Annotated in this window: 55 protein-coding genes and 1 pseudogene; 16 read left to right on the top strand and 40 right to left on the bottom strand. The window is 41.1% G+C overall.

What is annotated here, in order from left to right:
• Positions 1–54 precede the first annotated feature (54 nt).
• Genes K1I43_RS14050 through K1I43_RS14040 form a run of 3 tightly spaced genes read left to right on the top strand, consistent with a single transcriptional unit; the run spans position 55 to position 2,622 of the window.
• Positions 55–768 (top strand): HD-GYP domain-containing protein, encoded by a 714-nt coding sequence (locus K1I43_RS14050; protein ID WP_255572256.1) that lies wholly within the window; start codon positions 55–57, stop codon positions 766–768.
• 57 nt (positions 769–825) lie between these two features.
• A complete protein-coding gene (locus tag K1I43_RS14045; protein ID WP_019417029.1) occupies positions 826–1,386 on the top strand; it encodes a response regulator transcription factor in 561 nt (186 codons plus the stop codon).
• A gap of 15 nt (positions 1,387–1,401) precedes the next feature.
• Positions 1,402–2,622, top strand: coding sequence for an EAL and HDOD domain-containing protein (locus K1I43_RS14040; protein ID WP_019417030.1), 1,221 nt, complete (start codon positions 1,402–1,404; stop codon positions 2,620–2,622).
• 21 nt (positions 2,623–2,643) lie between these two features.
• Here K1I43_RS14040 and K1I43_RS14035 read toward each other — a convergent pair whose 3' ends face one another.
• Together K1I43_RS14035 and K1I43_RS14030 are read right to left on the bottom strand one after the other, a co-directional pair.
• Complete coding sequence (locus tag K1I43_RS14035; protein ID WP_157966501.1) at positions 2,644–3,288, bottom strand: methyl-accepting chemotaxis protein; 645 nt, start codon at positions 3,286–3,288, stop codon at positions 2,644–2,646.
• Positions 3,260–4,609, bottom strand: coding sequence for a PDC sensor domain-containing protein (locus K1I43_RS14030; protein ID WP_019417032.1), 1,350 nt, complete (start codon positions 4,607–4,609; stop codon positions 3,260–3,262). Before K1I43_RS14030 ends, K1I43_RS14035 begins: the two co-directional genes overlap by 29 nt.
• A gap of 197 nt (positions 4,610–4,806) precedes the next feature.
• On the opposite strand from K1I43_RS14030, the gene K1I43_RS14025 reads away from it, so the two are divergent.
• Positions 4,807–7,176, top strand: coding sequence for an EAL domain-containing protein (locus tag K1I43_RS14025; protein WP_019417033.1), 2,370 nt, complete (start codon positions 4,807–4,809; stop codon positions 7,174–7,176).
• A gap of 13 nt (positions 7,177–7,189) precedes the next feature.
• On the opposite strand, the gene K1I43_RS14020 is transcribed toward K1I43_RS14025, so the two are convergent.
• From K1I43_RS14020 to K1I43_RS13970, 11 genes are all read right to left on the bottom strand, one after another.
• Positions 7,190–7,984: an ABC transporter ATP-binding protein gene (locus K1I43_RS14020; RefSeq protein ID WP_019417034.1), complete on the bottom strand. Its 795-nt coding sequence runs from the start codon at positions 7,982–7,984 to the stop codon at positions 7,190–7,192.
• The gene (locus tag K1I43_RS14015) at positions 7,950–8,924 is read right to left on the bottom strand and encodes an ABC transporter permease (RefSeq protein ID WP_019417035.1); all 975 of its coding nucleotides are present in this window, start codon (positions 8,922–8,924) and stop codon (positions 7,950–7,952) included. The genes K1I43_RS14020 and K1I43_RS14015 overlap by 35 nt, the downstream gene beginning before the upstream one ends.
• 18 nt (positions 8,925–8,942) lie before the next feature.
• The gene (locus K1I43_RS14010; protein ID WP_026011559.1) at positions 8,943–9,923 is read right to left on the bottom strand and encodes an ABC transporter substrate-binding protein; all 981 of its coding nucleotides are present in this window, start codon (positions 9,921–9,923) and stop codon (positions 8,943–8,945) included.
• A 107-nt stretch (positions 9,924–10,030) separates the two neighbouring features.
• Positions 10,031–11,581 (bottom strand): fatty acid--CoA ligase family protein, encoded by a 1,551-nt coding sequence (locus K1I43_RS14005; RefSeq protein ID WP_019417037.1) that lies wholly within the window; start codon positions 11,579–11,581, stop codon positions 10,031–10,033.
• A gap of 138 nt (positions 11,582–11,719) precedes the next feature.
• Positions 11,720–11,965 carry a hypothetical protein gene (locus K1I43_RS14000; protein ID WP_019417038.1) on the bottom strand — a complete coding sequence of 82 codons (246 nt, stop codon included), beginning with the start codon at positions 11,963–11,965 and terminating at the stop codon, positions 11,720–11,722.
• Between the two features lie 397 nt (positions 11,966–12,362).
• Positions 12,363–13,025 carry a 3'-5' exonuclease gene (locus K1I43_RS13995; RefSeq protein ID WP_019417040.1) on the bottom strand — a complete coding sequence of 221 codons (663 nt, stop codon included), beginning with the start codon at positions 13,023–13,025 and terminating at the stop codon, positions 12,363–12,365.
• Positions 13,026–13,036: 11 nt separating this feature from the next.
• The gene (locus K1I43_RS13990; protein WP_019417041.1) at positions 13,037–14,872 is read right to left on the bottom strand and encodes a DUF294 nucleotidyltransferase-like domain-containing protein; all 1,836 of its coding nucleotides are present in this window, start codon (positions 14,870–14,872) and stop codon (positions 13,037–13,039) included.
• A gap of 51 nt (positions 14,873–14,923) precedes the next feature.
• A complete protein-coding gene (locus K1I43_RS13985; RefSeq protein WP_019417042.1) occupies positions 14,924–16,573 on the bottom strand; it encodes a sodium:solute symporter family protein in 1,650 nt (549 codons plus the stop codon).
• Between the two features lie 26 nt (positions 16,574–16,599).
• Positions 16,600–16,902, bottom strand: coding sequence for a DUF4212 domain-containing protein (locus K1I43_RS13980; RefSeq protein ID WP_019417043.1), 303 nt, complete (start codon positions 16,900–16,902; stop codon positions 16,600–16,602).
• Positions 16,889–17,092: a hypothetical protein gene (locus K1I43_RS13975; RefSeq protein WP_009361982.1), complete on the bottom strand. Its 204-nt coding sequence runs from the start codon at positions 17,090–17,092 to the stop codon at positions 16,889–16,891. Before K1I43_RS13975 ends, K1I43_RS13980 begins: the two co-directional genes overlap by 14 nt.
• Positions 17,093–17,281: 189 nt before the next feature.
• Positions 17,282–18,016, bottom strand: a complete 735-nt coding sequence (locus K1I43_RS13970) for an MBL fold metallo-hydrolase (RefSeq protein WP_019417044.1) — start codon at positions 18,014–18,016, stop codon at positions 17,282–17,284.
• 154 nt (positions 18,017–18,170) lie between these two features.
• Here K1I43_RS13970 and yhfH point away from each other — a divergent pair, with 154 nt between their 5' ends.
• Entirely contained in the window at positions 18,171–18,302 is a 132-nt protein-coding gene (yhfH, locus tag K1I43_RS13965; protein WP_009361984.1) for a protein YhfH, read from the top strand.
• A 28-nt stretch (positions 18,303–18,330) separates the two neighbouring features.
• Here the strand turns inward: yhfH and K1I43_RS13960 are convergent, their stop codons facing one another.
• From K1I43_RS13960 to hemE, 10 genes are all read right to left on the bottom strand, one after another.
• Positions 18,331–20,040, bottom strand: a complete 1,710-nt coding sequence (locus K1I43_RS13960) for a glycoside hydrolase family 13 protein (protein WP_220382684.1) — start codon at positions 20,038–20,040, stop codon at positions 18,331–18,333.
• Between the two features lie 19 nt (positions 20,041–20,059).
• Positions 20,060–20,887 (bottom strand): carbohydrate ABC transporter permease, encoded by an 828-nt coding sequence (locus tag K1I43_RS13955; protein ID WP_003395595.1) that lies wholly within the window; start codon positions 20,885–20,887, stop codon positions 20,060–20,062.
• Positions 20,888–20,898: 11 nt separating this feature from the next.
• Positions 20,899–22,194 (bottom strand): ABC transporter permease subunit, encoded by a 1,296-nt coding sequence (locus K1I43_RS13950; protein ID WP_019417045.1) that lies wholly within the window; start codon positions 22,192–22,194, stop codon positions 20,899–20,901.
• A 69-nt stretch (positions 22,195–22,263) separates the two neighbouring features.
• A complete protein-coding gene (locus K1I43_RS13945) occupies positions 22,264–23,571 on the bottom strand; it encodes an ABC transporter substrate-binding protein (RefSeq protein WP_009361987.1) in 1,308 nt (435 codons plus the stop codon).
• 36 nt (positions 23,572–23,607) lie between these two features.
• Positions 23,608–24,627 (bottom strand): LacI family DNA-binding transcriptional regulator, encoded by a 1,020-nt coding sequence (locus K1I43_RS13940; protein WP_019417046.1) that lies wholly within the window; start codon positions 24,625–24,627, stop codon positions 23,608–23,610.
• A gap of 137 nt (positions 24,628–24,764) precedes the next feature.
• Positions 24,765–27,101, bottom strand: coding sequence for a YhgE/Pip domain-containing protein (locus tag K1I43_RS13935; RefSeq protein WP_050982321.1), 2,337 nt, complete (start codon positions 27,099–27,101; stop codon positions 24,765–24,767).
• Positions 27,102–27,130: 29 nt separating this feature from the next.
• A complete protein-coding gene (locus K1I43_RS13930; protein WP_019417048.1) occupies positions 27,131–27,703 on the bottom strand; it encodes a TetR/AcrR family transcriptional regulator in 573 nt (190 codons plus the stop codon).
• Positions 27,704–27,803: 100 nt separating this feature from the next.
• On the bottom strand, positions 27,804–29,222 hold the full coding sequence (hemY, locus tag K1I43_RS13925) for a protoporphyrinogen oxidase (RefSeq protein WP_019417049.1): 1,419 nt from the start codon (positions 29,220–29,222) through the stop codon (positions 27,804–27,806).
• Positions 29,219–30,166, bottom strand: coding sequence for a ferrochelatase (gene hemH / locus K1I43_RS13920; protein ID WP_019417050.1), 948 nt, complete (start codon positions 30,164–30,166; stop codon positions 29,219–29,221). Before hemH ends, hemY begins: the two co-directional genes overlap by 4 nt.
• Positions 30,167–30,173: 7 nt before the next feature.
• Complete coding sequence (gene hemE, locus K1I43_RS13915) at positions 30,174–31,223, bottom strand: uroporphyrinogen decarboxylase (protein WP_220382683.1); 1,050 nt, start codon at positions 31,221–31,223, stop codon at positions 30,174–30,176.
• A 180-nt stretch (positions 31,224–31,403) separates the two neighbouring features.
• On the opposite strand from hemE, the gene K1I43_RS13910 reads away from it, so the two are divergent.
• The gene (locus tag K1I43_RS13910; RefSeq protein WP_009361994.1) at positions 31,404–31,910 is read left to right on the top strand and encodes an antibiotic biosynthesis monooxygenase family protein; all 507 of its coding nucleotides are present in this window, start codon (positions 31,404–31,406) and stop codon (positions 31,908–31,910) included.
• A gap of 14 nt (positions 31,911–31,924) precedes the next feature.
• Here K1I43_RS13910 and K1I43_RS13905 read toward each other — a convergent pair whose 3' ends face one another.
• Positions 31,925–32,293 carry a rhodanese-like domain-containing protein gene (locus K1I43_RS13905; RefSeq protein ID WP_035064757.1) on the bottom strand — a complete coding sequence of 123 codons (369 nt, stop codon included), beginning with the start codon at positions 32,291–32,293 and terminating at the stop codon, positions 31,925–31,927.
• Positions 32,294–32,389: 96 nt separating this feature from the next.
• On the opposite strand from K1I43_RS13905, the gene K1I43_RS13900 reads away from it, so the two are divergent.
• The gene (locus K1I43_RS13900; RefSeq protein WP_220382682.1) at positions 32,390–33,568 is read left to right on the top strand and encodes a M20 family metallopeptidase; all 1,179 of its coding nucleotides are present in this window, start codon (positions 32,390–32,392) and stop codon (positions 33,566–33,568) included.
• 61 nt (positions 33,569–33,629) lie between these two features.
• On the opposite strand, the gene K1I43_RS13895 is transcribed toward K1I43_RS13900, so the two are convergent.
• The 4 genes and pseudogenes from K1I43_RS13895 to K1I43_RS13880 form a co-directional block, all read right to left on the bottom strand.
• Positions 33,630–34,415: a copper amine oxidase N-terminal domain-containing protein gene (locus K1I43_RS13895; protein WP_220382681.1), complete on the bottom strand. Its 786-nt coding sequence runs from the start codon at positions 34,413–34,415 to the stop codon at positions 33,630–33,632.
• Positions 34,416–34,805: 390 nt separating this feature from the next.
• Positions 34,806–35,974: pseudogene (locus K1I43_RS13890) on the bottom strand (IS701 family transposase).
• A gap of 349 nt (positions 35,975–36,323) precedes the next feature.
• Positions 36,324–37,502, bottom strand: a complete 1,179-nt coding sequence (locus tag K1I43_RS13885; protein WP_220382680.1) for an ABC transporter permease — start codon at positions 37,500–37,502, stop codon at positions 36,324–36,326.
• Positions 37,495–38,238, bottom strand: coding sequence for an ABC transporter ATP-binding protein (locus K1I43_RS13880; RefSeq protein ID WP_009361998.1), 744 nt, complete (start codon positions 38,236–38,238; stop codon positions 37,495–37,497). Before K1I43_RS13880 ends, K1I43_RS13885 begins: the two co-directional genes overlap by 8 nt.
• Positions 38,239–38,643: 405 nt before the next feature.
• Here K1I43_RS13880 and K1I43_RS13875 point away from each other — a divergent pair, with 405 nt between their 5' ends.
• Complete coding sequence (locus K1I43_RS13875) at positions 38,644–39,063, top strand: HIT family protein (RefSeq protein WP_009361999.1); 420 nt, start codon at positions 38,644–38,646, stop codon at positions 39,061–39,063.
• A gap of 44 nt (positions 39,064–39,107) precedes the next feature.
• Here the strand turns inward: K1I43_RS13875 and K1I43_RS13870 are convergent, their stop codons facing one another.
• Positions 39,108–39,941, bottom strand: a complete 834-nt coding sequence (locus K1I43_RS13870) for a peptidylprolyl isomerase (RefSeq protein ID WP_026011562.1) — start codon at positions 39,939–39,941, stop codon at positions 39,108–39,110.
• Between the two features lie 165 nt (positions 39,942–40,106).
• On the opposite strand from K1I43_RS13870, the gene K1I43_RS13865 reads away from it, so the two are divergent.
• Positions 40,107–40,199, top strand: coding sequence for a YjcZ family sporulation protein (locus K1I43_RS13865; RefSeq protein WP_019417055.1), 93 nt, complete (start codon positions 40,107–40,109; stop codon positions 40,197–40,199).
• Positions 40,200–40,234: 35 nt separating this feature from the next.
• Here K1I43_RS13865 and K1I43_RS13860 read toward each other — a convergent pair whose 3' ends face one another.
• Entirely contained in the window at positions 40,235–40,414 is a 180-nt protein-coding gene (locus K1I43_RS13860; protein WP_019417056.1) for a hypothetical protein, read from the bottom strand.
• 139 nt (positions 40,415–40,553) lie between these two features.
• Between K1I43_RS13860 and K1I43_RS13855 the strand changes: the two genes are divergently transcribed.
• Complete coding sequence (locus K1I43_RS13855) at positions 40,554–40,895, top strand: YhaI family protein (protein ID WP_019417057.1); 342 nt, start codon at positions 40,554–40,556, stop codon at positions 40,893–40,895.
• On the opposite strand, the gene K1I43_RS13850 is transcribed toward K1I43_RS13855, so the two are convergent.
• On the bottom strand, positions 40,875–41,474 hold the full coding sequence (locus K1I43_RS13850) for an HTH-type transcriptional regulator Hpr (protein ID WP_009362004.1): 600 nt from the start codon (positions 41,472–41,474) through the stop codon (positions 40,875–40,877). The genes K1I43_RS13855 and K1I43_RS13850 overlap by 21 nt on opposite strands.
• A gap of 134 nt (positions 41,475–41,608) precedes the next feature.
• Between K1I43_RS13850 and yhzF the strand changes: the two genes are divergently transcribed.
• Positions 41,609–41,794 carry a membrane protein YhzF gene (yhzF, locus tag K1I43_RS13845; protein WP_019417059.1) on the top strand — a complete coding sequence of 62 codons (186 nt, stop codon included), beginning with the start codon at positions 41,609–41,611 and terminating at the stop codon, positions 41,792–41,794.
• A 46-nt stretch (positions 41,795–41,840) separates the two neighbouring features.
• Here yhzF and K1I43_RS13840 read toward each other — a convergent pair whose 3' ends face one another.
• The 3 genes from K1I43_RS13840 to K1I43_RS13830 all read right to left on the bottom strand — a co-directional run bounded on the left by K1I43_RS13840 (position 41,841) and on the right by K1I43_RS13830 (position 43,808).
• Complete coding sequence (locus K1I43_RS13840) at positions 41,841–42,362, bottom strand: tryptophan transporter (RefSeq protein ID WP_009362006.1); 522 nt, start codon at positions 42,360–42,362, stop codon at positions 41,841–41,843.
• Positions 42,363–42,460: 98 nt separating this feature from the next.
• Positions 42,461–43,537 carry a 3-phosphoserine/phosphohydroxythreonine transaminase gene (serC, locus tag K1I43_RS13835; RefSeq protein WP_019417060.1) on the bottom strand — a complete coding sequence of 359 codons (1,077 nt, stop codon included), beginning with the start codon at positions 43,535–43,537 and terminating at the stop codon, positions 42,461–42,463.
• Positions 43,538–43,640: 103 nt separating this feature from the next.
• The gene (locus K1I43_RS13830) at positions 43,641–43,808 is read right to left on the bottom strand and encodes a sporulation YhaL family protein (RefSeq protein WP_009362008.1); all 168 of its coding nucleotides are present in this window, start codon (positions 43,806–43,808) and stop codon (positions 43,641–43,643) included.
• Between the two features lie 120 nt (positions 43,809–43,928).
• On the opposite strand from K1I43_RS13830, the gene K1I43_RS13825 reads away from it, so the two are divergent.
• Positions 43,929–44,114 (top strand): YhzD family protein, encoded by a 186-nt coding sequence (locus tag K1I43_RS13825; RefSeq protein WP_026011563.1) that lies wholly within the window; start codon positions 43,929–43,931, stop codon positions 44,112–44,114.
• A 19-nt stretch (positions 44,115–44,133) separates the two neighbouring features.
• Here the strand turns inward: K1I43_RS13825 and K1I43_RS13820 are convergent, their stop codons facing one another.
• The 5 genes from K1I43_RS13820 to K1I43_RS13800 form a co-directional block, all read right to left on the bottom strand.
• Complete coding sequence (locus K1I43_RS13820) at positions 44,134–45,633, bottom strand: coproporphyrinogen III oxidase (RefSeq protein WP_019417061.1); 1,500 nt, start codon at positions 45,631–45,633, stop codon at positions 44,134–44,136.
• A gap of 69 nt (positions 45,634–45,702) precedes the next feature.
• Positions 45,703–46,563 carry a Cof-type HAD-IIB family hydrolase gene (locus K1I43_RS13815; RefSeq protein WP_026011565.1) on the bottom strand — a complete coding sequence of 287 codons (861 nt, stop codon included), beginning with the start codon at positions 46,561–46,563 and terminating at the stop codon, positions 45,703–45,705.
• Positions 46,564–46,634: 71 nt separating this feature from the next.
• Positions 46,635–46,979 carry a YlbF/YmcA family competence regulator gene (locus K1I43_RS13810; protein WP_009362012.1) on the bottom strand — a complete coding sequence of 115 codons (345 nt, stop codon included), beginning with the start codon at positions 46,977–46,979 and terminating at the stop codon, positions 46,635–46,637.
• A gap of 62 nt (positions 46,980–47,041) precedes the next feature.
• Positions 47,042–48,151 carry a DUF445 domain-containing protein gene (locus K1I43_RS13805; RefSeq protein WP_019417063.1) on the bottom strand — a complete coding sequence of 370 codons (1,110 nt, stop codon included), beginning with the start codon at positions 48,149–48,151 and terminating at the stop codon, positions 47,042–47,044.
• 40 nt (positions 48,152–48,191) lie between these two features.
• Complete coding sequence (locus tag K1I43_RS13800) at positions 48,192–48,488, bottom strand: hypothetical protein (RefSeq protein ID WP_238148420.1); 297 nt, start codon at positions 48,486–48,488, stop codon at positions 48,192–48,194.
• Positions 48,489–48,582: 94 nt separating this feature from the next.
• Here K1I43_RS13800 and K1I43_RS13795 point away from each other — a divergent pair, with 94 nt between their 5' ends.
• The 3 genes from K1I43_RS13795 to K1I43_RS13785 all read left to right on the top strand — a co-directional run bounded on the left by K1I43_RS13795 (position 48,583) and on the right by K1I43_RS13785 (position 50,906).
• A complete protein-coding gene (locus tag K1I43_RS13795) occupies positions 48,583–48,732 on the top strand; it encodes a hypothetical protein (protein WP_019417065.1) in 150 nt (49 codons plus the stop codon).
• 68 nt (positions 48,733–48,800) lie between these two features.
• On the top strand, positions 48,801–49,682 hold the full coding sequence (locus K1I43_RS13790; RefSeq protein ID WP_220382679.1) for a PucR family transcriptional regulator: 882 nt from the start codon (positions 48,801–48,803) through the stop codon (positions 49,680–49,682).
• Positions 49,683–49,793: 111 nt separating this feature from the next.
• Positions 49,794–50,906 (top strand): ABC transporter ATP-binding protein, encoded by a 1,113-nt coding sequence (locus K1I43_RS13785; protein WP_009362017.1) that lies wholly within the window; start codon positions 49,794–49,796, stop codon positions 50,904–50,906.
• A 29-nt stretch (positions 50,907–50,935) separates the two neighbouring features.
• On the opposite strand, the gene K1I43_RS13780 is transcribed toward K1I43_RS13785, so the two are convergent.
• Positions 50,936–51,178, bottom strand: coding sequence for a hypothetical protein (locus K1I43_RS13780; RefSeq protein ID WP_019417067.1), 243 nt, complete (start codon positions 51,176–51,178; stop codon positions 50,936–50,938).
• Positions 51,179–51,403: 225 nt separating this feature from the next.
• On the opposite strand from K1I43_RS13780, the gene K1I43_RS13775 reads away from it, so the two are divergent.
• Positions 51,404–51,604 (top strand): alpha/beta-type small acid-soluble spore protein, encoded by a 201-nt coding sequence (locus K1I43_RS13775; protein ID WP_003395655.1) that lies wholly within the window; start codon positions 51,404–51,406, stop codon positions 51,602–51,604.
• Positions 51,605–51,739: the final 135 nt, after the last annotated feature.

The following is a 51,739-nucleotide window of genomic DNA, read 5'->3' as shown; positions in this document are numbered from 1 at the left end:
TCTACGGCGCAGCGAAACAAAATATTCCCATTGATGCCGTGAAAAAACAGCTCCATGTGGCATAAGGAGTACCCCGTTTGTCTCTTTTTAAATGGTAATTATTGTAATGAAAATTACTCAACTACAGATGTGTATATTGATGAATTTTCTATTCTCACTCATACTTTAAATACGTACAATGATCCAACAAAAAAAGCTTTACGGCTACTAGCAAAAATTGAAAATAAAAGCGATGAACATAAATATATTGCTGATCATTCACGACGCGTTGCTTATTATTGCCTACAAATTGGGCAGCTAATTGGCTTGCAAGATCGTCAATTAAACAGCTTATACCAAGCTGCCCTTCTTCACGACATTGGTAAAATAGGTATACCTGACTATATTTTATTAAAAAACGAGGCGTTATCTAAAGATGAATTTTCATTCATTAAGGAATATCCGAATATGAGCTATTTTTTTGCTGAAACAGTTTTTCAAATAAAAGATAAAGACATTCTTGATGCTATTCTTTTTCATAAAGAACACTTAGACGGAACAGGTTATCCTAATCGATTAACAGATAAGCAAATTCCAATTATGGCTAAAATTATCTCTGTTGCAGATGCGTTCGATGCATTAATGTCAACAAGACCTTATCGACAAAAGAAGAGCAAAGATGAAGCGATTCACATATTAAAGAGGGAAAGTGGTATTAAATGGGACGAGCATATATTAAATAAATTGATAGATTTATTCACAAAAAAAGAAATGAATATAATAAATTAGCGATAAGAAGCACACCTTCGTATCGCTTTTTTCTTGCACGGAAAGGGGATTTTTTCATTGAACTGTATCCACTTATTAAAAACTACACTTTCTTGTTTTGAACACTTTATCAGTCAACCAGTAATTCTTATTATTGATGGAGAAATTATTTTTTCATACGATTCATCGGAAGACATAAAATATTTTTTTTATAAAAATGAATCTTATTTAAAAAAACAGACTGCCGACATTTCACAACCAATCTTATTGAAATATGGATTAGTTCATTTGATGGTTTTTCCTATAGAAACAAAAATGAAAAATTGCCAAGCGTTGTTGTTTGTTTCATATCCATATCATAATGACGCTCATCATTACATCACTTGCTTAATTGAAACAGTTTCCCTTATTATTCAAAAAAAATATATAGAAGAGTTGTTCGCATTGGAAATCCAACAGCTATCAGAAAGAGAAAAACAAATTTTTTTCCTTATTTTGAAAGGATACAGCAACAAAGAAATCGCACAAGAGCTCGTTTTAAGTCAACATACAATCAAAAACCACGTAAATAACTTATTCCAAAAACTTGACGTCAAGCGTCGTTCTCAACTTATCGCAAAATTTAATCATTTTTTATAAATTTGGGGGATTCGTATGGACATTTACGTTGGAAGACAACCGATCTTAAACAGAAAAGATGAAGTGATTGGATATGAATTGCTGTATCGAAGCGGGGAGCAAAACATCTACAATGCTATCGATGGAGACCGTGCAACGATCGATGTACTAGTAAATAGTTTTATGAATATAGGTATAGAAAGATTAACAAACGGCGCTCGATGTTTTATCAATTTTACTGAAACATTGTTAAAGCGAGGGCTACCTTTTTATTTTCCAAAACATTTGATCGTTGTTGAAATTTTAGAATCCATTCCTTATTCAAACGAATTACTTCACATATGCAAAAAATTAAAAGAAAAGGGATATACTATTGCGCTTGACGACTTTATATGTTCGAATGAATATATCCCACTTCTTCCGTATGTGGATATTATAAAAATCGATTTTTCTAAACAAACAAATAATGAGCACTTTAAACGTTACATTGGGCAACACAACATCAAATTACTTGCTGAAAAAATTGAAACAAAAGAGCAGTTGGAAAGTGCAAAAAAAGAGGGCTTTCATTATTTTCAAGGATTTTTTTTTAGTAAACCGATTGTTATAAAAGAAAAAGTTTTACCTAAAATTTCTTACACGTCCCAACTCAATTTAATAAAACAAATGAACAAAAATGAAGTTCATTTTGAAGAAGTCGTTCAAATCATCGAAAGCGATCCTTCTTTGGCATATCGTTTATTAAAAACGGTCAATTCGTTTTTCTTGTCTAAGGCACCGAAAATCAAATCCATTCGCCACGCTGCTGTGCTGTTAGGAACAAACCACTTAAAAAGTTGGTTAACTGTGTTGACATTACAAGAACCAAACGAACCGTTTAAAAACGAAATCATTGTAAATAGTTTAATACGTGCCAAAACGCTCGAACAATTAGCAGATCTCATTCACTTGCGCGATGAAAAAGACGTTTTATTTTTTATGGGAATTTGTTCATCGCTTGATTTATTGCTTCAACGCCCACTACAAGAAATATTGCAAGAATTACATGTCGATGAAGCGATTCAACATGGTCTGAATGGACAACCGTGTATTTACTCCATTTTGTATCATCTTGTCATTGCACTAGAAACAAACGATACAAATAAATTAAAAGAGATAACAACTACTTTAAACATTGATTTATCCAAAGCATTTGCGATTTATCAACAAAGTATTGAATGGGTTGTTGAATTGCAAAAAGATATAAAAGTAAAATAAAAAGGCTTTTCATAAGCCTTTTTATTTTACTTTGAATTTATTCATCATCCCTGTCAATTCATCAGCTAGCTGTTCGACTTGTTTCGCTTGTTCGAAAATTTGTTGCGCTGCTGCCGCTTGTTGTTCTGTCGCTGCACTGACTTCTTCAATGCTCGCGGATGCTTCTTCTGTGACAGCTGCTACATCTTGCATATGTTCAACAATCGTTTGTCCATCGTTTTGCACTGTTCGAATACGAGCCATCACTTGATTGCTCATTTCATTCGTATGTGTTAAGTTTTGGGCAATATGTTGAAACGCTCGCTTCGCTTCATCTACGCGTTCAAAAGCAAGATTCGCTACTTCATTTCCTTCCGTGACAATCGCAATCGCTTGTTCTGTATCGTGATGTGTTTGTTGAATCATTTGCGCAATTTTATCTGTTGCTTTTTCTGTTTCCTCTGCTAGTTTTCTCACTTCTCCTGCTACAACGGCAAAACCTCTCCCCGCTTCGCCCGCTCGTGCCGCCTCAATCGAAGCATTTAACGCTAATAAATTCGTTTGCGATGTAATATGGGTAATGACATTGACTATTTCCCTTACTTCTTTCGAACGCTCGCCTAATCGTTTCATCGCTTCGACAGCATCGCTTGAATGTCTAGCAGCCGACATCATCGCTTCGCTCATCGTTTGCAAAATCGCTTCTCCTCTTACCGACACTTGCTTTGCTTCTGGCCATCGCTTTCTCCATATTTTCAGCTTCTTCAATTAATCGCTGTAATTCATTCATCATGCGATTCACTCGTTCTGTTACATCTTGAACGGAATGTGCGATTGCTGTTGAGCCGTGGGCCATTTCGCTCATCGTCACTGCCACTTGGTTTGTCGTTTGCTTCGTTTCGTCACTTGCCACAACAAACGTTTGAGCATATTGACGAAGCTGCTCAGCTGAATCGTGCAACTGTTGTAGCATATGTCGCATATGATGAACCATTTGTTGAAAATATTGTCCGAGCTGTCCTACTTCATCTTCGCTTCGATGGTCGATCGTTACTGTTAAGTCGCCGCTTGCTACTTCTTTCGTTAATTGACTTAATTTTTGCAGCGGACGAACGAGGCGTGAAGCAAATAAAACAATGATAGCGCCGGCAAATAACACAACAACTCCAGCAGTAACAAACGATAAAATAGCTAAATAGTACAACTTTTCCGTTGCTTCAGCGACAGGCACAGTAAGCACAAGCCCCCATCCCGTTTGCTTAATTGGGGCATAAAACGCGTATTTTTCCACACCTTCGAACTCATATATCCCCATTCCTTTTTTGCCATCTAATGCGCGTCTTAACAACGAAACGAGTTGATCATTTTTTTCATGCAATAAATTTTTCTCTAATACATATTCTTTTTTCGGGTGTGCAATTAATACACCGTCCTTTTGAATTAAATATCCATACCCCGTTTTCCCAACATCCACGTGAATCACTAAATTTGTTATTTCTTCTGTCTTTACTGTCCCTAACAGCACACCAATAGTTTCTCCTTTTTCCCGAATCGGAGAAGCAATGACAATGACTTTCTCCCCGGTAGCACGTGAAACGATCACATCAGAAATGGACGTTTTCCCTTTTAAAGCTTCTTGAAAATACGGTCGGTCACTAATCGACAATTCTTTTCCATTCGCGTACGCCTTTCCATTCCGATCAGCAACAGCAATCAGCTCAAATGTTGACCACGTTTTTTGAATATGAGCAAGCCTTGTCTCATTTTCTTGTAGCTCAACAACATTCCACCCGCCTTCACTGCTCAATCCTTCAATCAGCTTACGATGGTCATCAATCCATTGATTAACTGCTGTTTGTAATCGTCCAAGCTCTACTTTAGCTGTCTGTTCAAATTGTTCTTCTAAAAATTGTTTCGCTTTTTGATGATTCAAATATGCCACTAAAAATAAAGAAATAATGACAAGAGGCATAATGACTAACAGTAGCTTTCCCCTTACGCTTTTCATCGTGTTCCCCCTCACCAATGTTTTTATATGTATTATCATAAATAAAATAAGTATGTAATAAAAGTAGGTAATTTTGACGATTATGATACATTTTAAATAAAATATTTATCTCTATTTTTATATATTGAAAAATCGACATCTTTCGACAATAATAGACATATATTCTATTTTTCTATGTAAAAGGAGGGGCGTTAGAAGTGGAAGAAAAAATACGCTTGCCACACGCTCTTTTCTCAAATGAACAGTTGCTATTTCAGATGATGGATCAATTGTTCGATATCGTTTTTTTAATGAAAGTGGAAAAAGGACCGCGGTTTCGCTACGTGCGCGTCAGTCCGACAGCCCTTCATTTAGCGAATTTAAGCGAAGAAGATATGGGAAAATGTATCGAAGATGTGTATGATGAACATGTCGCAAATCATTTAAACTTTCAATATATAAGAGCATGCAAAACAAAGTCGCTCGTCTCCTTTCGCGATCGGATGAACGTAAAAGATGACATACGCTTTGCGGAATCTACGTTAATTCCTATTTTGAACGAAAAAAATGAAGTATCATATATCGTCGCATGTACGCGTGAAATTACCGATATGCTAAAAAAAGAAGAACAGCTAGAAGAAGCACAACAATTAATTGATTCTTTATTTACCCACTCGCAAGAAGCTTTTATTTTATTCGATTTATTCGGACATATTATTCGCGTCAACGAAGAAACAGAACGTTTATTTGGATTGCAACAAAAAGACATTGTCGGGAAAACGCTTTTCGATGTCATTCCTGTATATAAAGAAAATATTCATCAAACGTTGCAACGATTAAGCGAAGGAAAACCATTGCACGCCATTCGCCTAACGATGAAAACAAGAAACGGTGAGACGATATACGTTTCTGTAAACGCATCTCCTTTATTCAACAAAGACGGAAACATTATCGCGGGCTTTGCTAGCCTTTTAAATATTACCGATCTCATTCAAACGCAAAAACAATTACAACAAAGTGAAAAATTACATCGTCATGTCGTAGAAACATTTCCTAAGGCGATTATGATTTGTACAGATGAACAAATCACGTATGCGAATGCAGTCGCCCTCCGTATGTTCAAAGCATCAACGATCGAAGACGTACGAAACAAGCCAGTCCACCAATGGATTCATACCGTTCCGGAGCCAACCATCACAGCAATCGACGGCGAAACAATTCCTGTACAAATCGACATCCTCCCGTTCCCGTACGAAACAAACAGGACTGAACTGATGATCATTAAACCAAGTGAACCGATCGTTGTACACGAAAAAGAAAAAGTATATATAGATCGAACAGAGTTTATAGAAAAGTTAACTGATCTTCTTTTTACGCACGAAGGTGTCGCCGTTCTGTTAGTTGATATACATCAATTTAAATTTATCAATAGCTTTCTCGGCCATGAAAATGGTGACGAGCTATTAAAACAAGTAGGCATGCGCCTTCACAACACGATACATCCAAAAGCGATGTGGACGCGAATAACGGGCGATCAATTTGCCATTGCTCTTTCGTACGGAAGCCAAGAAGAAGTAAAACAATTCGCCAACATGATAAAAGAAGTGCTCATCGAGCCTTATTCGATTGCTCAACAACAAATTCGCATCGGCATGCATATCGGTGTCGGCTACGCATACGATGCAAAATTATGTGCAGAAACGTTGTTAAACAATGCGGAAAAAGCGCTATATTTTGCGAAAATGGAAGGAACGAACGTCGTGAGATCGTACGAACCGCATATGTCGAACGCTTTTGCCCGAAAAATCCAGCTTGAAAACGCTCTTCCGCTCGCAGTAGAAAACAACGAGCTCTTTTTGCTCTACCAGCCGAAAATTAATGTCCGTACTCGTTCATGTCAGGTCGAAGCGCTCGTCCGTTGGAAACATCCTCAGTTCGGCTTTGTCAGTCCCGCTGAATTTATTCCAATGGCGGAAGAAACGAACGTCATTTACGACATCGGAAAATGGGTGTTGCGTCAAGCGTGTCGCGATCTTGCGTTTTTGCGCCAACATACAACGGGCTGTATGAAAATCGCTGTCAACTTATCAGCCAAACAATTGCTAGACGAACAACTATTTGAAGATATTCAACATATTTTACAAGAAGAAGGTTGCGACGCCTCTTGTTTTATATTTGAAATTACCGAAACAACAATGATTAAAAATCCTGAACATGTTGCAAAAACGTTAGAACGTTTAAAACAGCTCGGTTTTTCCATTGCCGTAGACGACTTTGGCGTCAGCTACTCGTCGCTTGAATATTTAAATCGCTTCCCCATTGATGAAGTGAAAATTGATCGTTCATTCGTTCAAAACATCGTCAATCATGACAAAAGTAAAGAAATTGTCAGCGCCATTATTTCGCTTGCGCACAATTTACAGCTAACGGTGACGGCCGAAGGAGTCGAAACAGCGCAGCAAGCGCAGTTTTTAATTGAAAAACAGTGCGAACAATTACAAGGATTTTATTTTAGCCGTCCGGTCTCGCTTGAACAACTTCCAAGCACAATCGCATCATTACAAAACATAATAAAATCCCCGATGTAACTCGGGGATTTTTTTATACAAGCACGGCGCGATCGCTAGCAAATTGACTGCCACGAATGCGTTGAAACTCTTGAAGAAGAGAGGCAACAGTTAGCTTTTTCTTCTCTTCTCCACTTGCTTCAAAAATAATTTGTCCACCGTCCATCATAATGAGACGATTGCCCAATTGGACAGCTTGCTCCATATTGTGCGTCACCATTAACGTCGTCAAGCGATTCGTTTCAACAATTTGTTTCGTTAAATCTGTAATTAACTTCGCGCGCGCGGGATCTAACGCCGCAGTATGTTCATCAAGAAGGAGCACGTGCGGTTGCGTAAATGTCGCCATTAAAAGTGACAACGCTTGCCGTTCCCCACCAGATAACAAGCCGACTTTCGCATGGAGACGGTTTTCTAATCCGAGCTGAAGCGTCGCGAGCGTTTCTTTAAAAAATTCGCGCCGCTTTTTCGTCACACCGAACCGAAGAGTTCGCTTCACCGTTCGGTTATAAGCGATCGCTAAATTTTCTTCAATCGTCATGTTCGGTGCCGTCCCTGCCATCGGATCTTGAAAGACGCGACCGATATAACGCGCTCGATCATGTTCACTCATCGTCGTAACGTCCTTCCCGTCAATTACGACTTCTCCTGTATCTGGAGCCAGTCTCCCTGAAATAATGTTCATCAACGTCGATTTTCCCGCTCCGTTGCTGCCGATAATCGTTACAAAATCGCCCGGCTGAAGCGAAAGTTCGATATGTTTTAACGCCACTTTTTCATCGAGCGTTCCTTCGTTAAACACTTTCGTAATCTGTTTGAGTTGAAGCAACGGCTGCACCTCGCTTTCTCGCTTTCCGCTGTTTTTCGGCACGCGCCGCTACCATTTGCGGAACGACGAGCGCTAAAATGACAATCATCGCTGTAATCAGCTTCACATCGCCCGTCTCTAAAAATTGGACGCGCAACGCAAGCGTAATGACGATGCGATATACAATGGCTCCTAAAATCACCGCAAGCGTCGCCCGCACAATCGTTTTCGCCCCAAATAACGCTTCTCCGATAATGACCGACGCTAAACCGATGACGATCATGCCGATCCCCATGCCGATATCGCTAAAGCCGCTATATTGCGCAATAAGAGCCCCTGAAAACGCGACGAGTGCGTTTGACAAGCCGAGGCCGACCATTGTTAAACGGTCCGTGTTTCCTGAAAAACTAGCAATCATTTTTTTATTATCTCCGACGGCACGAAGCGCCAAACCGACTTCCGTTTTCAAAAATAAGTCAATGACTACTTTCACTACAGCGACTAACAACATCCCAAAAACAATAATCGCCCACGTTTTCGGAACGAAAGGAAATATCGTTGCCAACGCTTGATCGAAACGTTGAAACGCTTTTGCGATGATCGTCATGACCGTTTCTTGTTGTAAAAGCGGGACGTTCGGTTTATCCATAATGCGCAAGTTAATCGAATATAAAGCGATCATCATTAAAATCCCTGATAATAACGGATTAATTTTCCCCTTCGTATGCAAAAGGCCTGTCGCACATCCTGCGAAAAAGCCAGCGCAAAGCGCCGCAAGCGAAGCAATAAACGGATTGACGCCACCGACGATGAGAACGGAAGCGACTGCCGCTCCCGTCACAAAACTTCCGTCCACCGTCAAATCAGGAAAATCTAAAACGCGAAACGATATATACACACCGAGCGCCATAAGCGCATATAACAATCCTGCTTCAACTGAGCTAAACAATGCTGTAATCATACAGATCCATCCTTTGTTTTATTCAATAAATTCCGCCATGCTATCCCATTCACTACGCCACTCGACACCCATCTCTTTTGCTGCTTTTTTATTGATGACAAGCTTCAATTTTTGCGGATATTGTACCGGAAGTTCAGCTGGCTTTTTCTTCCCTTCTAAAATGTCTGCTGCCATGACTCCTGCTTCATAGCCAATATCGTAGTAGTCAAAACCGTACGCCGCGAAACCGCCACGTTTCACTGAATCTAATTCGCCGACAAAAAGCGGTAAATCTTGATCGTTCGCGACTTGAATGACGGACTCAAGCGCTGAAACGACCATATTGTCCGTAATGACGTAAAAACAATCGACTTTGCCAACTAACGATTCCGCCGCTTGTTTCACTTCCGCCGATGTCGACACCGAAACAGGTACGATCGTTAAGTCGGTCCCTTCCATCGCTTTTTCCACCGCATCCATTTGCGCCACAGAGTTTTGCTCGCCCGCGTTGTAAATCATGCCGACGCGATTCCCATTCACAAATTGATCAATAAATTGCACCGTTTTCGGAATAGCATCTGGATGCGTATCTGTTGTCCCTGTCACATTTCTACCTGGATTTTCCATCGATTGCACAAGCTTCGCTCCAACCGGATCTGTCACAGACGTAAAGACGATCGGAATATCTTTCGTCGCATTTAATGCGCCAAGCGCGCTCGGTGTAGAATTGGCGAAGATTAAATCGACGCCATCGGCAACAAAGTTGTTGGCAATCGTTTGATTATTGTTCATATCTCCTTGTGCAATTTGTACATCGTATTCGACTTTTAACCCTTTCTCTTCAAGCGCCTTTTTAAATCCGTTAAACGCCGCATCAAGCGACGGATGTTCGACAATTTGTGTCACACCAACTTTATATGTTTTCTCCTCGCTTTTTTCTGTTGTTGTTTTTTCTCCAGCGCATCCTGCTAGCACACTTCCTGCAAGCAACAACGCGCTACACGTTTTTACCCACTTCATTTGTATCCCCCTCACTTTTTCGCTGTTTCGCTTTTATGCGTTAAATTATACAAATATATTTTCTAAATATCAAGTCAATTCTAAAAAATAAATAAAAAAAACGGTGCTCACATCGCACCGCTCTGAGAGATGACTTGTTCTTTTAATGCACGTCTTAAAATTTTTCCTGTTGTATTTTTTGGCAATTCCTCTAAAAATTCAATCGAACTTGGCACTTTATATTTTGCCAAATGCTCGCTACAATAAGCGATTAACTGTTGTTCTGTCAACTGCTTATTTTTACTTACTACATAACATTTTACCGCCTCTCCAAAATTCGGATCTGGCACGCCGATAACTGCGGCTTCCACGACATCCGGATGGCTGTAAAGTACTTCTTCCACTTCACGCGGATATACGTTATATCCCCCAACAATAATCATATCTTTTTTCCGATCAACAATGTAAAAATATCCTTCTTCATCCATTTTCGCTAAGTCACCTGTATATAACCAACCGTCACGAATCGTATGCGCGGTTTCTTCTGGCATTTTATAATATCCTTTCATCACATTCGGACCACGCACGATCAGTTCTCCCACTTCACCAACAGGCACTTCTTCTCCTAATTCATTGACGATTTTATTTTCAACATTCATAATGCTCGTCCCAATCGAGCCCGGTTTACGCGGACGATCAAGCGGATTAAAACATGTGACTGGCGAAGCTTCTGACAGTCCGTACCCTTCGGAAACGATAACTTGAAATTTTTTCTCGAAATTTTTCAATAACGCAACAGGCATCGATGCTCCGCCTGAAATACATAAACGCATATGCGCAAAATCTTCCACTTTTCCGTCTGGATATTGATATAAAAAGTTATACATCGTCGGCACACCTGCAAAAACAGTTGCCTTTTGTTCACGTGCCACTTTAAATACTTCCCCTGGGCTAAATTTCGGAAGAATAAGCACCGTTCCACCGTTCATAAGCGGGGCATTAAGCGCCACCGTCAAACAAAAGACATGAAACATCGGCAACGTCGCAATGACGCGATCATCTTCGTTTATTTTTAAGTAATCTGCGACATCTTGGGCGTTGCTGTATAAATTTTTATGTGTCAACATCGCTCCTTTTGGTTTTCCAGTCGTTCCTGATGTATATAAAATAACCGCCACATCATCATCGTGAAGCTCTGGGCCGACGAACGGTACATCACCTGTCGCAAGCACATTTGTAAACGATTTCATTTTTTCCGGCACAACGATGCCATGTTCTTTTCCTTGCGGTGTTTCACAAATGATGATGTGCTCAACATTCGGTAAACGTCCGTCAAGCTTCATCAACGTCGGCATGACAACATCAAGCGCAATGACAACTTTCACATCGCCGTTTGTTAAAATGTAATGAATTTCATCTGCCGTATAAATAGGGTTAATCGGAATCACCGTCGCCCCCGCACGCATCGCGCCATATAAACTGACGATAAAATACGGTGAATTGCCTAACAATAGCGCCACATGATCCCCTTTGTTTACCCCAAGCTTCGCGAGTCCGCTCGCAAATTTCATGATCGCCCCGTTCAGTTCACCGTACGTTGCTGATGTTTGTTCAAACATATACGCCTGCTTATCTGGCTTTTGCGTAGCTATTTGCTGTAACCGTGAAACTAAATTCATTTTCCCCACCCCTTTAGTGAATGAATGATCATTCATTTTAAAATTAAAAAAATTCTAAATGTATTATATTTTAAAATAAAAAAACAGGCAAGCGAGAAATAATCGCTTACCATGATGATGACTATAAGCTTGTCGCATTCAAATCTCTGTTAAAACGGCTCGCTGTACCGGAGGACAATATGTTGCCGCAACGTTTGTTTCATATACATAATATTTTTTCCCTTCCAATAATAATGTGTTCACATCGATCATTTCACATTGTTTTCCTTCGTTTGTAAAATGCTGCACTACAGCATACATAAGACTTTTTTTGTCAAAATATCTTTCATCGAGTTCAACAACGATTTTACGTTTGTGATTGCTTTCAAATATATGATTAAACATGCTAATGCTCTCCTTTTTGTCATTCTTTGAAAATATGCTTTGTTATGCTTTTTTATCCTTCTCTCGAAAATGCAAGTATCAAATAAATTTCCATTCACTTTCCCTCTTCTTTACACTTCGCATATCGTTTCGCAAAAAATAAAGAAAACAGACCATGAATAAGAAACAATCCTCCTCCGACCCTTTCGAATAAGTTAGGATCATAGAAAAAAGATTTACATATTATAATCAACCCATATATGGAAGATGGAATTCCGAGCAATAAAAAATACAAAAACCATTTTTTATTCGTCATATACAGATGACCCCCGGAAATTTAGCAAACAATTTTATATAAATTATATTTTACCATAAAAGGATGATTTTTAAATAAAAAACAAGGCTTTGTCGCCTTGTATTAAAAAGATATGGAGCGCATTTGGCTATCTGTGGCGCGCAGCAATTCTCCCCACTTTCGATAGCCGCGCATGCGAAATTGTTCTAATAGCTCAACGAATAAATACGCTGTCGTGAGCGCATCGCCGATGGCGGAATGGCGTTCATACATGCGTGTACCAAACGCTTGCGCATATCGCTCTAAATCGCGCATATCATATGACGGTGCAATAAAACCAATTAAATCAAGCGTATCGATAAACGTCGGTTTGCGAAATTTCATTTTTTCGCGGCGCAATTCGTGTTTCATCACAAACAAATCAAACGAAATGTAATGACCGACAAAGCAGACGCTTTGTTTTTGTTCAACAAATCGAAAAAAATGTTGCAATGCTTCAATTGCCGTCGGCGCATGTTTCACTTTTTCTTCTGTAATGTTTGTCAATTCAACAATAACAGGTGGGATATCGCGATTCGGATTTACATACGTATGAAACGTTTCATCTTCCATCACCGTCGTCCCCTTCACTTGCACCGCGCCGATTTCGATTAACCGATCTGTTGTCGCTACATCAAATCCGGTCGTTTCTGTATCAAATACCGTAAAAATAATATCATCAATCGGCGTCGACAACGGGATATGATCGTTTAACTTGTAGTCAATCGCCTTTCGTAAAAAAAACACCCCGATCCCCCCTAAAAATGAGAAAATAATTGCGCCTGCAGTTGCTTTAACGTTTTTAAACTTAACATGAGTTCATCTTTTTCTCTTGTCGTCATCGTTGCAAACGATAAGACAGACGACGATTGTTTATTCGCTTGATAATGATTCCATTTATGGCGAATGTAAATAGCTAGCACGTTTTCAGCCGCTTTTTGCACATCTTTCGCAAATGCAGGAGACAATACTTGCTTTTCTTTTAGCTTCTCAATTCGCTCAAACGGTGTGCCAGATACGATCCCATGAATGAGCCCTAAAATTTGTATGCTATGATGGTACGGAAATAACACTTCTTTTTTCATATCGATTGTTTTTCGCTCAAGCCCGAAAATAGAGCGAATTGGGCGATCAAGCGTCGGAATTTCATTTTGCTTTTCCATCTCAACAAGCCGAAAAAAGAAAATTTTTGCACGATGTAATTGCTCACGAATTTGTTGTTCAAATGCACGATGCAAGTCGATATCGCCATATACAAATCGATACGAGAAAAAGTTTTGCGCCAACAACAAGTTGTCATTTGTCGCATGAATCATCCACTCGCGCAATCGATCTTTCCACGTTTCAAGCGAACCACGCCATGCATTTTCGCTCGCCATCATCTTCCCTTTGCATCGCTCATATCCTGCTTTCTCCATGACACGCACAATCGCCTCTCCAAGCGTTGCAAAATATGAAGCGTGCTCCTCGCTTTCATATACAAGAAAATGATCTTGATCGGTTAGTAAAAACTGTTCCCTCCGTCCGCTTGATCCCATTTGATAAAAAGCAAAACGGCTCGGAGGATCTCCTACTTGTTCGATCGCTAACGATAAACAACGGTAGACGAGTCGATCGTACAGTTTCGTAATCGTATTTAAACATTGAGCAATCGGCACTTGATCGCGCAACATCGTCGCCAACAACTCGTAAATCGCTATTTTCATTTTGGATAACGTCTGTTCATCCGCATGATCAATTTGTTGAATCGTGCGCATCATGCTTTCATTTTTCTTTCGCATTAAATCTGAAAACGTCACAATCCCTTCTACTTTTCCGTCGTCGACAACAGGTAAATGTTTCACTCCTCGCTCAATCATCATAGCAAGCGCATCGTAATAATACGCGAATCGTGAAATCGTCGCGACATGTTTTGTCATCACACGTTCAATAGGTGTGTCATACGGAAGAGACTGTCCAAGCACTCGTTCGACAAGATCCGTTTCCGTTAAAATACCACACAACTTTTGTTCATTCGTCACAACGATCGAACTAATATGAGTCGCCGCCATTTTTTTCGCGGCTTCTTGTACCGTTGCCGTTGATGGTAAAGTGACGACATTACGTACCATTAAATCTTGCACAGGAACGACAAATGATGTAGAATCGCCAAATTTCCGCGCTTGTTTGACTTGTTCAGCAAGCGACACATATACGTCTTTTAAACGGATGCACGCCTGCGCAAGCAAATAGTCATGGACATTCGGATCATCCCATAACCGCGTTAACACAGAAAACGGCATGACAAGCACTTCGCATCGTTCCGCCGCCCGCACAGCAACGAGCTCTTCTTTTCCTTCATTTTTCGATACACCTAAAAAATGGGCTAAGCTTGAAAACCCGATAATCCCACCTTTTTGTACGACTTCAAGCACTTCGTCATACCCTTCATGCTCAACGTATACTTCCGCCACCCCATCAAGCAACAAAACAAGCCCTTTGCGCCGCTCATTTTTCCCTAAAATGAGATCGTCTTTGTCAAACGTCTTTTGTTCACATTCAGCGATAAGCTGTTCGATTTCACGTTGTGGCAACCCCTGAAATAATGGATGCATCAATATCCCCTCCCTTATAAAAACGGCATCTGTATACACAGATGCCTTACATTATCTCATCCACACTTGACCGTCTTTGTATGTCATTTGTTCTGGATAACGGAGGTCATATACTTCTTCTTGCACAGATTGCGAAGGCTCTTTCGTCATCAATGAAACGACGACGTTCGCTGCAATCGCGGCGACTGCTCCAAAAATTCCTGCCCCTGTATCAACAATTCCTGCAACGGAAAAGCCACCGTATTTCGCTGCTAAAATGTAGCCTAACGAAACGACTAACCCGACAAGCATACCTGCAATGGCACCAGCCGCATTTGAGCGTTTCCACCATACCCCAAGTACAAGCGCTGGGAAGAACGTACTTGCCGCAATCGCAAACGCCCACGCAACAATTTGCGTAATTACACCCGGTGGATTTAATGCGACTAAACCAGCTAACAATGTTGCAGCAACGATCGAAATGCGCGCAACAAGCAAACGATTTTGCTCTGATGCGTTCGGACGTAAAATACGATAGTAAATGTCATGCGCAAACGATGACGAAATAGCAATCATTAAACCACCTGCTGTCGATAACGCTGCCGCCATCGCTCCAGCTGCGACTAAGCCGATAACGAACATACCGAGATTTGCAATTTCTGGCGTCGCCATTACGACGATGTCGTTGCTAATGACCATCTCTTGCCATTGTAAAATACCGTCGCCGTTTGCATCCGCAATTTGTAATTTTCCTGTGTTAATCCACTTTTCTGTCCAAGCTGGCAATTCGCTAATTTTTTGACCGACGACATTTTTAATGAGGATGAAGCGTGAAAATGCAGCATACGCAGGCGCTGATAAATAAAGTAACCCGATAAATAAAAGCGCCCATGCTCCCGACCAACGTGCCGCTTTCATCGTTGATACCGTATAAAAGCGAACGATGACATGCGGAAGTCCTGCCGTTCCAGCCATTAACGTAAACATAAGTGCAAGAAACTGCCATTTGCTACCTTTTAAAAATGGTTCTGCATACTGTGAAATTCCTAATTGCTGATCTAACTCTTGAAATTGTCCAACAATTTTTCCGTAAGAAAGCCAAGGAATTGGGTTTCCTGTCAACTGAAGCGACATGAAAACGACCGGAATTAAGTAAGCGGTAATTAAAATGACGTATTGCGCTACTTGCGTCCATGTAATTCCTTTCATTCCGCCAAACGCAGCATAAAACGCAATTAATACAACACCAATCATCGTACCGACTTTTGCGTCCACTTCAAGCAAACGCCCAATAACAACGCCCGAACCAGAAAGCTGCCCGATTGAATAAACGAACGAAATAATAATTGTACAAAGAGCAGCAATCATGCGAGCCGTATGACTTTCATAACGGTCGCCGATAAACTCTGGCACCGTATAGCGACCATATTTGCGAAGCTGTGGAGCGAGTAAAAACGTAAGCAACAAATAACCACCCGTCCAGCCCATAATATATGCAAGACCGTCGTATCCTAACAACATAATCGTACCGGCCATACCGATAAAGGATGCCGCACTCATCCAGTCCGCTGCGATCGCCATTCCGTTTGAAAACGGAGAAATGCCGCGACCTGCTACGTAGAAATCAGACGTTTCTTTCGCCTTATTGTAAATTGCAATCCCGATATATAACGCAAATGATGCAATAATAATGGATAAAGACACGAGAAATTGTGTATCCATATTGCTCCCCCTTCCCCTTTGTTCTCTTAATGATCAAGCGCTTTGCCTGCGCTTAATTGTTCGTTTTTCTCTTCGCTAATGCCGTACTTTTTATCAATGTTGTCGCTTACTTTTGCGTTAATAAACAACAACACGATAAACGTTACAATCGCCCCTTGCGCCCCCATAAAATAATGGAACGGGAAGCCGTTGAACGTCATATTTTTAAACGACTCCGCAAACATGACGACGCCAAATGAAACAATAAACCAAATAATCAAGAAAATAACAATTAATCGCACACGCTCACGGAAATATGAATCCGCCACTTTTTTATCAATTTGTTTCAAACAAACACACCCCCAAGTTAAAAATAAATTTGACCGTTTCTAAAAATGGTGCCGGGAACGTTATGACTTCAAATAAAAAGTAAGCGAAGACTGACAAGAATGGAATGAGTAAAAAGAAAGGCTTTTGCTTGCGAAAAGCAACGTATAAACTTACGACTGTAATCGCTAAGATGAGGTAAAACGCAACCAAACAAATACCCCCTTTATCTTGTAAGCGTTATCATTTTCTTTTAGCCCCCACCTCCTAGTATGTGTTACTAAATTTTAAGAAAATTCTAACACAACCATATTATCTCTACTTTTCAATGGATCGTCAAGCATCTGTTCAAAAAATTTTCAAAATTTTTATTCTGTATTATAACAAAAGGGCAGCGATTCGCTACCCTTCCCATGTCCATCTTGTTTTCGCTAATTGCACATCGCCATGGAAAATCATTTTTGCTTCGTCGACAAGTTGTTCGACGTTGCCGAAATGAGGTAAGTGCGTAAGCAGCAACGTTTCAACGCCTGCATCGCGAGCGATCGTTGCCGCTTCTTCACTCGTCATATGTCCAGCTTGTTTTGCTTGTTGCCCTGCGTAAAAATTGCATTCGCAAATGAGTAAATTCGCCTGTTTAGAAAAAGGAACGAACTGCGATAAATAACTTGAATCGGCTGTGTACACGACCGTTTTTTCTCCTGCGGTGATTCGCATCGCATAACAAATGGCTGGATGTTCCGTTTCCATAAACGAAATCGTAAACGGACCGATATGAAGCGTCTCATTCGGATCGTACGCCACCGCTTTTGTCACCCCTTTATGAGCGAGGCGTGCAAATCCATCTCGATCGAGCGAATGGCCATAAATCGGCAACTCCGGCAAATCGACGCCTAAATTTTTCTTAATCAGTCGGGCATATTGAAGCGGGCCGATATCTGCCACGTGATCGTGATGATAATGCGATACGATGACCGCATCAATTTGTTCAATGTCAAGGACGTTTTGCAGCTGCGCTAACGCTCCGCTTCCGCAGTCGACTAACAGACGAAACCCATCATGTTCGAACAAATAACACGATGTCGCTTCATTTTTTTTCGGAAATGCTCCCCAATAACCGATCACTGTCACTTTCATATGTATTCACCCTTCCTATTGAAATTGTGTACACCTACACAATACCAAATTTTCGTCTCCATTTCACATATACAAATGTTATAAAACAACTATTGACAAATGTGTATCTGTTATAATACAATAAGATTAACAAAAACAAAGGGGATGGGGAACTATGCTAGAAAAAATGTCTGAATTTTATAAAAAGTTACCTCCAAAAACATGTTGCGAATGCGGTAAAGAAATGGAAGAGCAACATGAATGTTATGGCAATGTTTGCGTTCATTGCTTAAACGTTTCTTGCTAAAGTAAAAAGCAGCCATCGTGGCTGCTTTTTACTTTAACTTATATACACGTGCTTCATACGGTTTTAGCACAATTGTTTCAATCGGTTCATTTTCGTCAACTGCATGGTTGCTAATGAGCAGCTGTTTTTCCGTAAACGTCACGTGTGATGGCAATGTAAATGTCGGCTGGTCGCTACTAAAGTTTGTTACCACGAGCAGCTGTTCATCGTTGAACTTGCGCAAATATGCGTAAATTTGTTCATCGTCTTCAAGCAATAACTCGTATGATCCGTACACGATAATCGGATGTTCTTTTCGAAGACGAATCAGCTTTTTGTAATAATGGAATACCGAGTTCTCATCTTTTAACGCTTGTTCAACGTTAATGTCGCGATAATTCGGATTGACATGAATCCACGGCGTGCCTGTCGTAAATCCAGCATGTTCTGTGGCATCCCATTGCATCGGCGTACGTGCATTGTCACGACCACGATAATGAATCGCTTTTAATATTTGATCTGGGTCGTATCCTTTGTTCACAACGACATCGTTCCATAAATTTATTGTTTCAACGTCGCGATAATATTCGATGGACGGAAACGCAACATTTGTCATGCCAATTTCTTGTCCTTGATAAATGTATGGCGTCCCTTGCATCATATGTAGCCATGTCGCCAACATTTTTGCACTTTCGACCCGATACGTTTTATCATCGCCAAAACGAGATACGGAACGTGGTTGATCATGATTCTCTAAATAAAGCGAATTCCATCCTTTTCCGTGCAGCTCCACTTGCCACTTGCTCATAATTTTTTTCAAATCTGTCAGTTTCCACGGTTGAATATCCCACTTCCCAAGATGACTTCCCGGCTTCGAATCGACATCCATATGCTCAAATTGAAATAGCATATTCATGACACCGTCTTGCTCATTTGTAAATTGAATCGCATCTTCCGTCGTCACCATCGGCGTTTCTCCGACCGTCATAATGTCATATTTACTTAACACTTTTTCTTTCATTTCACGCAAATAGTCCATTAACTTCGGTCCATTAACAAAATATTGTCCGCCCCATTGATAACGGTCATTCGGATTCGTCACCGGCGCATCTGGTAAACCTTCGACTTTTGACAACAAGTTAATGACGTCCATGCGAAATCCGTCAATGCCGCGATCTAGCCACCATGTCATCATGTTAAAAATTTCTTCGCGCACCTTTTCGTTTTCCCAGTTTAAATCCGGCTGTTTTTTCGAAAATAAATGTAAATAATATTCCCCTGTCGCCTCATCGTATTGCCATGCGGAGCCGCTAAAAAATGATTGCCAATTGTTCGGTTCTTTTCCGTCTTTCCCCGGACGCCAAATGTAATAATCACGGTACGGATTATCTTTTGATTTGCGCGATTCAATAAACCAATGATGTTCATCGGACGTATGGTTCACAACTAAATCCATCACTAACTTCATACCACGCGCATGCATTTCACGAAGCAGTTCGTCCCAATCAGATAGCGTCCCAAATTCGTCCATAATGTCTTGATAGTCGCTAATATCATAGCCGTTATCGTCGTTTGGCGACTGATAAACAGGCGACAACCAAACAACATCCACACCGAGCTCTTGTAAATAATCTAGCTTTTCAATAATCCCGCGCAAATCACCGATCCCATCCCCGTTTGAATCTTTAAAACTGCGCGGATAAATTTGATACACGACCGCTTCTTTCCACCATTGTTTCGTTTTTGGAATCGATTCCATTCCCTGTTTCCCCTCTCCATTATTCTTTCACTGAACCAGACGTTAAACCAGAAACAATACGACGTTGGAACAATAATACCATAATAACGAGCGGAATGGTCACTATGACCGTTGCTGCTGAAATTTCGCCCCATGGAATGGTATATTGCCCTTGGAACATCGCAATACCGACTGGCACCGTTTTATAGTTTTCTGCTGTGTTAATCGTCAACGCAAATAAAAATTCGTTCCATGCCGCAATAAAAACGAGAATGGATGTCGTAAAAATGCCTGGTACAGCGAGCGGTAAAATCACTTTAAAATACGTTTGAAGCGGTGTTGCTCCGTCCATTTTTGCGGCTTCTTCTAAATCAAACGGAATTTTACGGAAAAACGTCACTAATAGCCAAATAGAAAGCGGCAACGCAAACGTCGTGTACGGAATAATTAATCCTAAATAACTATTCGTCAACTCAAACTTTTTTACAAACATGTAGATCGGCGAAATAGTCGCAATTTGCGGGAACATCGATACCGATAACACGATCCCTAAAATAATCGACTTTCCTTTAAAATCTAGGCGCGCAATCGCATACGCGGCAAACGCTGCTACAAATACGGTGTACACAGTTGTAATCGTCGCAATGACTGTGCTGTTCCATAAATATTTTAAAAACGGATAATTGACAAAAACAGAGACATAACTTTTTAACGTCGGATGGCTCGTAAACCAGTTAAACGCTTCTTCACCAAACAATTCGCTTAACGGCTTAATCGAACTTAATAAAATCCATAAAAATGGGAACATCACTAAAAAAACGAAAACAAATAAAAACACATAAAACAATGGACCGGCTTTCTTTTGCATCGTTGCACCTCCTATTTTCGATCAGAAATGAGGTCAGCACCTAAAAATTTAATGTAAATCGTCGAAATGATCGCTACGCAAATGAAAACGATCACCGCTAACGCTGAACCGCCACCGAAGTTTGTTTGTGAGAACATGACTTTATACGCTAAAATCGAAATCGTTTCTGTCGAGTTTGCTGGTCCGCCGCCTGTTAATACGAAAATTAAGTCAAATACACGGAACGCATCAAGCGTACGGAACAAGAGCGCAACGAGAATGCTTGATTTTAAAAGCGGTAACGTAATTTTGACGAACTGTTGCCACTTTGTCGCTCCGTCAATCGATGCTGCTTCATATAAGGAGCTCGGAATCGTTTGTAATCCGGCAAGCAACAATAATGCCATGTATGGCGTTGTTTTCCATACGTCAGAAAAAATGACGGCAAACATCGCTCCCGCACCTGTCGTTAATAGTTCACTCATATTGTTGATGATGCCAATATCCGCAAAATATTTGGCGACAATCCCGTTTTGTCCGTCATATAAAAACTTCCACATTAATGCGGACACTGCCGTCGGAATCGCCCACGGAATTAAAATCGTTGCCCGAACAAGTCCGCGACCGAAAAACGCTTTATTAATAAGCAATGCAATCGCTAAACCGAGCACTAATTCAATCGAAACAGAAATGACAGTAAACACCGTTGTATTCCAAAGCGCTTTCCATAAACGAGCATCGCTTAAATAGTTTTTATAATGAGCGAGACCGACAAAGTTCGGTTCAATGACCGCTCCGCTTAGCCCGTTGGCAAGCCCTGTTAATTTGTCCCCTTGCTTCAACTGTCCGTTTTCGTTTAACGTTTTTAACGTTTGTTTCGTTTCGCTAATCGTTTTTGTTAAATGTTGTGCCGCTTGTTCATCAATAGAAACGATTTTCATCTCTTCGCTTGGCACTTCAAAATTGTTTAAAATTTCATCTATTTGCTCATATCGTTTTGCTACTTCTTCATCCGCACGAATTTCTTCATCTACTTGTTGCAGCTTTTGTTGCAGTGAGGTAAGCTGCTCTTTTTCATCGCCTGTCGCTTGCGCCATTTCTTGTTTTAATGTGCTCATTAAAAACGGATAACTTTCTAAATATCGTTCTAAGTTTAAGCTGTAGTCAAGATGGAGAGCTGATTTTGCTGGGTTGTTCAAACGATAGTCAAATAAGCTAAAATAAAATGACTGAATAACCGGCCAAATGGCGACGGCTAAAATGAGCAAGAGCGATGGAGCGACAAGAATATACGCTAAACGGCGCTCCGATTTTTTTTCGTTTTTCACTCGTTGTTCCCCCTTTATGCAAAGGATTTAGCCTTCAGCGCTCATATGAGGCTGAAGGCTAACGTGTAACTACTGCATAACTGCTTTAATTTCTTTTTCCATATTCGCTACTGCTTCTTCTACTGTAATTTGTCCTGCAATGGCTTTTGATACGTTAATTTGAATAATTTCAGATACTTCTGGATAGTTTGGTACAACTGGACGTGGTACCGCTGCATTTAATCCGTCAACAAATCCTTGTTCTGCAAAGAATGGGTTCGCTTTTAACACTTCTTCGTCTTTAAATAGTTCTGGAAGCGTTGGTGCTAAACCGCCGTAAATCGCAGAAATTTTTTGACCTTCTGGACCAGTCATAAACTTCACGAACTCCCAAGCTGCTTCTTTATTTTTCGAATATGCGTTAATGGCTGTCATCCATCCGCCTAGTGCCGCAGCTGAACCTTTATCACCAGCAGGCAGTGGCGCAACGCCAACTTTATCAACGATTTTTGATTGCTCTGGATCGTTTGCTAATGCGTATTGGTATGGCCAGTTGCGAATAAATGGCGATTGACCTTCAATAAACGCTGTATGAGATTCTGGCTCTGTAAATGTTGTAATGTTGCTTGGCACAACGTCAGACGTTGCAATTTCAACCATTTTCTTTAATCCTTTAATTGTTTCAGGGCTGTTGACGACAACGTTGTTATTTTCGTCGACGATTTTTCCACCGTATGCCGCAATAAATTCAATCGCGTTACATACTAATCCTTCGTATTGTTTCGCTTGCATTAAGTATCCGAATTGTGTGCCGCCTTTTCCTTTAAACTCGCGAGCAGCTGCTAACAATTCATCCCATGTTTTTGGCACTTTATCTTCTGGAACAATGTCTTTACGATAGAATAATAGTCCTGTGTCAATAAATTTTGGCATCGCCCATTGCTTTCCATCGAAATTTCCAGCTGCAAGCGCACCTTGGTTGTATGCACTTAAATCAATGCCGTCTTTTTCGATGAAACGATCGAGCGGAAGAACATAACCAGCTTGCGCAAACTCTGCTGGCCAAATCACGTCTAAGTCCATGACGTCAATTTCCGATGATTTGGCGTTTAACATCGTCACGTACGCATCGTGCTGCGCTCCTGTATCAGAAGGCATTTCACGAAACTCGACGTCAATGTTTGGATATTTTGCTTCAAACGCTTTTACGATTTCTTCTGTCGCTTTTGTTGCATCTTTCCCGCGAGCATACACGATTTTTACAACTTCTTCAGATTTTTTAGCATCGTCTTTTTTATCCGTTGTTTCCTTCTTGTCTGTGTCTTGACCGCCAGAGCAAGCTGTCAAACCGAGCGTAAGCGCTAACAATGCAGAAGAAAATTTTGTTGCTTTCTTCATGAAAAAATCCCCCTTATTTTTAAAATGAAATGTATGTCAAGCTTCACTTTGGTGAAGCTCGCTACCAACTGTCGATGCGCGAACAACCAGTTGAAGTGGAAATTCGTAAATTTCTTGCGTGTCATATTTTTTCGTCTGAATTTTTTCTACGATAATATCGACTGCTTTTTGCGCCATTTGTTTCACAGGTTGATGCACCGTCGTAATTGTCGGATTCGTTAGCTCTGTAATCGCTTGATTATCAAAACCGACGACCGCTAAATCTTTAGGGATGCGATAGCCGCACGCCAATGCTTCTGATATAATGCCAGCCGCTACTTCATCGCTTCCGGTAAATACGGCAGTCGGCCGATTGGAAAGCGCCATCATTTGTCGAAATACGCGCTTCCCGTCAGCAATGTGAAACGCATCGCGAAAAGCGTATCGTTCATCAAATGTAAGCTTATATTCCGCTAACGCTTTTTTAAAACCAATTTCACGCGATTTGGCTACATTGCTTCGATAGCCACCAGAACAATACGCGATTTTCGTATGACCTTGTTCAAGCAAATGTTTCGTCGCTATGTATCCCCCGTACACTTGATCGAGCCGAACGGTTGGAACGTTTGCACAATCATCAAACTCGTTGCAAAGAACGATCGGCCCATACTGTAAAAAAGGCTTCAGCTGTTTCCACTCATTTTGGATAGAAGCTAAAATGACTCCGTCTACTTGCTTTGTCTTTAATAAATTCATATAGTTTAATTCTTTTTCCGGCGAATAGCGCGTTTGACAAATAATAAGCTGATAGCCATGTTCCGCTGCTGCTATTTCGGTCGCTTCGACAAGTTCGCTAAAAAACGGATTTGTAATACGCGGAATAAATAATGCTAAAATGCTCGTTTTTTGATTCCGCAAACTTCTCGCCGAAGAATTAGGCACATATCCTAGCTTCTCCATCGCTTCAAGCACGAGCTTTCGTTTCTCTTCTGACACGTACGGGTGATTGTTTATGACGCGCGAAATGGTCGTCCGTGAAAGCCCCGTTAGCTTGGCGACATCTTCAATCGTCGCCATCCTCCCATTCCCCCTTATTTCAATCGAAAAGAAACGAATGAAATCGTTTTCATATTCATATTATACTGACATCACCTTGTATATGCAAGTTAATTTTTTAAAAATTTTTTTCATTACAAAAAAGCTTCTGAAGCGTCTTACGCCTCAGAAGCTTGTTCAACGATCGTTGTAAATTGTCGACGATGTTGAATAGTAAAATACGTCATTGTTCCAGCCATCATGACAACGATAAACATAAGCAATTTACCGACATTTTCCCACATAAATGAGAAATCTCCGCTTGAAATGACCGCTTTTAATCCGAAAACGGAATATGTCATTGGAAGCCATGCGTTAAATAGTTGTAATGAGCGTGGAATTAACTCAAGCGGGAACGTTCCAGCGCTTGTTGTTAATTGTAAAATTAATACAACAATACCGATAAATCGTCCAGGATCCCCAAAAACGGTAACGAGAAATTGAATAACAGATAAAAAGGCAATGCTTGTCACAATGCTAAAGATGATAAATAAAGGAGCGCTTTTTACATGCAAATCGAGCCCGAGAAGCAATACGCTATCGGCAAGAAGTGCTTGCAAAACACCGACGATCATGAGTACACCAAATTTCGCAAAAAACCAGCTAAATGGCGAACGTGGCACTTCGGCTGGCTCGCGAAGTGGAAAGACGATTGAAAGTAAAAGAGCCCCAACAAACAATCCTAACGATAAGAAATATGGCGTAAACCCTGTTCCGTAGTTTGGCACTTCATTCATTTTTTCATTTTTTACTTTCACCGGTTCAGCAAACATGTTGTATACATCTTCATTTGCCTTCACATCGCTTGCTTTTTCGGCACCTTCTTTTAGTTTATTTGCTAGTTCTTTCGAGCCATCTGCCAATTGATTCATGCCATCTTGCAATTTCCCTGTTCCGCTCGTTAATTCATTCATTCCGCTTGCCAATTGTTGCGAACCATCTGCCAATCGGTGCGCACCATTTTGAAGTTGATCAGCACCATCCGCAAGAACTTGCAATCCAGAGGCGAGCGTTTTGCCGCCATAAGCAAGCTTTGCTGTTCCTTGCTCCGCTTCTTTCATTTTTTCATACAACGTATTCATGCCTAAAACAAGCTTTTCTTGTCCGTTCGCTAACGCATTTGCACCATTTGCCAATTGTTGTTGTCCGGCAAGCAACTCGTTTACGCCGCGATCGAGAGCGATATGTCCTTCATGTAACTGCTTCGCCCCATAACTTAACGATGTTGCCACTGTTTGCAACGCTTTGGCACCGTCGTTTAACTGGGCCATTCCGCTCTCCACTTGTTTGTTTCCTAATGATATTTGCACAATATTTTGTTTTAATTGCTCATATACCGCTTTTTGCGCTGGATCTGACGTTTGCGCGATAAGGGCATCAAGTTGGACAGCTAACTGCTCCAATCCGCTTGTCACTTGCGCGGCACCGGTTTGTACTTGCGTAGCTCCTTGTTGCCATTCAGCAAGCGATGTCGCTAGCTTTTCTGCTCCCCCGCTCAATTGATCCGAACCCTGCAACAGTTGCGGCATGCGTTCATCGAGTGTTTTCATTCCTTCAAGGACACGATTCGCTCCTGAAGCAAGTGTTTCTGTCCCTTCTTTTGCTTGCTGCGCTCCAGCAACCAACTGTCCTTGCCCATCCATCATGCGCTTCATTCCGTCATGAAGCGTTTGGACGCCTGTTTGCACTTGCATTGAACCGTCAGCCGCTTGATGCAATCCGTCGGTAAATGCGATTGATTTTTCCGCAAGTGTCGCTAAATGGCGATACAATTCGTTCGAGCCATCTTGCGCTTTGTTCATGCCATCATATAGTTTATCCGTTCCTTCTTTTGCATCAACGAGTCCATCATGCAACTTTTCTGCTCCGTCGCTCGCTTTTGTTAACCCATCTGCCAACGTTTTTACGCTCTCTAACATGTTTTCTGCGTACGTTTCAGTTAATGTTTTTGCTACTTCCGTTTTTATTTTTTCAACCGCCGTTGCGCCAATTTGGGCAGATAAAAAGTTAAATCCTTCATTTGGCTTGTAAATGAGTTGTAGTTTCTTCGGGTGATCATCTTGTAACGTCGTAGCATGTTGTGAAAAATGTTCAGGAATTTCAATGAGCATATAATATCGTTGTTCTTTTAACCCTTTTTCCCCTTCTTGTTCATTTACAAAATGCCAATCAAACTGCTTCTTTTCTTTTAACTTATCGACAAGATCGTCACCAATATGGAGCTCTTTCTCTTCAAACGTTGCTCCTTTGTCTTTGTTTACAACAGCGACAGGTAAATCATCTAAATGATCGTACGGATCCCAAAACGCCCATAAAAACATGCCGCTATATAAAAGTGGAATAAACAACACAGCGATAATCGGAATGAGCACTTTCCGATTGGACGTGACCGCTTTTATTTCTTTCATCAACAATTTACTCAACCCCCTTTTTAAAACATTGACCAATTTGTTCATTTAGTCATTTCTTACAAAAAAGAGAAGGATCATCTCGGAGATAATCCTTTTAACAAATATAAATCAAACAGCTCGGCAATTTTTTGTCGGGACAATGGCTCGTGCTCTTTTTCCCATTCGACGTTTAAAGCGATATACATTTTAAACATTAAAAACGCCGTTAATTCCACATCGTACGAACAAATTTCCCCTTTTGCCATCGCCTCTTCAATTTTTTCGCGAATGTAAGCGATCATTTCACGATCAAGTCGCTTCATGACGTCTCGCACAGCTGGCGTGCCAATATCACGAACTTCTTGTAAAAGCTTTATCGTCAGTTCGTGCTCTTTGCGAAACGTAAAAATACGCTGCAAAGCACGTTGTACGTTTTCGTTAAACGATAAGCGTGGATCAATCGCTGCATCCGCCTCACACTTAATTTCAGAAATGATGGAAGAAACGATCTCTTCAAGCAGCTCTTCTTTGCTTTTAAAAAACGTATAAATCGTTCCTTTTCCAACGTTCGCCATTTTCGCTACTTGGTCCATCGTCGTCGCTTTATATCCAAAAAGCGAAAACGACTTCGCTGCCGCTTCAATAATTTGTTTTCTTTTTTCCGACATAGGCGTTCATCCTTTGTTTTGACTAAATGAACATTTTGGTCATTTCGTTTTATATCGTAACATAAACAACATACAGTTGCAACAAAAAAGGTGCCTTATTTTAAGAAGACACCTTTTCCTTCGTGTAACATAAATAGTGCAACACTTTTTTTACCGCTTCTTCCCCTTGATCAATACAATCCGGAAGTCCGAGACCTTCATATGAACTTCCCGCTAAAAAGATGCCCGGAAGATGTTGTTGCATATTTTGTTTGACGCGCTCGATTCGCTCGCGATGACCGACAGTATATTGCGGCATCGATTGTTTCCAACGCGTCACGATCGAAAACATCGGTTTCATCGTTATGTTCATCACTTTATTTAAATCGTCCATCACCACTTGGACAATATCATCATCTGTTTGTTCAACGATCGCTTCATCTCCAGGGCGCCCGACATAGCAACGCAACAACACGTAGCCTTCTGGTGTCGTATGCGGCCATTTTTTATGCGTCCACGTACATGCCGTAATCGTATAGTCGCTATCTCGTGAAACGACAAATCCTGTTCCGTTCATATCTTTTGCTACCGCCTCTTTCGGAAAGGCTAATGCGACCGTTGCGACAGATGTAGATGGCATCGTTTCAAAAGAAGAAAACATCGGTTCGTTCGGAAAAAGCGATGTTAACGATTGATGTGGAACCGCAACGATGACGCTATCCGCTTCTTTTTTCTCTCCGTTGCTTAACGTTAACACATATCGGTCATCTATCTTTTCAATGAGCTCAACACGTACCCCTTTATGCACGGTTCCTTTTTCGAGCTTTTGCTCTATGGCATCAACGAGCGATGACAACCCTGTTTTTAACGTTTGGAAAATGCCTTTGTCGCTTTTTTGTTTCGTTTTTTGCTTTGGCATCGATCGTTTCATCCCTAGCACAAGACTTCCGTGCTTTTGCTCTAAATGGAAATATTGAGGGAATGTCGCCATTAAGCTTAACTGATCGATATCCCCCGCATAAATGCCCGATAGTAAAGGCTCGATTAACCGATCGACAACTTCATTGCCGAGACGGCGACGGAAAAACTGACCGAGCGATACATCTCCTTCTGTTTTCAACGGCGGCAAAACAAAGTCAGCAGCGGCACGAAGCTTGCCAAACGGAGAAAAAAGACGCGTCACGACAAACGGGGCAAGCTTTGTCGGGATCCCCATCACCGCTCCGCCCGGAATCGGATGTAGCGTTCGATTCACTAAAATGTACGATTGACCGGCCGTGTTATGCACAAGTTCTTTTTCAAGCCCGACTTCGTGAATAAGACGTGAAGCGCTCATTTTTCGTGCTAAAAAAGAGTCTGGACCGCGTTCAATAACAAACCCGTCGCGATACACCGTTTGCACTTTTCCTCCAAGTCGATGGCTCGCTTCAATTAATTCACACGAAATCGGCAGCTGATTTTCTCGCGCTTCTTTTTGCAAGTAATACGCAGCTGTCAATCCCGTCATTCCACCGCCAATAATGACGACTTTCTTTTTCATAATGACTCGCCTTCTTTACGTAAATGGTTTAAAACAACGGTTGCAAGGGCGTCAATAAACTGTGGATGCGCATTTGGCATCGGTGGACGATAGTAACTTACCCCTAATTCGTCCGTTACTTGCTTACATTCAATGTCGTTATCGTATAATACTTCTAAATGATCTGCGACAAACCCCGCTGGAACATATACAAACGCCTCGTATTTCTTTTCTTCGTATAATTGTCGTGTTAAATCTTGCACATCAGGGCCTAACCACGGCTCTGGCGTATTCCCTGCACTTTGCCATCCGATCACATACTCGGAAACACCTGCTTCTTTCGCAATCAAATCTGCTGTTTCTTGTAGCTGTTTCGGATACGGATCTCCCATAGCAATAATTTTTTCAGGCAAGCTATGCGCTGACACAATTAATACAGCTTTGTTTCGTTCTTGCTCAGACATCGTTGCATACGTTTCTTTTACTCGATCTGCCCAATATTGAATAAATTTTGGCTCAGTATACCAACTTTCCACACACGTCAATGTCGGTCCACCTAAACGAGCCGCTTCTTCTTTCGCTCGCCCGTTGTACGATTTGACGCTAAATGTTGAAAAATGTGGGGCTAATACGATCGAAACCGCTTCTGTCACACCGTCTTCATGCATTTGCCGAACGGCATCTTCAACGAACGGTTCAATATGCTTCAACCCTAAGTATACGCGAAATTCAACGTCATCTTGCACTTCATTTAGCCGTTCAGCAAGCTTTTCCGCCTGTTCCTTCGTAATGGCCGCAAGCGGAGAAATCCCCCCGATCGCTTCATATCGCTCACGAAGATCAGCCAACATTTCTTCCGACGGTTTGCGACCGTGCCGAATATGCGTATAATATCGCTCTAAATCCTCCTCTTTGTATGGCGTACCATACGCCATGACAAGCAGTCCCATGACTTTTTTTGACATCGTTCATTCATCCTTTTCTTTTTGCTGAATATTCATGGATAAACGCCGTAAGCCGTTTTAACGTCTTCGGCTGAATTTGTGGGAAAATGCCATGCCCTAAGTTAAATACGTACCCACCTTCATGTGCCATTCCTTCATCTAAAATTTGTTTCACGCGCGCTTCAATCACTTCCCATGGCGCAAGCAACACGGCTGGATCTAAGTTGCCTTGGAGCGCTTTCGTTAGTCCCATGTCTTTCGCTTCACGAATTGGTAAACGCCAATCTAAACCGACGACGTCAAGCGGCAAGTCATGCCATTCTTTCGCTAAATGACTTGCACCGACACCGAACATAATAAGCGGCACATTTTCGTCGCGAAGTGCTGTAAAAATACGCTCCATCGTCGGTTTAATAAATTGACGATAATCGGCAACGTTCACCGCTCCGACCCATGAATCGAAAATTTGAATCGCGCTTGCTCCTGCACGAATTTGCGCTTTGACGTAACGAATCGTCATATCCGCTAGTTTATCCATCAGTGCAAACCATGCTTTCGGTTCTGCATACATAAACGCTTTCGTTTTATTATAGTTTTTCGACGGCCCACCTTCAATCATGTAGCTCGCTAATGTAAACGGCGCACCGGCAAAACCGATCAACGGCACAGTCAGTTGCTCTTTCGTTAATATTCGAATCGTTTCAAGCACGTACGGTACATCACTTTCTGGGTCGATTTCACCGAGGCGTTCGACATCGGCAAGAGAGCGAATTGGATTCGCAATGACCGGTCCAATTCCCGCTTTAATATCAACGTCAACCCCAATGGCTGGAAGCGGTGACATAATATCTTTGTAAAGAATCGCCGCATCGACGTTATATTGTTCGACAGGCAAACGTGTCACGTACGCACATAGCTCTGGTTGATGAGTAATTTCAAAAAGGGAATACTTCTCCTTTAAAGCCCGATATTCTGGTTGTGAACGTCCTGCTTGTCTCATGTACCAAACTGGAACGTATTCCGTCGCTTCTCCGCGACAAGCGCGTAAAAATGTATCGTTTTTAATCATCATGTCCATCCTTTCACATTATGTAATCGCTTATATTATAGTGTAGCGAAATAACTTATTTGTTTCCACTAACACAACTATATCGATTTTTTCACCGTCTGGGTAGTAATAATACGCAACGTTCATGAAATCGCCAAGAAGAAAAGAAAGTGATAAAATACGAGTAGTGGATGAAAGGAGAGGATGTTCGTGTACGTATTTATAACAAATGGTACGATCGATTATTTACAACGATTGCGCAATCAATATCCGAGCGAGCAAATGTTGCTCGTATGCGATGGAGAAAACGGAATGCTCATTCATGAGACGGAAGGAAAAAGCGTCTTTCATGAGCCGCGTCCGTATGAAGTACTTGATGCTGTCGGATCATTCGGAGGGACGTTTGTGGTGTGTAATAACATTCCTGTCACCGATGAAGGAAGACCGCTATTTGAACATCGGTTTCAACAGCGGGCGCGCTTAATTGAACAAGAACCAGGATTTATCGCCATTCGCGTCTTACGTCCGTTAAAAAGCGATACATACGTCATTATGACGATGTGGGAAAACGAAAGTGCCTTTCGCCGTTGGCAACAATCAAAAGCGTATGAAAAAGCGCATCAAAAACGTGGCACAGAAGAAGGAATTGATCAACAACGCTCCATTTTCCCGCGTCCATCCTATGTGACAACATATACAGTCGTAAAAGAAGGCTGACATCTCGTCAGCCTTTAGTCGTTCCAAGCGTTCATGCCGCCACGCACATTGACGACGCGCTTAAAACCATTTTTCACTAATATTTTCGCTGCTTGATTGCTGCGCATGCCGCTTTGGCAAATAACAATCGTTTCTTTCTCGCGATCGAGCTCATGTAGTTGATCAGCCAACTGATGAAGCGGGATATTTTTAAATTGACGAATGTTGCGCGCACGATATTCCGCAGGTGTGCGTACATCAATAAATTGGCGGTCTTTCGTTTGTTTTAATTTTTCTTTTAACTCATCTGGTGTAATATGCTCCACACCTTTTGTCGGCAACATTTTTGCCGCAACAAAATAAATAAGCAAAATGATGAGAACGACATTAATCCATGTACCCATATATGCTCCTCCTAAATACGTATATGGGTATATTACATTGTTTTCGAACGTTTGTCAACGATGGTATAATGGAAAAAAACAGAAAGGATCGTGCGTATGAAAACGTTGTTATTTCATAAACTTCACGAATATTATGACGACATGGTGGCGATTCGTCGCCATTTCCATCAACATCCTGAGCTATCGTTTCAAGAGTATAAAACAGCCGCGTATATTGCCAATTATTATAAACAACTCGGCATTCCTGTTCGAACAAATGTCGGAGGAAATGGAGTAGTCGCCACCATCCACGGCCAACAAGGCGGAAAAACAGTAGCACTTCGGGCGGACTTCGATGCTCTCCCTATTCAAGATGAAAAAGATGTCCCTTACAAATCGACCGTTCCGGGTGTCATGCACGCATGTGGACATGATGGACATACGGCCACGTTGCTTGTGCTTGCTAAGGCGCTTTATGAATTGCGCGAGCATTGGAGCGGCACGATCGTGTGCATTCATCAACACGCAGAAGAATACGCACCAGGCGGAGCAAAAGCGATGATTGAAGACGGTTGTTTAGAAGGAGTAGACGCCATTTTTGGCACACATTTATGGGCAACAGAGCCAACAGGTGTCATTCAATATCGTACAGGGCCGATCATGGCAGCTGCAGACCGGTTTCAAATTGTTATTCAAGGCTCTGGCGGTCACGGCGCAGAACCTCACAAAACGAAAGATGCGATCGTTACTGCATCACAGCTTGTCCTGCATTTGCAGCAAATCGTCAGCCGACGCGTCGATCCGCTTCAACCTGCTGTTGTTTCGATCGGCTCTTTCGTTTCCGACAACGCATTTAACGTGATTGCTGACCGCGCGACATTAGTCGGGACAGTGCGCACATTTTCTGAACAAGTGCGCAATGACATCGAAAGAGAAATTGAACAGATTGTCAAAGGGACTTGCATCGCCAACGGTTGTACGTACGAATACACGTATATGCGCGGCTATCCACCCGTTGTAAACCATGAAGACGAAACGAAATTTCTCGTCGCTACCGCTCGTGAAATAGAAGACGTAACCAATGTCGTTGAAATTCAGCCACATATGGGCGGAGAAGATTTCGCTTACTATTTACAACATGTAAAAGGAACGTTTTTCTTTACAGGCGCAAAAGCGGAAACAACAACGATCGCCTATTCGCACCATCATCCGAAATTTGATTTCGATGAACGAGCGATGCTTATTGCAGCAAAAACGCTTGGATTAGTGGTGATCGAATACATGAAAAAGAAATAAGCTTGGCCATGTCAACGCCAAGCTTTTCAAATTTGATCACCATCTATTCATACAAAAATTTTTACTTTAACTCACGCGCAACAGAGATAATATAGTCAATGTTCTTCATATCAAATATGTGAGTATATGTGATTATCTCATCTTTCTTTACCATTTTTAATGGTTTTTGCATAGGTCGTGTGTAAGAATCTGTTGAAAAAATATCACCTTTCGAAAAGATCGGATGAATATCTGCCTTTCCAACTGGAACATTATGTCCTGTAATATTTTTCGCTTTTATGCGAATCCTTGTTTCTCCATTTTTCACTTTCTCTATTGAGTACGAAATTAAATGAAAAGCATGAAAATCTTTCACTTCCGCATAATCTTGATCTTTAAAAAACGTGAATATTTCTCCGCTTGTTACCCGCTCATCATAGATTTCTAATATGCCTAATAATTCATTCCATTTTAGCTTCACATCTGTCTTTTCTAATAAAAACTTAATAGGAAAAAACATACTATTTCTGATTAGTACTGGCGCTGTATCCATTTCTACTACTTTTTCATCTACGATAGCAGTTTTTGATCCAACGGTAAAAGTATAATGGTGATTTAACAACTGAACATAAGCTGTTTTATTTTTTTTATTATATTCAATCGTTCCACCCATTAAATCGCGCACTGATTTCAATGGGATAAGCAAGCGACCATTTTTGTCTATGAATGGTGCGTGAGGATCTGTATACAAAATATAGTAATCATTTAGTTTTAACAAAATCGGAATATCTTTTTCTTTTGCAGCATATGCTTCGCTATCACTTAACAAAAGCACAAACAAGCATAAGATGACGACTACTTTCTTCATCTTCCAAACTCCCCCTCATCTTTTATTATACACTACTTGTATATGGATACATATCCGAGATTCCGTTTAATGTAACTCGGCAAGCAATCTATCGTACCATACCACTTCGAACCATCCCAATATTTATACTCAGCGTAGTCACTCCATGGATAGTAATAATCTGAATCATGCTTAGAAACAATGAGATTTTCCCATTTTTGATTTTGGGATTTACCGTTTATATTCGCACCATCGAAGTTGTTTTTTGCTATCGAAGTAACTCTTTTCACTGACAAGCTTGAAAGGCTATTAAATGAAACTTCAGAAACAAGTATATTTGAGTAATTGACTGTAGTTGAGTAATTTTCATAACAATAATTACCATATAAAAAGAGACAAACAGGGTATCCCTTATGCCACATGGAGCTGTTTTTTGACGGTATCAATAGGAATATTTTGTTTTGCTGCACAATAAATGAACTCCACGAGGCTATGTCCTTTTCTCTTGCGCAGGAGATCGAGCCCATCAGAAAAATCGCTGTTCGACTCGAATAGGCTGTACACGTAAGCAAGCTGCACCAAAATCCAGTACCGTTTCACCGCTCGAACCTGACGAACACGGTACCCATCGAGCTTCAGCTGGTCTTTCGCTTGTCGAAAAAAGCATTCGATCGACCAACGCTTAGCATAGTAACGCAAGATATCTTCATCGCTTAGCTCCCGGTCGGTGCTCAAGACGCAGTGAAGATGTTCCGATGTCATCGGCTGATTGGCTAGCACCACCGCATGATCGAGACCGTTGAGCGCTCCTTCGTAACGATAGACGCGATAGCGCTCTTCTCCCACCGTGACGAGGTGAGTGTCGTCTAGTTCGATGGAGCGAGCCAACTGCTTCGCTTGGACGGCGACGCCGTTCGGATAGAGAATTCGGTTCGTCTTGAGCATCGCGATGACGTGGAATCCTTTTTTCAGACAAGCTTCCACGAGCGCTTTCGATGGATACCAAGAATCCATCAGCACATAAACGGGACGGCGTACATCCAACGAAGAAAGCATCTCGATCGCGAGTTCCCCTTTGCTTTTCCCCGCCGTCTTGTCGTAGAGACGAAAGGCAAAGGGAAACGCTTGGGCTGCAGTATGAACCATGAGCCAAACAAGAGAATGTTCCCAAATCGATTTTTTCTCTGAGTGAGAATCGTGCCAATCACATCCCTGAATCGCGTGTGTTGCCCGTGACGAAGGCTTGGTTTTTGGCAAATCGTATCATCGATCGAAACAAAAAGGGGTTGGTTCTCCTGTTTGGCGATGCGTTCGACACAATGAAGCATCCATTGCTGGAGTTTGCGAAGCAGCGTTTCTTCCTCCTAAGGGCTTTTCGTGAAAAAATGGCTGAGTGTCGTTCGATGATTGGGGTGAAAGCTCCAATGATGAGGATCGGTCAACGTTCCAGAAAAGCCTTTCGTGATCATCGCATCCACGATATGAACGAGATGCTTCATGACAGGTTTTGAAAAATAAAGTGCCAACCCCAACATCGTGAAAAACTTGTGGATTCCTTGATGATGTGCTAATCTATTCATGAGACATGGACCTCCTTGTGTGAATGGTTTGGTGACACATCTATTCTAACCAAGGAATCGGGTTCATGTCTTCTTTTTTGTTTGGATGTAAATTTATGCTAGTGTTTTTGCTCATCTACAGTTTCTTCTAAAAAAATAAATATGCTATACTCGAAAAACATTAAGCACAACTTTTGGTGGAGAGTCGTAAAAAACCGTAATCAGCTTGTTAAATTTCTCAAAAAATGTAGTCCACTCAACATTCTTTCTATAATCCCTCGATAATCTCTCACTGTTCCTTTCTTCTCCTTTACCAAAACAGACTTCCCATTCTGATTTCCTTCAAAAGATCGTCCACGACTTTTTTCTTTTAATTTCTACTTCGAATGTATCCAAATAAAAATATTACATAAAACACTCCCAATACTAAAAACGTCCATAGCATAACAAAAACGCTGTGAGCGATATATGCAACCATCGCAAAAATAAGCGCCTGGCTCATCCCAATAACAAGTAGTACGCGCATAAACGACCGACGCGCCTCATGAGGCGACAACGGATAAAGAAACAACAGGGAATGACCTCGGTGATACGAACGAATCGAAAGCAGTTGAAGCGCTGTGGCATAAGCACACAAAAGAGCAAACCACTCTACACCGCGAGGCAACGTAAAAATAAAGATGCTACCGATCGCTGTTAAGCGAACGAACAAACCGAAATAGTCGCCTGCGCGGAAAAAGGTGCGTACGTACAAATACGTATACGGTCGCATATGTGAACGATCGAGTAAACGGAAAAAGAAACGAAGCCACGTTCGTTTTTTGACTGTATGTTTGATGTATGGAACATCGACAAACGCATGTGCGAGCCGATAAAATGCTTGCATTCGCTTTCGCTCATCTGCAAGCAGCTGTTCCCATTGCACTCCGTTTTTTCTCCCTTTTAAGTTCACATGTCGCGCGATGATGACCATGAACAATAAAGGGACAAGCATCCATACATATTGTTTCAATAATAAAAAATAAAATAACGTCACGTTCACAAAAAAGCGAACGAATGTGTGAAAGCGATCTCGCCCGATTCGTGCCTCCTCTTGCCATTGAACGAATGTATTCCACCCCGTTAATAACACAATCGCCATCGCGACAACTGAAAATGGCTGAACGGAAAACTTCACATGAAGAGGCAAAAGAACGACGAAGACAACGAGCGAAACGAACAAGTGAAGAAAAAAACTATATCCCACTGCGCGCCAAAAATAAGGGCGAAGCCGTCTTTCCACCGGAAGAAGAAACACCGCATCCGCCTCTTTGACGAACGTCCGCACCCCGCCTTGCGTCACCGCAAAAGCGAGCAGAAGCGCCGCAACGATCGCGTAAGGAAACGACGTCAGTTCATCGACTGCCCGCTTATAAAATACCGCACCCGCCCCGATACTAATAAATAAGACGAGCAATAAATGATCATTAAACATATATCGACCGTATCGTCTCACTTCCGCCATATGAGTGGCCATTCGCTGTTTCCATAACTGTTTTCCATCAATCATCGTTCGTCTCTTCCTTTGTTAATTCGATGTATATATCATCTAACGTCGCATGAGGCATATGTAGCTGTTCTTGAAGCATCGGCAATGATCCGATTGCTTTTATTTGTCCGTTATGTAAAATGACAAACGAATCACAATACCGCTCTGCTGTCGCTAAAATGTGCGTTGACATAAGAATGCCTGCCCCTTCTTTTTTTCTCTCCTCAATAAGCTGAAGCAACGCTTGAATGGCGAGCGGATCTAATCCAACAAACGGTTCATCAATGATATAAAGCGGGACGTCTACTAAAAAAGCGCACATAATCATCACTTTTTGTTTCATCCCTTTTGAAAAAAACGCAGGGAACGCATTCAATTTTTTCTCAAGCCGAAACGCCTTCAACAATGTTGACACGCGCTGTTCATACGCTTCATCCGATACGCCATAAGCCATAGCAGTGAGGCGTAAATGTTCTTCTAACGTTAATTCTTCGTATAAAGCAGGCATTTCGGGAATGTATGTAAATTGCGCCCGATATTGTTCTGGGTCGTCTTGAAACGTTATGTCGTTGATCGTAATCGTCCCTTTACGTGGTTGCATGAAGCCGATAATATGTTTAATCGTCGTGCTTTTGCCTGCCCCATTTAACCCGATTAACGCAACGACTTCCCCTTTTTGTACAGTAAACGATACGTCATCTAAAATGTTTTGTTTCGTATAGCCCCCGAATATGTGTTGAACTTGTAATAGCGCCATCGTCGCTTTCCTTTCTTCATATCATTATTTTTTATTTTAACAAATGAATAACGAAAAGAAAAACGGGTTATGATAAGTAGCGAAGAGGGACAAACAAGTAGCAAGTCGCAGTGAGCAACAAAGCAAGTTCAAGAACACGATGAAATGAGGTGTCTACGGGCCGCACATAAGCTAGCCTGTAACAACGAAAGCACTCCCTTAAAAAGGGGATGGTCATCTTGAACAACGTCGTACTCACAAACGCGTAACGGACTCTACTCGTAAATGAGGTGTTCCCAAAAGACACGTAATCATGAAGCTCCCTCTTCAATGGGCAGGATGCGAGGCGCATCCTGCTCTTTCCGTTTTCGAAACGACAATCGTGTGGTAAAATAAAGACAAAATGGAAAGAAAGGTGGCGTTATGATGAGCGACTGTATTTTTTGTAAAATTATAAACGGAGACATTCCTGCCGCAAAAGTATTTGAAAACGAGCATGTCATCGCCTTTTTAGACATTAGCCAAGTGACGAAAGGACATACGCTCGTCGTCCCGAAAGTACATAAAGAAAATATTTATGAATTAACTTCAGACATCGCCCAACGTGTATTTGAGGTCGTTCCGACAATCGCCAATGCGATTCGTGAACAGTTTTCCCCAGAAGGCATCAATATTTTAAGCAACAACGGAGAAATTGCGGGACAAACCGTTTTCCATTATCATATGCATATTATTCCGCGATACGGTAAAGGGGATGGATTCGGGGCTGTGTGGAAATCACATCAAAGTGACTACACGTTTGATGAGTTACAACATATCGCTTCGCAAATAAAACAAGGTTTATAAAAAGAAGGTGTCCTTCGTGGGCACCTTCTTTCGTTCCAAACGTTTTATTCGTTTTTTAATGCGTCTTTTAACGATTTGTCTTTAATGTCGACATTCGCTTCTTTCATAAGCTTATCAAGTTTCGATTGCACTTTCGATGCATCGAGTTTGCTCTTTTTCACTTCGTATTCCATTTCTTCTTTCATTTCATCAAACGACTTTTTCTCTTCTTTATCTGTCACTTTAATGATATGGTAGCCAAATTGCGTTTTCACTGGGTCGCTTACTTCACCGACTTTTAACGCATAAGCTGCTTTTTCAAATTCTTCAACCATTTTTCCAGGTCCAAACCAACCTAAATCGCCGCCATTTTGAGCAGAACCGGTATCTTTCGAATATTCTTTTGCTAATTTCGCAAAATCCTCGCCTTTTTCTAATTTCGCTTTAATTTCTTTTGCTGTTTTTTCATCGTCCACTAAAATGTGGCTCGCTTTCACTTTCGGCTTATATTCATTATAATATTTTTTCAATTCTTCATCGGACACTTTTATATCTTCCATCGCAGCTTTTTGTCGCAACAAATCAAGTTTTACCATGTTGCGAATCGCTTCTTCTCCGTTTTGTTGCACCGCTAAATCATATTGAACGCCATACATCTCTTTTAAATTTTCGATTTCCTTATCGATTTCTTTATCTGTTACTTTAAATTTTTTGCTTAACACTTTCTCATGTACAAGATCGCGCAACACATCTTTCCCGAAACGCTCTTTCATTTCGTTATATAGCTCGTCTTTTGTAATGTTGCCTGCCTTCGTTTCGACGACAACGTCTGATCCGTTATTACAAGCCGAAAGCGCAAGCATTGCCGCTGCCGACATTGCAACTGTCCATTTTTTCATTTCCTCACAACTCCTATCTATAAATGTACACAAAACATACTATACCATATTTTTTCCGAAAGCTAAAATAAAGCACGTATGCGCCCATACCATTTCACCTGTATTGACATACAATACATTGTCAAAGCGTCGCAACGCCTTCATATACGAAAGGAGGTGTCGTCTATGGGTGCAGGAGCAGGATATGCAAACGGATTTGCGTTAATCGTTGTGTTGTTTATTTTATTAATTATCGTTGGTGCAGCTTGGTTATACTAAACGAACGAAAGCTGACAGGGACACTGTCAGCTTTTTTACGCAAATAATACTTCGATGTAGGAAGAAATAAGTAAAATCGTAATAAGGACGTTAATTGTGCGAAACACTTTCGGCTGTTTTTCTTCTGGAATTTCTTTTTGAATACAAAGTGAATTCGTGAGCTGATTGACCATGAAAAGTATAATTGTCGCAAGGGGTATAAAATAAAGCGCCAAAACATTCCCCTCCTAGTTTTATGTATTTACTCCCCTACTTTACAACGATTTTTTTGATAAATCAATAATGGACATTTCATTTATGCAACAATTCCTGTAAAATATAATACACATAAGCACACAAAAGGAGTTTCGAAAGATGAACATCGAACGACGCATTGAAAAACTTGAATATTATTGTTCGCTCATGTTGGACATGATCGTACCAGAAACGAAGCCATTTTATGCGCTCGTCATTCGGTATGGCTTAACAAAAGAAGAAGTTGAACATACGTTGCGCCTTTGCGAACAATTAAGTGAACAATATAAACAACAAAAAGAGGAAGGATTCGTCATTTTCACCTCGCTTTTTCATGAATTTGCGGGTGCGCTTCATCCGAACCTTCCACTTGCTGAGACGATCGACGCGTTAAAAAAACAACAATTATTCGTTCCACTTATGACAGAGTTTCAACGTTTATTACATACGCTCAACGAATGAAGCTACTTCTTCTTTTTGCTCATCTTTCTTTTTTAACTTTCCATTTTCTTCAACAAACTCTTGGTCGATGTTTTGAAAGGAACGTTCAAAAATTTCCATAAAATCGTCGCCGTACACATTTCGAATCATACACATCATTTCTAACATTTCTGGAAATTTACCATACAATTCGTACAGCGGCTGAATTCCTTGAAGAACAGACGTCCGTTTCGGATCATACGACTCCATTAATTTTAATAAAATCTCTTCCCCTTTGTCCGTCAACTCAATGTACGTATTTCGCTTATCGTCTTCTTTTTTCGAAAACGACAATAGCCCGCGCTCCTCTAATTTTTTCGAAAAGTTAAATGCCGTCGATACGTGCATGACACCAAACTTTGCGATTTCAGAAATCGATGCTCCTTTTAAATGGTATGCAATCCATAAAATATGATGCTCGTTAATGTTTAAGTCAAATGGTTTAATCCATTGTTGCCAATCTTTTTCGATTGATTTCCACAACGCTTTACTTAATTGGGCCACCCTTTGACTAAATAACATCGCCTCTTTAACAGAATAATGTCGTTCCGTGCTTTTCATCTCTCCACCCACTTTTTCGTATTTCTTTCTTTTTATCTTTTATTATGCCAGTAAAATAATAAATAATAAAGTATTAAATATTAGAATTTTTTAATAAATTGAAATATAGAATTTTCGAACTAGGAGGAACAAACATGGTCATTGCGACGGCGACGCTTGGGCTCATCTTTTTGTATTTGACGATTGCCACGTTTTCTATGTTGAACAAAGCGCGCATGTATCCCCCGAAAAAAGTGTTAAAGCAACGCATGAGTGTATTTGGAAGCCTTGCTCTCTTTTTTATCGCCATTACCTTTTTACTTTTACGCATGCAGCAGTAACAACGATATAAGGAAAACCCGACCATAAACGATCGGGTTCTTTTTATTATTGTTGCGGAACGGTATATGTTCGCCTCATCAGCGATTGTACGATCGGATAAATGACGACCATCGCAATCGTATTGACAAACGCTGTTGGAATGACGACAGCAACGAACAATCCGCCAAACGTTGCTCCTCCTGGCAAACCGACAACCGCTAAAGCAACGGCCAAAAACGTCGCACCAGAAATAAACGTGCCAATCGCAGTAAGCAATGCCGCTTTTACTGGCGTCACTTTCGTCTTAAACAGCATTAACAATCCAAAACAGAGTGTAGCCGTCACAATTTTATCAACGACGTTCGGGATAAATCCCCCAGGGAAGCTTGTCGTCACCCCAGAAATGATCCCTGTTGCAATCGCTAATAAACTAACGGCTGTTTTGTTCGGGAAGAGCATCATACCTAAAAACATCATCGTCAACATCATATCTGGCTTCATCCCAAAGAAAAATCCCGGAATGACTGCGTGCAACACCGCACCGATCCCAACAAAAAGCGATAATAATACTAACGTTCTCGTATTCATTTCTCATCTCTCCTCATCTCATTCTTTTCTCTTCTCAGCTTGTGAACAAGTTTAATAATATTATAGCACTTTAAAGTGTCGACGTAAAACAAAAATTTTCAAAAAATATTTTTTCGGAACGTTTCCATAAATTTCACTAACGCTTCACATGCTTCGATGTCAACCGCATTATAAATAGATGCGCGACATCCCCCAACAGAGCGATGACCTGCTAATCCAATCAACCCTTTTTCTTTTGCTTCCACTAAAAACTTCTTTGTGAGCTCCTCATTCGGCAACGTAAACGTTACATTCATATGCGAACGGCTTTCTTTTTTTGCATGCCCTTTGTAAAATCCTTCACTTTCATCAATACAACGGTATAATATCGCGGCTTTTTCCGCATTTTTCTTTTCGATCGCTTGCACGCCACCTTGTTCCTCTACCCATTCGAGCACGAGCGATAACATATAAATCGCAAACGTCGGTGGCGTGTTATATAACGAACGGCTTTCGCTATACGTCCGATAGTTTAACATCGTCGGCAAACGGTCGTCCCCTTTCGCCAACAAATCTTTCCGAATAATGACTACCGTCACGCCTGAAGGTCCTAAATTTTTTTGCGCTCCTGCATAAATGAGCGCAAAACGGCTCACATCTATATCGCGGCTTAAAATATCGCTCGACATATCAGCAATTAAATCAACAGACACGTTCGGAAATTCACGCCATTGTGTTCCTACAATCGTATTGTTCGACGTAATGTGCAAATACGCTGGACGCTCGGACAGCTCAATATTCGTCGGAATGTACGTATATTGTTCCTCCTTCGACGAAGCTGCTACGTGCGTTGCTCCTACTTTTTTTGCCTCTTTCATCGCTTTATCCGACCATGAGTCCGTTAACACATAGTTGCCGACTTCCCCTTCTTTCAATAAATTCATCGGCACCATAGAAAACTGTAAACTTGCTCCTCCTTGTAAAAAAAGCACATCATGCGTATCAGGAATGTTCATCAGCTTGCGCAACAACGTTTCTGCGCGCTCATGCACCGCATCATATTCTTTGCTTCGATGGCTCAGTTCCATGACTGACATGCCTGTTTGTCGAAAGTTGAGCAATTCTTTTTGCGCTCGCTCTAACACAGCTAGCGGCAAAGCTGACGGTCCTGCATTAAAATTGTACGCTCGCTTCACGCTTTTCTCCCCCTCATGTCATGTAATAATATATATCCTAACATGAAACGCAAAAAAATGAAGAAAAATTTTTGTGAATTTTTAAAAAAGAAAAAAGACCTCGTTATTCCAAGGCCTTTTGTCGCTGCTGGCGCGCTTGACGAATGCGCTCCATATACACTTCTCCTTCTTTTTCTAACAACTTCTCATCTATTTTTCGTTCTTCTTTTGCCGTACGAATGGCCATATATCCGCTAATCATAATCCCAACAAGAAGCAATGTAATAACCATACATATCCTCCTTTAAGCTTGTCTTACTTTACACATATGCGCACAACCGGAAAAATAGAAGTATAAAAGAAGGAAATGATGATGATGAAGCGAATACATGAAAAGAAAGGGGTGGGGAAATTGAAAACATATACGTTAACCGTTTTTGAAAAGACGGGAGAAAAATTGCTTGATGAAACATTTACTGCCGCAAACGATGACGAAGCAAAACGAATCGGCGAGCAAAAATTAAAAGAGAAACAGTTAGAACATAAAACGCATCGTTGCACGACATCAAGCGGTAAACTCATTTTATTTCATCGATAAAGCCCCGATCATGTCGGGGCTAAAATAATTGTTCCATCATTTTTAATTTTTCATTTGTGTAATGTTCATAATGTTCGTTATACACTTTCGGTTCTTTCGGATTAGCAAAATGCGTAATCGCTTTTGTTTCTGGGTGCACAAACTTGCTTGATGCCCCACATCCTAATCCGATGATCGACTGTTGTTCTTCCATAATCATAATATTATAAATGCTTTCTTGACCTGGCAATGCATAACCGACATTTTCTAAATTGCCGAGGATGTTTTTTTGACGGTATAAATAATACGGCACATATCCTTTTTCCTTCGTCCATCGTTCCGCGCGCTTCATCATTTCACTAATTTCGTCCCGATCCGCCACTTTATACTTTTCTTTATTTTTCGTCATCTCTGAAGCGCGTTTAAACGACAACGTATGCACCGTCAACGACTCCGGCATCAACTTTTCTGTTTGTTCGAGCGTATAACAGAATTGCTCAATCCCTTCACCCGGCAATCCGATAATTAAATCCATATTAATATTGTTCATACCTGCTTCGCGCGCAAGATGAAATTTTTCAATCGTCTCTTCAACCGTATGATGACGGCCGATCGCTCGCAACGTTTCTTGAATATATGATTGCGGGTTAATGCTAATGCGGTCAATGTTCCATTTTTTCAACACCGCTAGCTTCTCTGTTGTAATCGTATCTGGTCTTCCTGCTTCAACTGTAATTTCACGCACGCGCTCGACGTTTGGAAAAACGCGATACATATGCGCATATAGCGCATCCATCTCCTCCGCTGTAATGCTTGTCGGTGTGCCACCACCGTAATAAATCGTCGTAATCGGAATGTTGCGCTCTTTCAGAAACCGTCCAATTTGTTCCATTTCGTAATGCAATCCGAATAAAAACGAATCGACAGACCCTTGTTTTCCTTGAATCGCATAGGCTGGAAACGTACAATACGCACATTTCGTCGGACAAAACGGAATGCCAATATAAATGCTCACTTCTTTCGATAAATCGTACAAATCTGGCACAACCGTCAACTGACGATCGACAATTTGTTGCATAAGCTCAATTTTCTCGTCCGTCACTAAATAATCTTCGCGCAATGTGCGATGCGCTTCTTCTTTTGTGAAACCGGAACGTAATTTTTGATGAAGTAACTTTACCGGACGAACGCCTGTTAAAATCCCCCACTGTTGCACAACGCCTGTGTATTGCTGTAATAGAGATAAATATATATACGAAACCGCATGTTTTACTTGCTTCATGCGTCCTTTTTCTTCTTCTGTTTTCCAAAACCGTTCGTAATGAGCCGCATACGTGCGACCATGTTCATCTCGCAACGTACCAACAACGATGAGCTGTTCTCCTTGTTGTACATCGATAGTTACACGCACATTCGCTTCTTCTGTTCGTGCGAAAGAGAGCGTTTGCTCTTCAAAAAATAGACCGGTAATAACCTCTAAAGAACGTTGAAAACGATCAACCGGCTCAAGTCCGCAAATGTCAATACGCAATGAAATCACCTTTCGCTTCAAAGTATTAAACTCATTTAAGTGTACAGAAGAAGCGAAAAGCTCGTCAAGAAACGGAAATTATTTTTTCTCTGTCGTGCGAATTTGCCGTAAAAATTGTGGGCGATGTTGTTTTCGAAAATGTTCTTTAATCATATAAGCAACACCGAGCTGGTCGTTTGAACGCGTCACCCAATCGGCAATCGCTTTTACTTCATTTGCCGCATTCCCCGTCGCAACGCCAAGACCAGCCGCTTCAATGGCCGGCATATCATCCATATGATCGCCGATCACAACCATTTCTTGTAACGAAATTCCAAGTTCGTTTCCGAGACGAATAAGCCCATTTAGTTTTGAAACGTTTTTTGGCAACAATTCAATTTTCCCATCACTAATAGTGAGGGAGAGCTCTGGAAACGCACGCTCCATCGTTTCAACAATTTCATCACGTTCGTCTTCATTCGAATAAAAAACATCGATTTTCATGACATCAATCGGGTCATCGCGCAACACATCACTTAATGAGTCAACAAACTGCGCTGGGTAAAAAAACGGATCCCCTAAAATCGTTTTCGCAATCATATTGTTTTTTACTTTTTTTCGATTTCCGATTGAATACCGTTCGTGAAGCAAACGAACGTTGCAGTTGAAATGTTCAAGCACGTGCACAACATCAAACGTTTTTTGTGCTGGAATAACCGACTCATATAACTTTTCTTCTAATGACTTCGCCACAAGCGCCCCTTGAAATGTCACTAAATATGAATCTAATTTCAACGCTTTCGCCACTTTTTTAGCTGACAAAAAGTTTCTTGACGTCAGCAACGTAATATATACGTCTTTTTTCTTCACAAAATCGATCGCTTCTTTCGTTTTTTTCTCTAATTTTCCGTTTGATTTTAATAACGTACCGTCAATATTGAGCGCAAGCAATTTATACATGATCGTCCCCCCTCGATGTCGTGGCTTCATTCATACGTATGACAAGGGTATAAAAAAAAGAACACCCATTTTCATGAGTGTCCGTCATATAGCTGCTCAATTGGCTGAATCATCGCAGCCATCGCTTGAGCAAACAATTCGTTTAAACGTTCTTCTGCCTGAATAAGCCGTGCGATATTTTCATTCATTTCAATAACGTGTAAATGTTGTTGCAACAATTCGACATCTGCATCGCTGACCGGGAATCCGCTCATTTGTTTTTGTTGGAGCTGTTTTTGCAACGTACGAAATTTCGTAAATAATTGGTGCGCCGTTTGGTCACGTTGCACTTGTTCATAAGCGCGGCGAAGTTCCGCAAACGGTTCACTCATACGAATAACTGTTGAAAGTTCGTCAATCGCTTGAAGGACGTCCATGCGACACGCTCCTCTCTTTTTCCCTTTCTATTTACGATATGAGCGAAGCGGTCGCTGTATGTCTACAATTGAATGAAAAACGTTATACAACCTTGAATTAGTCCGATCACTCCACCTAGCAAAGCCCCTAAATATGTAATCATTTTAAACTCGCGGCGCGAAATCGTTAAAATCATTTCCTCTAGCCGCTCAACAGAAAAAGATGCCACTTCTTCCCGAACGATGTCTTGCAAATGAAGTCGCTTCATCCATTGTTCAATGCGTTGAGAAGCGAACTGTAAAAGAAAACGAACGAATGTCGGCAATGAAGCGCGCACATGAGAAGCGACAAGCGGACCGAGCGGCTGCTGAAGCGGTTCTTGCACAACGGCTGCTGTCAGTCTCTTTATCCATAGCACCATTTTTTCATCACCGATCATTTGCTCCACATCGTGCACATGTATTGCTTTCACTTTTTCCCATTCGTTTGTAAATAGTTGCACGAGCAACTGCTTTGCACCATCGCTTTGTAAAAATTTCACGATTTCCGGGCGAATTTTGTCCGCTAAGCTGACATTGCCGAGAAACATTTGAATCATATTGCCAAACATGCCGCGGCTTTGTAAAAATTCATTAATCATCTGTTCAATTTGCCGCTCTCCTTGTTCGCTCTCTACATACGTGCGCAGGCGAAACAATAACCGCTCGGCGATCGAAGGAATGGCGCGATCAATTTTTTGAAGTAGCTCACTTGGAATGACATGATAAAGCGGCTGGTCTCTATATTGTGACATCATCGTTTTATATTTTTTTTCAATCCACATTTCAGCGATTTGCTCAGGATGTTTAACACCGAATCGCTCAAGCCAATCGGCAACCGTTCGATCCGATTGTAGCCAACGTTCTACTTCTTCCTGTACATAGCTTGTCATATCATGAACAAACGTTTCGTCGTTTAGTTTCCGTCGCAGTCCGTCAGCTGTTAATAAATGTTCAACGACCATGCGCCCAAGTTGTTCCGCTAATTCTTCTCTCCGCTTCGGAATCAATCCCGGTGTAAATGGAAGCCTTTTTCCCGCAATATATATTGGGCGATACGGACGAAAAAGCATTTTAATCGCCAGTGAATTTGTGACCCCTCCGATCAATGCGCCAACAGCGATCATAAACAATAAATAAAGAAAAAGCCCCATAATGATCTCCCTTCTGCCAATAAGCTTTTCTAACCATTCATTATAGGGCTTGTCCGTTATGAGTGCAAACGTGTGATAACTGTTTGTGCAACTGTTTCAAACTTTTACATAACAAGATGCGAAACAGTTCTCGTTCTGTCGCACGTTCAGACGCAAGCCACGCTTCTTTATATATATTCATTTTCTCAAACTGCTCGCGCCATTCATCTTTTGTTTCTTTTTGATTTCTTTCCCATTCTTTTCCCATATGCAACACATATAAATAACGAACGAGTGCTTCTTCCTCTTTATCTAAATAGTAATTCGTTAATGCGTGTAAAAACTGAACAGTCATCATTTTCACCTCTCGTCATGAATATATGTGGACAACAAATGAACAATGCATACTTTTCTTTCGCATATACAAAATAACGAATAAGGGGGCATAGATCATGAAAGAACGCGATAATTATGAATGGGATATTGATCGAATGATTAACGAAGGCATGGCAGGAGGATACGTATATTCGTGCTATCAAGCAACAAATATTGAAGAGGCGCGCGATGTTCAAAAGGAACAACCGCCACATGAAGTGAAATAAAGCGGCGAGCATTTTCTCGCCGCTTTTTGTATAATGATCGTGATGGGAGACGAAAGGAATGGGCATATATGTTAAAAAAATTACGAGCATATTATCAAGAAGCGCTTGTTGAACATGCACATGTGAGCGAGCAGCATGAATATGAATGGTTTGTCACAGAACAAGGTGAGCTTTTTGGCATAAAAAAAGAAGCGCTTACCGTAAAAGAACGGGAACTTTTAGCGACGTTGTTTGCACCTCGTAAACTTATGCCTCCTTGGATGACCGAACACGAACGAGCATGGTATCGTTTTTTAATTCAAAACGACAAACAAACATTTGAACAGTTACCTTCCTCGACATATACGCGCTTCATTTACTTTTACATACAAAAAGGGACGGTGGACGCACACGATTTTATGGAAGCGATTCAATCGCTTTTTCCTTATGACGTGACGATCATTTCCGAAACAGAACAATGCTTTATCGTCATTGAACAACAAGAAGAAAGTGTTGCTTCTACTTTGTCTGAGCTGATCGATACGTTATGTAGCGATTTTTACATTCAATTGCGGGCATATATTGGGCAAAAGTGTCCACATACTGTCGAACTTGCGCACATGTTCCTTGCCGAAAAACGATATTTTCAAGTTGCCATAACGCATAAGCCCGAACAACGCGTCTACTGCATCGAAGACGTCTTTCCTCTTTTGCTGATCAACAATGAGGACATCACGTATGCGATGACGTTTTTACAACCGATTAAGCAAGATCCCGATATAGTTAAAACGATGAAGACGTTTTTTGAATGCAATTTAAACGTTTCTCTTGCAGCAAAAAAGCTTCATATGCACCGCAACAGCTTACAATACCGCATTGATAAACTGATCGAAAAAACAGGGATTGATATAAAGCAGTTTAAAGGAGCACTAACCGTGTATTTGGCCATTTTACTTTATGAACAGCACTAGGCACATTGCCCGAAAACATTTTCTTTTTTTGTGCACGATGTCCATTTACCGTTCGTTTATTTTTATATATGCTTAAATCAAATGAAATCGATTACATGAGGAGGCATATACATGGCTGAGCTTCGTTTAGAACACGTGTATAAAATTTATGACAATAACGTCACCGCTGTAAAAGACTTTAACTTACACATTCAAGATAAAGAATTTATCGTATTCGTCGGTCCATCCGGTTGCGGAAAATCGACAACGCTCCGCATGATCGCAGGTCTTGAAGAAATTTCAAAAGGTGATTTTTACATTGATGGAAAGCGAATGAATGATGTTGCGCCAAAAGATCGTGACATTGCGATGGTGTTCCAAAACTATGCCCTTTATCCGCATATGAGCGTATACGATAACATGGCATTCGGATTGAAATTGCGTAAGTTCCCGAAAGATGAAATCGACCGTCGCGTTCGGGAAGCTGCACGCATTCTCGGTCTCGAACAATATTTAGATCGTAAACCGAAAGCATTATCAGGCGGTCAGCGTCAGCGCGTAGCATTAGGACGTGCCATTGTGCGCGATGCGAAAGTGTTTTTAATGGACGAGCCGCTTTCAAACTTAGATGCCAAATTGCGTGTACAAATGCGTGCAGAAATCGCAAAACTTCATCAACGTTTAGGAACAACGACCATTTACGTCACACACGACCAAACGGAAGCAATGACGATGGCGACGCGCCTTGTCGTTATGAAAGATGGCGTCATCCAACAAGTTGGAACACCAAAAGAAGTATATGAAAAACCAGAAAATATTTTCGTCGGCGGATTTATCGGCTCACCAGCGATGAACTTCTTGCGCGGCGTACTCCAAGACGGTGTATTCGTTATTGGCGATGTCAAAATTGCAGTTCCAGAAGGAAAAATGAAAGTGCTTCGTGAACAAGGATACGTTGGAAAAGAAGTCATTTTAGGCATTCGCCCAGAAGATTTCCATGACGAGCCAGTATTTCTAGAAGCGTCACAAAATACAAAAGTGCGCGCACATGTTGAAGTGGCAGAACTGCTCGGCGCAGAAATTATGGTATATTCTCAAATTAACGGTCAAGAATTTGTTGCGCGTGTCGATGCACGCACAGACGTCAAAGCAGGTCAAACGATCGATCTTGCGTTAGATATGAATAAAGCACATTTCTTCGACGTCAACACAGAATTACGTATTCGTTCAAATAGTGAAAAATAATAACAGAGCCCGTTCGTTTGAGCGGGCTTTTACTCTTCAATAAAACGAACAACATCGTCATCACAATCATGACAATGAAACAAATGAACGCAGACATGTTGTTTTCTCGTATGTGCATAGCCATCAACCATTTTCATCATATCTGCATCCATATACGGACTATAATCATCAAAATAATCCGTTAATTTTCCTTCATCTTTTAATTTTCCTCCACATTGCTCACAATAAAAAACGATTGTCCGCAAACCATTACATAACGGACAAATGTGCATATTCATCCCTCGCTTCGTGATTTTCCATTATCTTTCCCACTACACAAAAAATTACCACATAAAAAAAAGAATAATAAAATGTTTTTTCCCCAAAATAGTAGTACAAACAAGCAAACAACATTCGATGGGTTAAGCCAAGCTTGGCAGCGTGAAAATCATCACGCGTTGCTGGTGCAAATCCAGCTAACCCAACCATAAAAAATTGTAACGAGGAGATGAATGAACATGGCAAACACAAATCAATTACTAGTATACGGTGCACAACAAGCAATCGATCAAATGAAATATGAAATCGCTCAAGAATTTGGTGTAAACCTTGGACCAGATGCAACATCACGCGCAAACGGTTCAGTTGGTGGCGAAATTACAAAACGTCTTGTTGCAATGGCGCAACAACAATTAGGCGGATCTTACACAACTAAATAACATGGCTGAAAAGGGGCTGACCCAAAACGCTAATGCGCTTTGGGTCTAGCCCTTTCTTTTTTGCCCAAAAATAGAAGAATCGCCCTTTTTATGGTAAAATTGAGTCACCAAAAACAACTACACCAAAAAAGGAGC

Source organism: Anoxybacillus sp. ST70 (assembly GCF_019553625.1).
Taxonomy (GTDB): Bacteria; Bacillota; Bacilli; order Bacillales; family Anoxybacillaceae; genus Anoxybacillus; species Anoxybacillus gonensis.
The sequence above is the reverse complement of the archived record's forward strand: the minus strand, read 5'-3'. Positions and strand labels throughout refer to the sequence as shown.

What these genes read in the sequence shown, in the direction of transcription:
- K1I43_RS13790 (WP_220382679.1), top strand. Translation starts at nt 48,801, where the DNA reads ATGTTAAAAAAATTACGAGCATATTATCAAGAAGCGCTTGTTGAACAT.
- hemE (WP_220382683.1), bottom strand. Translation starts at nt 31,223, where the DNA reads ATGGACATGATGATTAAAAACGATACATTTTTACGCGCTTGTCGCGGA.
- K1I43_RS13895 (WP_220382681.1), bottom strand. Translation starts at nt 34,415, where the DNA reads ATGAAGAAAGTAGTCGTCATCTTATGCTTGTTTGTGCTTTTGTTAAGT.
- K1I43_RS14000 (WP_019417038.1), bottom strand. Translation starts at nt 11,965, where the DNA reads ATGTTTAATCATATATTTGAAAGCAATCACAAACGTAAAATCGTTGTT.
- K1I43_RS13875 (WP_009361999.1), top strand. Translation starts at nt 38,644, where the DNA reads ATGAGCGACTGTATTTTTTGTAAAATTATAAACGGAGACATTCCTGCC.
- hemY (WP_019417049.1), bottom strand. Translation starts at nt 29,222, where the DNA reads ATGAAAAAGAAAGTCGTCATTATTGGCGGTGGAATGACGGGATTGACA.
- K1I43_RS13880 (WP_009361998.1), bottom strand. Translation starts at nt 38,238, where the DNA reads ATGGCGCTATTACAAGTTCAACACATATTCGGGGGCTATACGAAACAA.
- K1I43_RS14040 (WP_019417030.1), top strand. Translation starts at nt 1,402, where the DNA reads ATGGACATTTACGTTGGAAGACAACCGATCTTAAACAGAAAAGATGAA.
- K1I43_RS14050 (WP_255572256.1), top strand. Translation starts at nt 55, where the DNA reads ATGTGGCATAAGGAGTACCCCGTTTGTCTCTTTTTAAATGGTAATTAT.
- yhzF (WP_019417059.1), top strand. Translation starts at nt 41,609, where the DNA reads ATGGTCATTGCGACGGCGACGCTTGGGCTCATCTTTTTGTATTTGACG.
- K1I43_RS13865 (WP_019417055.1), top strand. Translation starts at nt 40,107, where the DNA reads ATGGGTGCAGGAGCAGGATATGCAAACGGATTTGCGTTAATCGTTGTG.
- K1I43_RS13800 (WP_238148420.1), bottom strand. Translation starts at nt 48,488, where the DNA reads ATGATGACTGTTCAGTTTTTACACGCATTAACGAATTACTATTTAGAT.
- K1I43_RS13990 (WP_019417041.1), bottom strand. Translation starts at nt 14,872, where the DNA reads ATGCATCCATTATTTCAGGGGTTGCCACAACGTGAAATCGAACAGCTT.
- K1I43_RS13900 (WP_220382682.1), top strand. Translation starts at nt 32,390, where the DNA reads ATGAAAACGTTGTTATTTCATAAACTTCACGAATATTATGACGACATG.
- K1I43_RS13795 (WP_019417065.1), top strand. Translation starts at nt 48,583, where the DNA reads ATGAAAGAACGCGATAATTATGAATGGGATATTGATCGAATGATTAAC.
- yhfH (WP_009361984.1), top strand. Translation starts at nt 18,171, where the DNA reads ATGCTAGAAAAAATGTCTGAATTTTATAAAAAGTTACCTCCAAAAACA.
- K1I43_RS14010 (WP_026011559.1), bottom strand. Translation starts at nt 9,923, where the DNA reads ATGAAGTGGGTAAAAACGTGTAGCGCGTTGTTGCTTGCAGGAAGTGTG.
- K1I43_RS14005 (WP_019417037.1), bottom strand. Translation starts at nt 11,581, where the DNA reads ATGAATTTAGTTTCACGGTTACAGCAAATAGCTACGCAAAAGCCAGAT.
- K1I43_RS13840 (WP_009362006.1), bottom strand. Translation starts at nt 42,362, where the DNA reads ATGAATACGAGAACGTTAGTATTATTATCGCTTTTTGTTGGGATCGGT.
- K1I43_RS13885 (WP_220382680.1), bottom strand. Translation starts at nt 37,502, where the DNA reads ATGATTGATGGAAAACAGTTATGGAAACAGCGAATGGCCACTCATATG.
- K1I43_RS13785 (WP_009362017.1), top strand. Translation starts at nt 49,794, where the DNA reads ATGGCTGAGCTTCGTTTAGAACACGTGTATAAAATTTATGACAATAAC.
- K1I43_RS13810 (WP_009362012.1), bottom strand. Translation starts at nt 46,979, where the DNA reads ATGGACGTCCTTCAAGCGATTGACGAACTTTCAACAGTTATTCGTATG.
- K1I43_RS13780 (WP_019417067.1), bottom strand. Translation starts at nt 51,178, where the DNA reads ATGCACATTTGTCCGTTATGTAATGGTTTGCGGACAATCGTTTTTTAT.
- K1I43_RS13855 (WP_019417057.1), top strand. Translation starts at nt 40,554, where the DNA reads ATGAACATCGAACGACGCATTGAAAAACTTGAATATTATTGTTCGCTC.
- K1I43_RS14030 (WP_019417032.1), bottom strand. Translation starts at nt 4,609, where the DNA reads ATGAAAAGCGTAAGGGGAAAGCTACTGTTAGTCATTATGCCTCTTGTC.
- K1I43_RS13985 (WP_019417042.1), bottom strand. Translation starts at nt 16,573, where the DNA reads ATGGATACACAATTTCTCGTGTCTTTATCCATTATTATTGCATCATTT.
- K1I43_RS14035 (WP_157966501.1), bottom strand. Translation starts at nt 3,288, where the DNA reads ATGAGCGAAGCGATGATGTCGGCTGCTAGACATTCAAGCGATGCTGTC.
- K1I43_RS13905 (WP_035064757.1), bottom strand. Translation starts at nt 32,293, where the DNA reads ATGGGTACATGGATTAATGTCGTTCTCATCATTTTGCTTATTTATTTT.
- K1I43_RS13935 (WP_050982321.1), bottom strand. Translation starts at nt 27,101, where the DNA reads ATGAACAAATTGGTCAATGTTTTAAAAAGGGGGTTGAGTAAATTGTTG.
- K1I43_RS13775 (WP_003395655.1), top strand. Translation starts at nt 51,404, where the DNA reads ATGGCAAACACAAATCAATTACTAGTATACGGTGCACAACAAGCAATC.
- K1I43_RS13940 (WP_019417046.1), bottom strand. Translation starts at nt 24,627, where the DNA reads ATGGCGACGATTGAAGATGTCGCCAAGCTAACGGGGCTTTCACGGACG.
- K1I43_RS13955 (WP_003395595.1), bottom strand. Translation starts at nt 20,887, where the DNA reads ATGCAAAAGAAAGCCGGTCCATTGTTTTATGTGTTTTTATTTGTTTTC.
- K1I43_RS13815 (WP_026011565.1), bottom strand. Translation starts at nt 46,563, where the DNA reads ATGTATAAATTGCTTGCGCTCAATATTGACGGTACGTTATTAAAATCA.
- hemH (WP_019417050.1), bottom strand. Translation starts at nt 30,166, where the DNA reads ATGTCAAAAAAAGTCATGGGACTGCTTGTCATGGCGTATGGTACGCCA.
- K1I43_RS13850 (WP_009362004.1), bottom strand. Translation starts at nt 41,474, where the DNA reads ATGAAAAGCACGGAACGACATTATTCTGTTAAAGAGGCGATGTTATTT.
- K1I43_RS13970 (WP_019417044.1), bottom strand. Translation starts at nt 18,016, where the DNA reads ATGAAAGTGACAGTGATCGGTTATTGGGGAGCATTTCCGAAAAAAAAT.
- K1I43_RS13805 (WP_019417063.1), bottom strand. Translation starts at nt 48,151, where the DNA reads ATGGGGCTTTTTCTTTATTTATTGTTTATGATCGCTGTTGGCGCATTG.
- K1I43_RS13945 (WP_009361987.1), bottom strand. Translation starts at nt 23,571, where the DNA reads ATGAAGAAAGCAACAAAATTTTCTTCTGCATTGTTAGCGCTTACGCTC.
- K1I43_RS14015 (WP_019417035.1), bottom strand. Translation starts at nt 8,924, where the DNA reads ATGATTACAGCATTGTTTAGCTCAGTTGAAGCAGGATTGTTATATGCG.
- K1I43_RS13960 (WP_220382684.1), bottom strand. Translation starts at nt 20,040, where the DNA reads ATGGAATCGATTCCAAAAACGAAACAATGGTGGAAAGAAGCGGTCGTG.
- K1I43_RS13930 (WP_019417048.1), bottom strand. Translation starts at nt 27,703, where the DNA reads ATGTCGGAAAAAAGAAAACAAATTATTGAAGCGGCAGCGAAGTCGTTT.
- K1I43_RS13870 (WP_026011562.1), bottom strand. Translation starts at nt 39,941, where the DNA reads ATGAAAAAATGGACAGTTGCAATGTCGGCAGCGGCAATGCTTGCGCTT.
- K1I43_RS13830 (WP_009362008.1), bottom strand. Translation starts at nt 43,808, where the DNA reads ATGGTTATTACATTGCTTCTTGTTGGGATTATGATTAGCGGATATATG.